Below are 57,671 nucleotides of genomic sequence, written 5' to 3'. Positions count from 1 at the left end.
ATTGTTTGTGATGTGCCACGCCCAGTGAAACAGGTCATTCCTCAGTACAAAGAGATTGAAGACCGCATCATGAACACGATTTGGGACATGGTTGAAATCGGGAAACCGACACAAGAAGAGTATCGTCTAGTCAAAATGTTGGACAATACAATGCTGTACCATGAGTTTGAACAACTAGCAGGTCGTATTCATGAATTTCCCGACGTGGAATATTTTGAAGACACATCAATTAACTTAACTTGTCGTCGTAATCGAGATGAGGTAAAGGCTGAATTTATTGATGTATATAATCATTTGAAAGAGGAGATTTCTTATCATTCCTTACAAATGTATTAAATAATGAATAGGGTGATTTTATGAACCAAGAAAGATTAGTCATTGTCACGGGTATGAGCGGAGCAGGTAAAACCTACCTGTCCCGACGAGCCTTTGGCAATCATACAGAATGTGTTTCTCACACTACTCGTCCAATGCGAGAAGGAGAGGTTCACGGATTAGATTACTACTTCATCAGTCAAGAGGAATACGCTGAAATGAGTATTAATAGAGAGTTTGCTGAGATTTCAAATTATCATTACAACTCATATGGAGTAACAAAGAAAGAGATTAACTCAATCATTGAAGCAGAAGGATTTGCATATGTAGTCGTGGACTTCCAAGGCTATCAACAGCTTAAAGAAATATATCCAAATGCTATTGGTATTTTCATTTATGCATCTAAGGATGATTGTGTCTACAACATGCTACAACGTGGAGATACCGTTGAATCAGCTTTAAAGCGCAATGAGACATATGAAGAAGAGTTAAAAAATAAAGGGCATTATGATTTTGTAATTAAAAACGAACGCAATATGGCATCACTTACAATCGAGATTCTATCACGAATCAAAGAAATGTACGCCAAGGTGAATTAATTGGAATTAGTTTTAAATCTCGAACTGCCTACATCTCTTAATAAGCTCTATACGAATCAAGCTAACTTTAATCCAAAAACAAAACGATATGTGCCAACAGGTAAGCGGATTCTGAGCAAAGAGGGTAGAGCGTGTAAGATGCGACTGCAAAAGTATGCGAAGTTGCAATTACGAGAACAGAAAGCCAACTGGGACTACGAATACACCAAGGAAAATTTCATCTACATGGATACAGTTATCTACTTCAATAAGCGTGGACGTGATGACAACAACATTTATAAGTTGCTGTGTGATGCTCTTGAAAAGATTGTCTATGACAATGACTCACGAGTTCTAATCCGCACACAACGTATCCTGTATGACAAAGAGAATCCAAGGGTTGTAGTTCGACTGAAACCAGTTAAATACAGAGGAATCTTTAGAGACCAAGAACAGGTTGATGAGTTTGAGAAGAACTGTAAGACATGTTCGAGGTATCGAAAAGGTTCATGTTCAATCTTAAAGCAAGCTAAACAAGGATTTATCCAAGCAGAGTTAGATGAGAAGACTCTGACTTGTCATTCCTATAAGTGTAAAAAATAATGAATTGGAGAGGGAAACAAATGAAAAAATATATGAAGATTGTACGCTATGGAAAAGGTTCTATTGACAATATCAAAGCAGGAGTATACATCACGGTTACAGAGAAATTAGATGGAGCTAATGCTTCATTCAAACGTGATGGAGACAAAATCCTTTGCTTCTCACGTAATAAGCAATTGGATGAAAAAGAGACGCTTCGTGGATTTTACAACTGGGTTCATGAAAATATCGTAGCAGAGGATTTAGTTGAAGGAGCAATTTATTATGGTGAATGGTTAGTACGTCACAAACTGGATTATGGAGAGAATGAAAACCAGTTCTACTTATTTGATGTATATGACGAGATGTTTGAGCAGTACTGCTCGTTCAAAGCAGTATCAATCGAAGCTGAGCGCCTTAACATCAACTTAGTCCCATTGTTCTACTCAGGGGTGTTCCAATCCCATGAACACTTGGAATCGTTCGTAGGACAATCTAAATTGGGCGAAGTAGGAGAAGGTGTAGTAGTTAAAAATATCTCTGCTGTGAATAAGCATGGTGAACAACAATTCTTCAAGATTGTTTCCTCTTCATTCAAAGAAATGAATGGTGCAATTCCTAAGAGGCAGAAGGAAGCACCACAACGACTTGGTTCAGATTTCGTTGAGAAGTTCTTAACAACTGGACGAGTTGAAAAGATGTTACATAAGCTAGTTGATGAAGGCTTGCTTGAAGAAGACTACGACGTGACAAATATGGGAGTTATCCTTAAAAATATGGGTTCACGTATGTTTGATGACATCATGGAAGAGGAAGCCGATACATTATTCACTGACATTAAGCAGGGTATCGGACGAAAATTACCTTCACTAGTTAAAGAAGTTTTACTAGAAAATAATAAAATGTAATAGCAATTTAGAGGACTTGGAATATTTTTCCCTGTCCTCTTTTTTCATTATTTGTTATACTTGCATTTAGAACAAAAGTATTGCAGTGAGAGGTGGGGTGATGTGAGAGAAAATATAGAGAAAATATTTAGACAAGAGGTTCGGGAGAAGAAAAGAATCGGTTCTAATATATTTAGCAGGGTTTCTACTAGGAAGGGTGGAAGTTACTTTCACGTTCCCTATTTATATATGTCTAAGAAAGAGCAGAAAAAATTAAGCGGAGAGGTGCGAGCGTACAATATGTATGAGATTATTTCTATAGAAGAATTTAGCAAGAAAAGCAAAGACGAGCAGAAGATGTTATTTGAAGCATGGAGAGAGAAACATACAAATGGTCAAATTATGCAAGGAATGGGTATAAGTAAAGGTACATTCAGTAAATGGATGGACGAGTTAAACATTGAAAGAAAACCAAGTAATTTATCAAGAGGCATAAGTGAGTCTGAGAAGATTGAAGTATCAGAAGAAGAGCTAGAGTCTATGAAGAAAGAATTATGCGATTACGAGACATTTAAAATGTTACCATCACACCAACAGGAAGAATTATTTAATATTTATTATGGAACTCTATATAAAAAAGGAAAACAACTAGCAAATGCATGGGATGTAAATCCAAGTGTTATCTATTCTTTACAGTATAAATTTAATCAAAAGAATAAAAAAGAAGAAGCTAAACAACAAAAACAAGAACAAATAACTATAGACGAGCAACCTAAAGAAGAGATTAAAAAAGAGGAGATTAAAGCTCCTGTGGTACAGCCTGTAGTAGAGCAAATTGCTCAAGAAGAGGTAGCTGTAACACTTCAAGAAGAAGTAGCAGAAGAAGCAGAAGAAGTAGTTACTGTAGCACCTGCACTAGAAGTTGTAAAAGCAAAAGAACCAAAGAAAGACTCTAATACAGTTGATGTAGAGCTTAACGGTCAAGTATTTAATTTCGAACTAAAAGGTGAGTTTAACACTAAAAAATTCCTTAAACGTATGAAGTTCATGCTAAAAATGTTAGAGGATGAACAGGGGTCATTTGATATAGAAATTAAGGTTAAACAGAAAAACTAGGCATTATTCCAATGTTGTTTCTTCTTGTTAGTATTGATGATATAATCAAGAGGTAACTTAATATTGCAGGGTGGGAGGTTGCATTTCCCTTTCTCTATTTTTGAGAGAAGGGAGGTGAAACCTTATGGATATTCTATTGCTTATACTAATTGAGATGCTAAAGACGATTGTCAGAGAAACAGTAGTCTTCGGTTTCAAGAAATTAAGTAAGAAACGCAATAAGAAAACCACCCGCTCCCTCAAGCGTGGTGGTTCACGAAAAAAACGAAACAAATAGATTTGTGCAACCAACCACCTTGCGGTGAAGGGTTACAATCGCAGAGGTGTTGACAGCACCTCTGTTTTAGTATATGGATTTCTATCTATAGTATAACACAAGGTAAAAATTTTTAAAACAAATAGAAAAAGAACCACCCTAAGCGAGTGGTCTAAGTGAAAGTGAAAGTAAAAGAAAACGCAAAAGTTTAGCAGATTACTGTAACACAGCATCCACATCAATAAAGCGTAATATCTTAATTATATTATAAATGTAATTGTTTAAAAAAGCAAGAGAGCAACCACACATGTTGCCCTATATAAAATAGTTAAACATACACATACACACATGGTTAAAGGAGAAGTGGTAGTTCATCTTTAACCGAACACATGTTTTATTATATACGAACAATAGTTCTGTTGCAAGGTATTTTTTTCTAATTATCATATTAGTTTATCCTTCTTTTTAGATAAATGGTAGTTCTGATATTCGCAAAATTATATGATATAATTTTCTTAATTAATCAAATAATTTGAAAAGAAGGGATGGTATGGTACAAATAAAGGTAACACCCGAAAAACTTGAGCAGGTCGCACAACGAGTTAGAAATGCAAGACATGATATAGAGTCGATACATAAACAGCTATATAATCAAATGGAGGATTTGTGTAGCAGATGGTCAGGTGCAACAGCTCAAAGTTTTTATTACATGTTTAATGATGCTAAACCGAAAGTGTTTGTTATTATTAGTGAGATGGATAAGATAGCAGACGAATTAATTCATTCTGCTGTAAAGTTCCGTGAAGCAGATAAACTGGCGGTTGAACTTCCTATTGATGAAGGTGCAATGTGTGGCAAACCCAAATCTGATTTAGAGAAAGCTTGGGATGGTCTTTATGATGGCTCAGGAAAAGGTGTTGGAGATGCTTGGGAAGGATTTAAAGCGTTAGGTGACGGTGAAACATGGTCAAACATGTGGGATGCTGTTGTCAATTATGATGAAACTCTTCCTGCTATGTGGAATGCTTTCTCAGATTCTTTTATGAATGACGTTTGGCATGGCGATGTCGAAAGTGGATTCCGTTGGGGTTCTTATTTGGTAACATCAGTTGGATTGGGGCTTCTTGGAGGAAAAGGATTGGATAAAGCTTCTACACTTGCTAGAGGTGCTAGATTCTCTAAAATAACTCAGATTACTCCGCCACGTTTACAGCCTGCCTTTGCAGGTATCGGGTTAACTGGTGAAGCAGTACTCAGCACATTGCCATCATCAGGACACTGGGGAAATTATTTGAGTAGCTATCTTATGTTTGCTAGACCGCATTGGCGAGAATCTGAAAAACATGCAGAAGGAATGTACCCCGAACCAAAGTACAGTGACCAAGTATCATTTAAAAATAGAGAAGAAGTCCCTTACGGAACAAAAGGAAGCACAAGACCTGACCGATATAGTCACGAAGCAGGTCACAGCATAGAAGTTAAAAACTACAATGTTATGACATCTAGTGGTAGACGTTCATTAATAAACATTGTAGTAAAACAGTTTGAAGATAGATTGAAACATCTACCCGAAGGTTCGCATCAAACTGTCGTGATAGATGTGAGAGGGCAAGATGTAACAAGAGAAATATTGAAGCAGATAAGAGAAGAGATAAACCAAAGAACATTTGGACAGGCAGAAATTATCATTAAAAAAGATATAAAATAAGTAGGTGATTGAATATGGCAACGGGATTTATGGTCGATTTTTATTGGTATGAACTAGGTACATCTGACTTTGTACATTCATTTTTCTCAACTATTAGTTATCATTTAGAAAAAGAGGGTTGGGGAGAAAAATACCCTTGTTTAATGAAAGAATTATATAGTGGAAAACTGAAGTCCGAAAATCTTTCAAAAGCAATTAAAGAAACAAATGAGATACGTGAGAAATTAAAGATATTCTTACCATCAGAAGTAGTATGGGATATTGAGGATTTATCCAAACAGCCACCTTGGGGTGACAACATTTCATCAGAAATAACAGACCTGTCTAACTATTTTGTAACAAGTGATGGGAAAGATATGTTTGAAGTATTGCTCTACGCTCTCAATGAAGCGTTAGAGGAAGGTGTCGATTTAGAAATAAAAAATGTATAATCAAATAAAAAGACATGGATTATTCCGTGTCTTTTTTCGTGTTTCTTCCTATTATATATCTCATACCCTCTTCAATTAAATCATTAGTTTTAACTCCTAATCTTTCAGCTCTCACTTTAACACGAGAATAGAGGTCATCACTGAACGTCGTATTGACTGTTTTGCGGTTATTCGACTTTACTATAACCACATTATGTCTACCTTTAAATTTCTCTAATGTGTGTCTCATACCATCTTCAAGAAGGAAATTATACGAAGTATCCTGCTCGACAGCAATCATTTTAATCTTCTTTAACATATCTATATCAAGCCTAGTGCAACGATTTTTACGGTCTTCATCTCTTATACGTATCTGACTAGTGTAAGCCATTTGTTTACCTCCAACATGCAATTTGGTATAATTTTCATATAGATAACTATATAAAAACCAATCATAGTAGTCAAGGGTGGGATAGTATTTGCAGGTAAATTACGATTTGTTAGATATGGTAATGTTAGACGAAGAGATGTATGAACGTTGGTTTGAAGAGATACAGAAGTTTAATTGTAGTAATGATACAATGAGTAATTATCTTAAACAAAGCGCTTATTATAATTATACCGAATATGAAGAAAATACAACTTTAGTCATATTTGATGATTGGCTATTTGGGTATTTCACATTAAAAATGGGAGAGATGAATTTATCAAATACATGCAAACCTGCATTGGAAATTAAAAGATTAGCAGTACAAAACTCAATGCAGAATAGAAATCTAGGTAGTATGGTCATAGAATATATTGAGGGTATTGCTAGACAAGTTAATGTCAGATTTATAAAACTTGATGGATTGAAAGAATACGAAGGATGGTATCAGAAGCAAGGATTTAAAGTCATTGAATTAAATGATTCAGGAAATTACACACCAACAGTATTAATGTACAAAGACTTGTATGATGAACGCTTGACAGAAGAATATCTTGAGGGACGATAAAAGTGTGAAATATTTCATGCTTTTTTATTTCGTCTCAAAACAAAAGAATACTCCTTATTTTGAGATAGCTAGTTATTTTTGTACAGAAACTAATACAGCATAAGGCACTAACATAGAAGTGTTTGATAATTAAACATTAGCAACTAATGAGCCGTTCACAGAAAATAATAAATAACCAACTAACATATTTAATGTTGCTATAAAAACATTTCAATTTTGTCTCAATAACACGTCATTACTTGTCTTTTTGAAACGATACTCAAAAAAGTCATATAGCTTCCTATAAGATAGGTTATGTAAACAAGAAAAATCTTTGAACGCACGAAGAGCCTAAGATATGGTAGATTTTTTCCACCCTCTTAGGCTCTTCTCAATTATGTATTCTTCTAGTCAATTTTCAAGTTAACTCGTGCAACAGTACTGTTCAGATATCTACTGATATTTTACCATAGATTACAATTGACATCAATATAAAATTAGAACACAATGTGTACGTTTCCGTCTTCGAATATTTCTACACGCTGATAGCAGTCGAGGTAATCAGATGTCGGTTCGACAAGTCGAGAACCATCCATGAGAGCTGACACTTTGCTTTCCAAAAATCTCAAGTATAAATCTGAATCATAGACTACATCGTAGAATTTGCAAAATTGTCCATCTATGACTACTGAACCTGCAAATCTAAATTGAGAGAATCTTTCTTCAAAATAATCATATGCTTCATCATGACTATTAAATGCAGGTAAATTAGTTTCGAACTCTCTTGTAATTATATCCACAATCATCACTCCTCTTTTTCTATTTTAACATATTTATTATGTAATTTTTATAGTATAATGAAGTAGAGTTATTAATATTCGTCATTACCCTATTGGACTCTAGCTATCTAGAGTTCATGTTTTTAATTCAGAATATTATGAATTTTGTTGAAAAACATTGATAAATTAAACTTAATGATTCCAAATTCTGTTATTATATTATTAAAAGATATATAGGACGAGGAGGATACTATGAACGTTTCAGTTAAGGGAAATGAGAGAGTTACACAACTGTTAAATGAGTGGTATGTAGAAATTCGTGCTAGAAGGATTGGACAAGCACATCGACTGAAAGAAGAAATTGATAAACAGATTAATAATATAGAAGAAGACCAAAATCTCTTATTATATTATTCACTTCTAGATTTCCGCTTTCAATATGTTATTGATAATCTAGGTGTCTCTGCAAATAGTTTTGATAAGGTTGAGTCTTTCGAGATTCCTACAAATAATTTCTTAACTTACTATTACCATTTCTTTAAAGCAATCCACGCTTCAAGTATTGGTAATTATACAATTGCAAAAGAACACTTCGACAAAGCGGAAAGCCTTCTTGAATTAGTACCCGATGTGATTGAAAAAGCTGAGTTTTACTATAAGCTAGGTGCTTTCCATTATGATATTTATGAATCACTTAACTCAGTTAAATATGCTACGAAAGCAAAAGAAATTTTTGAGAAGAATGAGAATTATGAACGAAACGTGGGATTCTGTGAAAACCTTTTAGGTATGGCATGTACTAATCTAAGAGAATGGATATTAGCAGAAGAACATCTTGTGAAAGCTATGGATATTTTTCAAAAGCTTAATGAGGAAAAATTCATCCTTATGGTTCGCCATAATCTAGGTCTTCTTTATGCAGGACAAAACATGTCTGAATTAGCTATCAGATATTTATCGGAAGTATCTGAGAAAAAACCGAACCACTTTAAAGCAATATTCATTGAAGCGAAGGAACATTATAAATTAGGAGAGTACGATACGACAGCAACATTGATTGCAAAAGGACATCAATTATGTACTGAGCTTGGCAATAAAGAATACTGTCATCATTTCGAAATTTTAAACGCTCTTAATGGAAACGTTCTAGCCGAAGAGCTTGAAGGAATTGTTTTAGCAGGAGTTTCATATTTTGAAAAAGAAGAACTATATGAATACATTCAAGAATATGAGGAGCAATTAGCAGTTCGCTTTTATAAAGAAAGCAACGACTCAAAAGCAAGCAAATACTTCTATTCAAGTACTCAAGCAAGAAAAAAATCTCTTGATAAGGGGGCATTAAAATGAAGAAAGTAATATCTAGTTTAATCGGGATTATTACTGTTTTAACATTGACGTTCGGTGTTCAACCACCTACAGAAGTACAGCAAGCTTCCGATGTAGTTCAATACGCACATGGAGACCACGGTGGTTGATAATTTAAATGTGACAGAGACTAGGTGAATTTCATCTAGTCTTTTTTTATTTATCATCTTGCATACCAGTTGACTCCCATCATTACCATCATTTGTGCAAGGATATAGAATTGATTGTATGATATAATAATATGTCAATGTTTTGGTTTAAGGTATATGGGTTTGTGATACTAAAATAGGATGTGTTGTTAAATTGCTCAAAGATACGGTTGGTTTAAATCTAAGACGTATTAGAAAGCTACGTGGATACACGTTAAAAACACTATCTGAGCAGACAGGTCTCTCGTTTGGCTACATATCAAAAATTGAAAACGGTCGCAACCTCCCTAGTCTTGAAGCTATGGAGAAAATCTCAGATGTATTAGAAACTGAGATTTATTTTTTCTTTCTACCGAACAACGAAGAATCTGTAGAAAGATTATATGAATGGAGTTCTTTACTTGAGGATTTTGTGACACGAGGCATCACTCCACATGACGTAAGAGAGGCAATTGAAGCAATAGATAAAGCATACAGCATTCTAATAAAGCAAAAAGCTAATGTAAAATAATACATTAGCTTTTTTGAGCGATTAAATAAATTTATTAGTCTATAAGTCTATAAATGTCTATAAGTCTATACGTGTCTATAAAGGGTTATAAGGTCTTGCAAATCTTCGGTTCTATAAGGTTAGGGTTAAATTGTCTATAGGTCTATAAATTTAATTATGAAAGATATGTAACAATATAATTATATGTTTCGAAGTCTATAAGTTTCTATATTTTGAGATGCATAAATTGTCAATATAAGGTTATATATATGCATACTCAATCGCTCAATAATACTATATTGTTATATTAGAATTTTCCTAGCAAGAAAACTTCTATACTTATATTACTATTTTTTTAGCACTTATGCAACTAAAAATGGTAAATTTTTATATAAAAAAATAAGGTATTAACGTAAAATGCTGTCAATACCTTAAAATTTTAACTTTTCAGTTATGTTTATTTATTCCAAGCTTCACCAAATTCTGCCTTTAATTGTTTAACTGTGGAATTGATTACATGGTCTACCTGTTCTTCCTTAATTTTGATTCCGTGATGATTAGCCATTTCTACTAATTGCTTCTTCGCAATGGTTAGTTTTTGCTCTCCTCCTAAAGCCCCATAGCTTTGCTGTACTGATTTAACAACAATATTAACTAGTAATTCTTGTTGTTTCAGTTGAGCAAGGATTCCTTTCTTCTTGAGTAATCGGATTCCATAGCCTCCGACTGTAACTAGGATGAATCCTACAGCGTACATTAATAGTTGTTCTAAAGAAAACATATATAATTCCTCCAATTTCTTAACCTATATAAATAGGACATTATGAGATAAAATAGTAATTTTATTTCAAGACCATTCGTAAATCTAAAATCGGTTTCCAGTCACCACCGTGACTTCCTTTTACTCTAACTCTTACATATTTAGATAGGATATCTAGATATTTTCCGTTAGCTTTGACAGAAGCGTCATCAGGCGCACCACCCATAGGATATGTAATACCATGAATATTAACGCCATCATGAGACCACTCAAGGTAAGCATCTAATCTAGTATTGAATTGTTGGATTTCATGAGGTAGTAACTCTCCACCTGCCATACCTTTTCCGCTAATCATTGATGTCAATGCTAATTGATTATAGTTATCTACATCAATGAAATCAGTTACATGACCAGTGTCCATCTCAGGGTTTTCGGCTGACGGTAATTCTAACTTTCCTCCAAATAGACTAACGACCTTACGCTTAGATGGCGCAACATTCACATCAAGTGTCTTATTCTTAATTGTTGTTTCAGTAGTAGGATTCAATACCTTAACATCCACAGATTTGTTAGTAATATTTGCATCTAGTGCTTTAGTTGGATTCAACACATTTACATCCATTGTTTTATTAGTGATGTTTGCATTCACTGTCTCTGTCGGGTTTAGTACTTTGACATCTAGAGATGTATTAGTCACTTTAGATTCGACTGTTCTAACAGGATTTAATACATTCACATTCAATGAATCATTAGTAACCTTTGTTTCTAGTGATTTATCTGCTAGCTGAACTACTAATTTATCATTTTTAATAGTTACTTCACCTGTTGAAGCAGTACCACCACCTCCACCAACACTTCCACCTTTAACTACTACTGGAATTGCTCCACCTTCTGTTAGAGGTTTGTAAACATTTTTCTTCTCATCGTAAGTAAACAACTCAATTTTTTGAGCAGGCATACTTGTTTCTCTAGTCATAAAATCACTCCATTTTTAATTTGTTAATTAGAAATAAGCCGACTCAATTAAGAGTCAGCTTGTATGTATTTCTATTGATTATTTCTTATCGAACTTCTACGAATGATGGGCTTGCAGTGATGTAGAAGTATTTACACTTGTACATCTTAGAACCGTTAACCATTAGCTCATCCACGATAGTGAACGCTTCGCCTTTTTTAACAGTCTTCTCTTTATCATTCCAGTCAGCAGAGCTGTAAACCCATAGCTCATCAACTTTAACTACAACTAACTTACCTGCATTACCAGTATTTCTACGAGCAAAAGTGATGTATGAAGGGTCTCCATATACCCATTGGTCTCCGCCAAGATTTAACCATCCATCTTTCTCAGCCCAAACAACATAGCTTTCGCCATTGTTCAACTTACGAAGAACCGTGCTGTTTGTGCTTGGAGCATTACGAAGATTAATGTTAGCCCCTTCGATATATGCGATACCAAGACCTTGAGTACCTGCATCTTTACCATTTCCACCACTTGGAGGGGCAATAGTGTTGCCACCATTAGTAGCTCCTTCTACCATTCTCTTAAATCCATCGAATCCACCTTTGCGGTCTAGGATTGGACGTGGGCAATATTTACCGCTCCAACGTTGATGTGGAACAACATTTCCTAAGCCAATTCCAGTGTATCCCATTAGGAATTTAACTAATTTAGCAACGTTTGCTAATGCTTGTTCAAAGTTACCGTCAGAGTTTTCACAAGTCTCGATACCGATAGATTGACGGTTTCCTGTTCCACTTGCTCCATCACCTGCGTGCCAACCATTTTCGTTTAACGGTAAATGTTGAACAATGCGCTTGTCATCTACTGTGAAGTGCCAAGATACACCTGCTGAACCTCCACCATTATTAACGAAGTTTGAATGCGCTCTTGCATCTGCGCCTTTGCTCTTATTCTCAGTTGTGTGAACTGTGATAAACTTAGGACTCATAGAATATGCAGGACGGTTACTATTTCCTTTCGGGATGATTCTTGCCTCGAATGGTACTCCATTAATACTGCTTACATTTAATACTGTCATAAAAACATCTCTCCTAATAATTTAATTTGTTTTCCAAAAACCAAAGTTACGGACGACTAGTTAAGCACTACATATAAATCACTCCTTTCAAGTTTCATTATTTTTTACACTTATAATCTTTTTTTAGAAAGCTCGTCTCCTTTTTGTTCCTGAGCTTCCTTATAGTGTTCTAGGTACTGAATGATGAACTGTGGCACGGGTACACCTAAAAGCATTAAATTTTCTGTGATGGAGATGCCCTCCACAGCTACGTAGAAACCTACAACAATTGTTCTAAAGATTGGCATGTCATTTCCCAACATTTTGTCCATCATATTTGCGATGATAATTACAACTAAGATTCCTGCTTTACGGAAAAGACCATACATCATTACACGGCTTCTTACACCACTTGTGGAAGCACCTTTTGCAATCCCTGTTAATATATCTAGAGCCATAAAAGTAAATAGCACTCCTAGAGATACATGCCAACTTCCAAACAGGTAATTTACAAGTGCAGTAAATGATGTAACCCATGCATAGTAAATAGATTGGTTGTTTAAAGCTACATTCACGGTTATCCTCCTTTCTGTTTTCTTTTTATGTGAAATGAAAGGAAGGGAACGCTTGCCCTTCTCAATCATTTTTCATCTCTCCTAATAATTTCATTATTTTTTCCATTTGTTCTTTAAGTTGAAGATTCTCTTCTTTAATAGAATGAACCTCTTCTTCTAAGGATTTAACCTTCTTATTAAGCTCTTGTGTACCTTTCCATAGCATAGCTTCAACCGCATATGAAGAAATACTTCGGTCATCTCTGACAATCTCATCAGGTGACTCCTCTACCACTAGACCAAGTTGATTTGCGCCAGTTGTTAAAATATTGTTGTTATATACATCTAAATGTTGTAATTTCTTTGGTGGTTGACATGTGTGTCTACCAAAATCAATCATGTCGTATGTATAAACAGGCGTGTCACAAATCTTATCTAATGCACTCTTCTCATATTCTTTGATGTTGGTTTTCCACTTACTTAAAGATGGACGAAGATAATCATTCGCTAAAACGTTCTTGAATCCATTGTCTGTTGAACGTTTGAACTCCATAACGTTACCACCAGTGTAGTCTTTTATCATTGACTCGCCTACAATCATTGCAGGATAATCAAATCGTTTAAATCCACCAAGATACTTGTATCTAGCAGAGAACATATGCTCATTGCCTTTGGATTCGTATGTCAAGTCATCACCTAAGTGACCAATTGTACCTGCTGTACCAACTGCTACTTCTTCAAATGGTAGTTGTCCATTTTTTAAATGAACAAGTGAATCATCAGGATTATAGATACTTGCCACAGTACCTTCTACAAGTTGTGCGCCATCAAATGCTACCCATCCTACACCAAATATATCTAAGTTTAGTTTGAATCCATAAGGTAGGTTATTAGGTGCTGTAAAAGTGTACGAGCTTCGATTGATTGAACCATCTAGTTTAGTTTGTGCGAATTGGTGTCCTGACATCTGTGTAATCGCATTGCCGTTTTTATCAACAAATTGAATACGAATATTAGGATATCCCTGCACCAGTTTTCCGCCATCAGATGCACATCTAGCAAATGCACTAAATGTGTAAGTTCTACCTTGAGCAATGGTAGGTGATTCTAATACTCCACGAACCCAGTGAGAGGAATTTACTTTAATTGCTTTACTACCGAATAGATGTGGTCTATTTGTATAATCACCAGTATCAATCTCAAGTCTTGGTGCGCCCAACTGCTTCCAAAATGGAGAGTGAGCAATGGTAAATGTACTATCTGCATCGGGTACAGTTCCATTTGGAGTCATGAACTCAAAACTATGGTCGGGAATAAGATTTGAACGTGGAATAATAGAATAAGTCGAGTCTGTATAAGCATCTTTCAGCAGAAAATCAGCATCAGATACGGTTACTCCTCGTGAATCTAATTTAACTTTGTTGTTTTCAATGGAAATCCTATCTGCATCAATCTTACCTGCTTTAAGAGACCTCACATCAAGTGTCTCAGCTTCAACGTGTCCACCGTGGACTTTGACTTGCTTAGCACAATATAGCTCCCACTCATAGATATGGTTGCCGTTATTAAACACGTTACCATTCGCATACAATCGTAGGTATCTAGCAGAGATTGCAGGAGTAAAGTTATCAATCGTAGGGTTGTACTCTTTGTTTCCACTTTCTTCCTCAGAAATAGATGTAGCCCATCCTTTATTTCCACTCTTACCTACAGCATAATTCCAATTCGTTTTATCAGTAGAATACTTAATTTTGTACCAATAGAATCGTTTACCACCAGTGTAGAAGAATGCTCTAGATTCAGAGATTCGATATGTCTTACCTAAATCAATCTCAATATAGCTACCTTCTGCACCATTGTTACTCTGATTCCCACTACCAAATTGAGAGAATACGTTGTAATCAACTTTGTTCTTACCATTTGTAGGTGTTGTTCCTGAGTTTGCAGGGACAGGAGTGAATCCACTAACAGGCTTACCTCTTGCAATGTTTCCTTCTTGAACCTCGCCTTCACCAACCGTAAGTTTGTCTGTTGTAATAGACTCAACAGCTAAATGCTTACCTTTGATTGTGCCATCAACAATTAATGTTCCCTCTGACATTCTCTTACAGAATAAAGAATCAAACATCGTGTAGTTATTAGCATTCTTTTCTCCGCCAACAGAAACACCAATTCGCATCGCAACGACACCTTTTGGAATAGTCACTGTCCAAGCGATTTGCTTCCAAGTTGTATTCAATGTATCAGAGCCGATAAGGTGATTAACTACTTTACCTGCTTTATCTAATATTTGAACAATGAATGTTCTTGTCGTATCAGAACCACTCAGAAGTCTTGCTTGACCTTCAAGGTAATATTGCTCACCTTCGATAACTTTCATAGGCTTGCTATCGTAAATATCATTAAACTGACCATTCCACTTGATTCTCAAGTAATGATTTCCTTGATGAGCATTAGTAGGGTCATTGATAATTTCAAAGGTATTACCTGTGAATCCTAAGTTTCCGTACTCCATCGTTCCGTTACTAAACAGGTTATCCCAGTTACCAATCGCAACTTTATTCGAAATGATAGATTCGTTTTTCAACTTTCCTCCATCAATTTCCGTCGTACCTGTAGCAGTCCATTGGTCAACACGCTCATAAGCTGTATCCCATGATTTGCGGTCTTTAACGAGTTGAAGATTCGCATTCTTGATTTGTTCTTTCGCTTCATTCGCTGATTTATTTGCTTCATCAGCTTTCTTCTTAGCCTCATCAGCAGAACCTTGAATCTTAGTGGAAACCGCTTTTAAGAGTTTGACTTTCGTATCATAATAGTCTTTGAATTTATTTCTAAACTCATCACCATTGATAACCGATGCAGGTACAACAGGGAAAAGGATTGGTTTTAAGTAAGCGTCTAATGCATTGTAAGCGTTTATGAAAGCTGTTTTTTCAGCGCCAATACCATACTGATTTGCCTGAGCTTCTAAGGTTGGTTTCTCAGCCGAAATTTCCTGTAATTCCTTCCTTATGCCTAGTTTCTCATAAGGTGTAATTACATTGTCATCAGCCATTTCATTTAATTCTTTCAAAGCATTACTTGCTTTGTTTTGAGCTTCATTAGCTTTACCTTGTGCGTTATCAGCTAACTCTTTAGCTTTATTACTAATAGTCTTTTGTAAATAAGCCTTCTTATCGTAAACAGTCTTGAACTGACCACGTAAAGTGTCTCCTACAATATCAGATGTATTAGCCATGTCCTTTAAAATTGGAGCTAAATAATTTGCTAAAGCATTTAGAGCTTCTTCATATCTAGTCTTCTCTGTCGTGATTTTGTAGTAATCTGCATTTGCTACAATGTTTGCTCTTTCGGCTTGCAGAACTTCTAACTCTCTCTTGATAGTTTGTTTCTCTGTGGCTGTTAACTTATCATCACGAATCATTTCCATCAGTTTGTCAGTTGCTTTTTCAGCATCACCCGAAGCTTTGTTCCACTTGTTTGCATCTTTGATGAATTTCTCATCTAACTGACCACTTGCTCTTGTTAGATTGAAAGTACCATCAGCATTGAATGTCTTTTTAAGATTTCCATCAAAGGAATCAAATGTAACTTTACCTTTAAGATTAATCTTCTCAGACAACATCTCAATTGCTCGTGCAGTTTGAATGATTTGTGAAGTGATTGCTTCACCATTAATCTGATTCGTTTCAGTAACTACTAAACTGATTTTGCCTGCAACTTGTTCAATCATAGAGTTCAATTCTGTCGCTAATTCGTCAACATGAGGTGTCCAAGAAGTGATAACTCTACCAAGCTGTAACATTGGACGTGCGAACCACATCGTACCATTCTTTCTCACACTCAATGTAATTCTTATTCTAGTTGCCTTTGCAGGAACAGTTCCCATTACAGAAATTCGTTTCCATTTCTTATTATCAATAGCTTGATAATCTTGTTGTGTCTCAGATAGATATGTATCACCTTCGTAGTATTGAATAGCGATTTTCCCACCTGCATCAAGGTCATATTTCTCTACATACTGATAGACACTTGCAGTATATTGTTGACCTTCTTTACAATCAATCCACTCAGAATTAGCAGTCGTAAATGAATTGGTTGTTTGATTTTTAGCAGAAACTTTGATTGAATTTGAACCTTCAAACTTAATGTTTCGGTCTACATCGACACTGCGATTTGCATCCTTAGTAGTTGTCCATTTACCTAATCCATTGTCGAACTCAGTATCATGCAACATGTTATTTGATGATAAAAACTTCACATCATCTTTGCTATAAACATCATTAGCATCAGCTTTATTCTTGAATTGAGTAGATTTTGTAACAGTACTTACGATTGCATCGTCAGTGATTTTTTGCTGTGCTTCTCTTAATTGTTGAGCTAAACTATCAGCATTTTCAACCATATCTTTGAACGCTTTACTATTTGTTACCTTCGCAACAATCCTGTCTTCTCCAACTTCAAATGATACCTCTGTGATGTTCTCTTGAAGCTTATCTAATAATTTATTTCTAAGTTGGTCTTCGGCAGTGTAGTAAGCTCTGAACTTATCATTAAATGTCTTTCTGACAATATTAGTAGCTACACTCATATTGCTAGCATCCAACAGTGGCTTATCTCCATGCTTCTCAACGAATAGGTAGCGGTTTAACTCAGTATATTTCTGTTCTAGAACCTTTAACTCTATTGGTCTTTTTGAAGCTTCAACCCACATCTTTACAGCCTGTCCGTTTAAGTTTTTGTAATTTTCAGCTATTTTATCCCATTCTTCTTTTGTTCTACTCTTTTCGTATGAAGATAGCACACTATCATTTGTGAACTCTTCGAAGAAATTATTTGAACTTGTCCATTTTTCAACTAAGTTTACCGTCTTATCACCAGTGCGAACCTTAAATGCCTTAGCATCAATTTCTACACCGTTCTTATCAAACTTAAATGTTCCTGCTTCATTGACCATGTCTAAGTTTTCACCTGCAATGATTTGACCAATGATTCTTTCAGCGACAATACCCGTTGGCTTGATTGCTGTTTTCCAAGTCTCACCATTATCACGACTCAATGCTAGTACACCCGATTGAGCTACCAATACATCGTTTGGATAATCAGGATTACGGATAATGATACCTCGACCACCAATAGTTACAGAGTTATTTACACCTGCATTAATCTGCTGTTTCGTTGCATCCCATTCACTAGACAGTAATGATTGAACATCTTTAGAAACGTCTTTTACTTGATTCCACTTTGACTTATTGCTCTCAACTGTTGCCGATGCATGTGAAGATTGATAAAGCAATTTGATTAATTTATCTTCATCCGTCTCGATATTAGTCACGTTAGCAATCGTCAGTGAAATGGATGCGCTTTCAAAATTGTAGTTAACACCAATAATAGTAGCCAACGTATTAATCCCCATTTGAGGATATGCAATGTGTATCTTGTCACCTAATCGAACCTTGTCCCAGTTATGTTGCTCATCGACAATTTCCAATAGGTTTACGATGTCGATATTAATAACCATTGTTGGCTCACGAAGAGTTTTAAATGCCTCTTTACCTGCTTGATACAGCTCTTCGGGGTCAGTGATTCTATCATCGCTCCATTCCTTCTCGATGATATAAAGATTTCTTTCTTCGATAAGATGAGGCTCGAAATTGTATTCAAGAGATAAAGAATCTCTCATTTCATATAGCTCGTCTTCTACTTCATTCAATCTCTGTCTGTAACTTCTAAGTATAATTTGCTGTGTTCTTAAAGCACTTGCCTTAGCTTTCTTCTCTTGAGTTAACTCTTCAGTTAGCTTTTTATTCTCAGAAGCTTTTGCCATATCTAACTTATCCATCGTTACATTCAATTGACCTTCTGCAAGTGTTACTTGTGTTTCTTGCTCAGCAACTAGTGTTGATTCACTAATTTTTTGGTCAATCAATCGTTTGACTTCAAGTTTATTCTTCTCAATCTTCTCATCTAAATCTAGGATAGCGTGACATAATTCATCACTCATATAGTAGCTACTGCGAATCACATTTTTCTTAGCATCACGCTCGAATGGATACATGAAGAAGCTAAAATCTTCTAAATATCCTACACCAGTAGGGCTTACTGAGTTAATTGATAGTCCATCACTACCATAAACCTTTAATCTTGTAACCATTTCATCCGTCGTTCTTTCACGGCTAATGGTATTTAGATACTTGCCATAGTTAATTGTAAATCCACGATTTTTACCAATTTCTTCGGCTTTATATAATTTAATTTCTCTATTTTCTGTATCCCAAACAAGTACAGCATTCAATGTTTGAGCGATTTGAATCACTGCATCTAAAGCTGTAGTTGAAGAGAAATCATATGCTCTGTACATATTTTCTAGCTCAGCAGACATTTCACTGATATACCAACCTGTTCCTGATAAAACATCAGCAAATACTTGTCGAGGGCTATATGACTCAACGTTGTATTCACGAATAATCTTACCTGCTAATTCGTATCCAAGAGAAATTGCACTGACTGTCATTTTGTCGATATCACTACCATCATCAGTAATGGCTTTAATCATAAACCATTCTTTATGTGCGCCCACTTTGACCTTTGTTAAGAAACGTTCCCTCACTAAAGCTGTGTTTGGATTGTCAATTAACTGGTGATTAAAATCAACTTTATAAGGGATAGTGAACGTAAGCTCGTTTAAATCACCAAGCTTCGTATCTAATGAGATTTCGGATGCTTCCGATAATCGAGATACCACTCGCATATTAGGTTTTGCTAAATGCAGAACTGGTTTCTGTGGTCTTTTGGTTCTATCTATGTCTAAAAACATCGTATTGCTTACTTCCCCTTTCGTATTCTAAGAAAACCCAAAATAGACAGATGCATATGCACCTGCCTTGTTCAGATTCATTATTTATTACACTTGTATCATACCATAAAATCTGACAATTGTCAAACTAGTCTTAACTCATAATTATAACATAAAATACTGATTTTATGCAAGATGTAAGATATAACCCTTAGTATTTTTCGTCAGTTAAATACTCAAATTCGGGCGGTGTAATTTTTTTCAGATTACACACCTTTCTCAATTGCTGAACAGTTGCCCAATTTCTAAGGAATCTATCTTTCCACTTAGGATAATCTTTGCTAGTTGGACTTGGCTCTACTTTAGTAGGCTTTTCCTCAACAACCTCTTCAACCACATCTTTTGCTTCCTCTTTAATTTCATCATTTGTTTTATCTTGTTTTTCTTTGATAATTTCATCAACAACTTCTTTGACAACTTCTTTGATTTCGTCTTTTAAACCTTCTTTGTCTTTATCTTTCATACCTTCAATTACTTTATCAGTTACTTCTTCAACGATTTTTTCTTTTTCAGAATCATCAATAACTTTAACTTCATCAATAGTAGCCTTACCATCTTTTTCGTCTTCTTGCTCTTTTACTTCGGCTACTTCTTCTTTTGGCTTTTCCTCTTTGATTTCACCTGTTGTTTCCTCATTAACTACTTCTTCAACAACATTGCCTTCATTTGGGGATACTTCTTTTTGCACTTCATTTACTGTTGGATTTTCTACAAGACCATCCTCAACATCAGTTACAGTCGCTTTATCCTCTTCTACTTTTGTCTCTTTTAATTCATCGACTGTCTCACTTTCGTCCTCGACTTCTCCTTCGACACCTTCATTTAATACTGGTGTCTCATCTTTGATTGTCGGCTCAGTCACATCCACTTTATTTTCAACTTCAACTTCATTTGCAGTTTCTTTTTGCACTTCTTCTAGTGGTGTTACTGTTTCATCCGTAATAACCTCTTCATTTGCTGTATTCATTTCATCACTTCTCATTAAGAATCTTGGTTTTGCCATTATTCTGTACCTCCTACTAATCCATCTATCTTCTCTTCTAATTCCATTAATTTAATTTCTAAATCAGTTAACTGTTGACCTAATTCGTCTTTCTCTTCTTTAAGCTTTTCGTTCTCCTCAGTTAAACTAATCTCTAAGTCTGTCATTGTCTGACCTAATTCATCGTGCTTTCCACTTTGTTCTACTAGGTCAATTTCAAGGTCTGAAACTTGTTGACCTAGTTGTTCATTCGTCTCACCATGCTCCATCAGTTGAATCTCTAAATCTGAGATTTGCTGACCAACCATTTCCTCTCCTGTTGGCACACGATTTTCTCGCTCTTGTTTCAACCATTCCTTTTCAGTCATAGTATCAGACCATGTTTTTGTCTTCGGATTAAAAATAGCCACTCCATAAACAGTTATAGGTGGCTGAACATCTGTGCAATTTGAAGGGATAACCAAATAGCTATCCCCTGTTTCTTCGTCTACTTCTATAGGAAGTTCAAAATCATGAACAGGTTGCACGTATTCAAACTTTTCATTAAACATGTAAAAAATACTCATTTCATTCCCCTTTCTTTTACTTGTAGTAACCATTGATGATGATGAAACTAGAAGCACTTCTTGAGTTTTGGCAAATTAAGTCTCCACCCCAACTCACATGAACTGCACATGGAACATAATTTGCTCCACCAGTTGTATCATATGTTGCAGTAATAGCAGTCCAATAGCTAGGCTTCATGAAGTCAGGTAATTTACCAATAGCTACACCTGCATTTGTACTTCCTCCTGTAACCAACCCTCTGATATGCTTGAATCCAAATTGGTCAATTCCATAGAATAGAGCATTTCCCTCAGGAAGTGGCTTGAATCCATTTTGATAGTTTGTGAATGCACTCCACTTGATATGACTTCCATCATCAGTAAGAGCAACTTTTTTACCGTCATAACTGAATGTTCCGTCATCTTTTAATTGCAAGTATTTACCTGATTTAGAGTTGTGTAGGTATGCATCACCTGCACCGCAACCAATAATTGCATTCTTACCATTTTGTGTAACATGTAATTGACCATCGTAAACTTCAAACTTACCGTTACTTAAAACACCATTTGGCATGTCTTTTGCGTAGTTCAAGTTAATCTTATCGTTCGCAAAACCTACTAAAGCACGTTTACCGTGAACAAGTAAATCTTGACCTCTTATAGCAAAAGCACCTGCTTCGAACTGACCGCCATTAATTACCTTTAGGTTGTAACCACCTTCAACTTGAACAGCCTTTGTGCCATTATCAATTGCAAGATGTGTTTTCCCTTCTTTTCTATCATAGAAACCAGTTCTATCAGCTCTGCTGAAAATACTTGTATGGTCATGGAAGTAAATATTTGGTTCTCCTCCATTGTTTAGTGAAATATTTTTACCTGCAACAAGATTTCCTTCTACAACTGTATCTACAGCGTTGATATTAACTCTTTGCATTTGTTTGCCATTGTAACCAGTAATACGTAGATTCTTCGCTTCATCAGCAGTTGTACCGCTTTGAATGTAGTTTGAATCTCCTTCATATGGTAGGATGCGGATTTTCCCTGCTCCATTTTGTGCTATGATAGGAGTTGATTTTTCGCCTGCTACATTCACTAGAAGTTGACCAGTCATCGTGTCTCCACTTTTTGCAACTCGGTTGTTCACATCATTTACGGTTGCAATGTCTACTCCGTTCTTAGTTAGTCTAATTGGTTCGAAGTTTAATTGACCAGTATTTGGATTTAATCCAAATACATTTCTCTTATTCTTCCAATCGTATAATCCTAACCCTGTTTTATTGAAATAGAAACCTGCATCAATATCTGTTGATTGTGCAAATACTCTTCTTTCTCCTCCGTTTGTATCAAATTTCAAGTTACCTGTCATTGTATCTCCTGTTTTAGATACTTGCTTAGCGTCACCTGTATTAATAGCAGAGTTTAAAGTATCTTCATCTGCTAATCGTCTCCATGCTGACCATGAAGCTTTTGCCCATGCAGAACGAACGAAAACTTGAGAGTTTTGGTGTGAAGTGTAACGTTGGAATAATGCTTGGTTACTTCCAGTTCGATAAACTTCTAACACACCATATGGATAACAATTTGGTGGCGTACTAGCATGTCTAGTTCCTGTTGCATCTGTAACAAGATATAATCCTGTTTCAGTAATAGCGTGCCAATCTTGTTGTACAGTTATCGTTTGTGAAGAATCTCTCATGACATTCCATCCTTTATGGATTACATCATTTCCATCAACCGTTAGCTTACCTGCGACATTCACTCCATTTGCAAAGTCTTTGCCATAGTTAAGTTCTAATTTATCGCCACCATTTGTAGCAAACCCAACCATTGCACGCTTATCGTGGACTAACAAGTCTTGACCACCGTTAGTTCTCCAAAAACCCCAACCATTCGGTGTGACTGTCTTTTTCCACGGTTGCCATACTTTATTGTACATCTGACGCTCATACGTCTCTACTGTAGTAGTATTAAACCATGTAGCACGTTGATGAACCCATCCATCCCCATGACGCATGATTTCGATGAACCACCAATTACCCGTAGCTGGAAGTGGCGCATCTTTCATTTCAGCACCCATGTAATACCCACCTGCTTGAAGACTATTGAAGCTTTGGTTACTTACTGAAATAGGTCTTCCATCATCTTGCGTTAATTTATGTTTCTGACCAATACCTGCAACAAGTGATGAAACTTCATCTTTCATAGCAATTTCTTTACTATTAACAAGAACCCTTTTACCAACAAGATTTAAATCTCCACCAGTCTCATTGTTGATTGTCATTAGGTCTGAACCTGCTCCTCCGAATCCCATATAAGCTCCACGTTTTGTTGGCTCTTTTGTTCTAGGGAAGAAAGATAGATATCCGTGGTCTGCTGAACCTGCTACAACTTTTGGATTAATCATATGAAGGTCATCAGTAGTATCACTTGTTTTATTTAGCTTTTTGTTTAAATCATCAGAGGTCGCAACAGCTTTACCCATTACTGTTAGACCGTTTGAGTTTAATTTCATCATTTCACTAGTAGTTGTACTGTTTTTAGTCAACCATTTGAAATGTTCATTTCCATTGTCGCCAGTCTCAAAGGCTAAGTAGCTATCAGTATCAGCATCGCTGTCATTTTTAAAGTAAACCTTAGCATAATCTGTATTCATATTCCATGTGATACCATCTAGGGTTTTATTGAAGTTTAAGTTACCAGTCATAGTGTCACCTGTTTTAGATACCTGTTTAGCGATATCATCGGAAGTTGCAACGTCTTTCCCGTTGATTTGCATTTTCATAGCAACTACAGCGTCTTTGTCATCTTTACCTTGGATTTTCCACAATTTATTCTTAGCGTCATAGAATGATTGCATCTTTCCTACGCCATACGTTGTAGTGTTATAACTACCAATCTCAAAGTATCCTTTGTCACTTACAAGACCATTACCTGCTACAATCTGTCCATTTGTAGTTAATGCGCTGTGAACTTGCACACCATTCTTGAAGTCACCTAAGTAGTTTATTACCAGTCTGTCATCAGCCTGAGCTACCATAGCTCTTTTATCTCTAGCTAGCAAGTCTTGACCACCATTTGTACTCCATAATCCCCAGTCTTTATGAATCTTGTCATCTTTCACATGAGCTAAAACATTCTTCATGTCTTCATCGGTAAAATAGCCTACTGGTCTAGAGGTACTACTTAAATTACATTCTGTAGTTCCAAAGAAATAACCTTGCAACAATGCAGAATCGTGATTTTCAACAGGAACAACTTTATTGCCTCTAGGGTCTGTAAAGTCTGTCTCTTGAACTACAGCTCGTTTACCAAATTTCAATAGATTTGTAATGTTGTATGTATACCCACCCACTAGATATACGTGAGTTAAGCCACTCTCAAGATTCGATAAGATTTTCTTAACTAATGGTTTATCTGTTGCATAAGTCTGTCTATGAATAACTTCATGGAAAGGAGCATTGCTTCCCCAACTTGTAGGCATGGTATGCAGAGATAAAGATAAGTTCGGATTCCCTTGATTATCTTGATGAGCATTCCTTTGAATTAATACCTTTGTATAACCATCGAAAGAAACGGGGTATGCTTTCTTCGGGTCTAGCTTTGTTAAATCAATTCTATACTGTGATGTGATTCGCTCATCTGTATATTTATTTGCATTGCCTAAAGTATCATTCCATACTTTCTTTTCCGCATCAGTTACTAATCTATTATTGCCATCTTGAATGATGTTTCCACCTTTAGTTTTAGGGTAATAAACGTCCCACCCTTGAGCTGTCTTACGTTTCATCGTAATATTTTTATCAGCCATTTTTACACCTTCCATTCCTTATTAAAATAGGTGTGAAACAATTGCTTCACACCTCAACCTTCATGAAACCAAAATGTATTCAAATTATCTGTTTTCGGCTCTGTAGCGGAAACGACAATATTGAATCCTTCTTTGGCTAAATATTCTTTTTGAATATCAAGAGCATTTTCACCTTGCTTCTTAGCATAATCACCTTGACCTTTCGCATAATCAGCTTGTGTTTTAGCATTCGCTCCCTGAGCTTTTGCATAGTCACCTTGAGCCTTAGCATAATCGCCTTGTTGCTTAGCGTAAGTCGCTTGGTCATTTGCGTTCTTAGTTGCTGTATTCGCATTATTTGTAGCAGTTACAGTTTCCAGTCTAGTCTTTTCGGTCTCCGCAATTTTGTTCGTAGCTTCAAGTACTTTGGCATTTACTTTCGTATCTACTTCTTTGACTTTCGTATCGAACTCTCCGACCTTTTTGGTTAACGTTGTGTTTACCTCAGTTATTTTTGCATTCGTTTTGTTATCGACTTCTGTGATTTTATTGTTAACCTTTGTATCTATCTCTTTAGATTTATTAGAAAAATTCGTATCAATTTCAGCGTTCTTATCAGCTTTATACTTATCTAATTCAGCCTTTTTATCTGATACATATTTTTCATACTCAGCTTTTTTAGTATTAACAAATGAATCAGATTTGGTAATCACAGCATTAGTTTTCGTGTCTACTTCGCTGATTTTATCAGTCATTTTCTTTTCGCTAGCTACTGTTCTATTTTCAACCTCTGCAATCTTATCTGCGATTTTCTTTTCACTAGCCTTAGTACGATTTTCAATATCAGTGATTTTCGCATTGGCATTGTTCGTAGTTTTAATAGACTCTTGTCTAGCACTCTCTGTTTCTGTGATTTTCTTATTCCCTCTATCTAACATTGCATAAGTCTCATCGACTAATGTTTTCAATGTATCAGTAGGCTTACCACCTTCGTATTCAGTCCAAATACGACTCATAGGAATTAAGAAAACCCCAGTACCCATGAACTTAAATTTCAATCGCTTACCATGAGCAGATTCATGGAAATAAACTACACCATCACGATAATCAACACTATAATCAGTAGGATTCTTGATTTCATTCTTAGTCTTTACTTCATTCCAAAGAACATCTTTTGCATCACTAACCACAACCTTGTTCACTCTATCAGGAACTTCTTTAAGTGGCGCACGTCCATTTTGAACTACTATCATCTCTGTAATATCTAAATACGGGTCACTTGAATCACCTTTACGCTTAATATAATGCAATGGTGAGCCTTCGGGGATATTACCCTCATGAGCAAATTTCGGCATACTCTCACCTTCCTTTCATTAGAATCTGAATTTATTTTGATACCTAAATCGAACCTTACAATTACCTTCGATTTCAAAATGATTGTCTCCATATAAGAGTGCAGGGACATCGCCAATCATGCTGTCATATCTATACACACCCATACGGCTTGTTTCTATCAATTCTTTTTCACAATTCACATAAATATCTTCTTTATCTTTGAGATTAATTAATTCAAAGATACGTCCGTGGTCACTGTGATTTATAAAAGTAACTTTTCCATCTCCGATTTTAGTAAGTGAAATTTCGGGCATTGTTGTTACGTCTCCTGTGTTACGAAGGACTACTCTAGTCTTCCCTTTGCTTTCACTTAAATCATAGACATCAGTCATGTATATCGGACTATATAAATATGGTGAATTGCATCGCATTTTCAGCGTGACATAACCTTCTTTGAGTCCGTTGTGAGTGATGCTTGAGTCATTCACAGGCATACAGTAATAGATTTTATCAAACTCCTCTGAGAAATAGAGAGGTTGATAATAGTCTTGATATAGCCATTGGATAACTTCTCGTATCTTCTTCTCATCGTAAGTTTCCTCAAAAGCAAATGTTAATTCGAACTCAAGTGGCTCTTCATCTACTCTGAATAGATAAGGATTTGGATTTCCTTTTACTTTCTGCTCTACAATACTTCTGTTGGCTACGAATTGCTCCTGATACATCCCATCCGACATATTAACATTTACAATCCCAAACTCAGAAGACCATTGTCCTGCATAATTGAAATATAGACTTTCCTTTTTAGTTGCCATCTTTTCACCTCTAATTCATTATTTATTTCATTTGCAAAAAAGAGAAAAACAAAGAAGATAGGTCTCCCTATCTTCCAAGTTTCTTCAATCCTCCAACTACTGTTTTCAACACTGTTTCTCCGCCTTTTTTATCTCCTGTCAACTTATCTACATACAAGTTAATCTCATATGAGCTACTAGCTCCTGCCATAGCAGGTTTAGCACCGTTGAAGCTTGATAATAATTGAGGAACTTGAGGCATGAATTGCTTAACCTCTTTCATGATTTCAGCAGTACGTAAGATATCACCAGTTTGCTCTCTGTTAAGAACTAACTCCTTCTTATGAAGCATTGCCATCTTGCCTTCGTTACCCATCCAGTCACCAGTGTAACCACCAGTATCGAATGCTTGGATGTAGTTTTTGTGAGACCATCCTTCTGTCGTTCCTCGTGCGTTAGAGAATCTAACTTTCCACCAATCTCCGCTTTCGCCAAGGATTTGAAGGTTCGCACCCTGTAGGATTCTACGGATGATTTCTCCTTGCATACTTGGATTGTTACGAATATGCAGGTAACTATCGTCAGTAACCTTAACCACTCGACCTCTTGTTGGCATCGGAGGTTTTGGTGGTGGCGGTGGTGGCGGTGGGGGAGGAGGCGGTGGTTGTGGTTTCGTTGTTACTGGTGGTTTTGTCTCAATCGGTTTTGGTTTCTCGATGTTGCTTCCACTAATACCATTGCCATTGCCTTCATATGGATTATGAATTTTAGCATTATTAAGCTGATTTACTTTATCAATCGCTTTGTCGATAGTGAAAATTAGATTCTCAGAAATCGACTTACTAAATTCCTCCAAATTGTTTCTTGCTTCCTCAGAGAACTCACCGATTTTAATCGAGATATCTCCGAATTTCCCTTCCATAACTTCGTTCATTGTATCGTTCATTTTTTCTAATTCTTTACGAATTGTTTCAAAATTCCCTTTGATGAACTCGTCACGAAGGTCAGCCCAGTACTTTTCGTTATCTAGAATTTTGTTATAGTGTTTCTCAATCTCTTCTGCTTCCAAATCAAGTTTTTCAATCTTGTCATTGTAAGCGTCATCTTCTTGTTGTTTTCTGTCTTCTAGAGCTTGGATTTCCGCATCTCTTTGGTCTTCCAATGCTTTCTGTGCTAACTCTCTCTCACGCTCTCGTACCATGTTGTTAATTTCTGTTTCTTTTTCAGCCAATTCTCGTAGTAATTGTTCTTTTTTCTTTCTAGCATCTAATGAATCGTCGAGAGACAGTAGAGAAATATGTTTTAACATTTCTGAACGTTCTTTTTGTAATGCACCAAGACTAGAGTTGAAGTCTTCCTCTTCTTTATCTCCTGTCATTAGTTTCAATTTGTCATCGTATAATTTTGTTATTTTAGCGATTTCTTCATCGTAGTTTTTCAATTTTTGATTATGAGCTTTTTCAAGAGCTTTCTTCTCTTCTTCAATTGCTTTAAAGGCAATCTCTTTAGCTTTCTCATAATATTTACGCATCTCTTCAATTGCTTGGTCAGCTACGCTTGCACGAATATCCTTAATCTCTTTTTGAGTTTGAAGGATACTGATTGTAACATCACGCCAAGCTTTTTCATTTGTCATGATTTGCTCGTTTAGCTTTTCAACAATTTCCGCATTGCCTTCGTTTAATTTTAGTTGTTTTTGTAACTCATCGTTTAGATTTTCGTAATGTCCTTTAATTGTTTCTAACCAGTTCATCTTGTCAACATTTAAGTTAACAATCTCACCGATTTTGTCTTCATCTGTTAAGTTGATAATCTCTTTTTGGAAATCTAGTTTACCTGTTTTATAGTGTTCGATTTTCTTAACAACTTCTTCATACTTATTGATTATCTCATCTAAGTAATTCGTAATTGATTCGTTCATCTTTTCACTTACAGAGTTCTTTAGATTCTCAATTTCAACTCTCAACGATTGGATTTGTTTGATATTTCCATCTAAATCTTGAGCTAATTTGTTATATCTTTCACGTTGCTGTTCTGTATGAGAACTAATATTTTGGAGTGTAGATAATTCATATTGAAGTTGACTATTTTTATTGATAAGTGTTTGTAATTGTTTCTCTGATTCTTTACGTTTCTTCTCTTCGATTCCTGCAATTTGAATTAAAAGCGTTCTGTATTCAGCCGATAATTCTTTAACACGATTCATATGGGCTTCAAGAATACCTGCTTGAGTAGATAAATCGCCCATTAATCTATCGAATAAATCAGGCTGAAATGCCTCTTGCATAGATTCACTAGTTCGACTGTAAGCTAACATTGGAGGTGTTTCATATTCACCATAGAGCGTTTGTGAATCTTTCCAATCATCATATGAATGGTCAACATCAAAGCTTGAACGTACCGATACTGGTTGTACTGCTGAGACAGACATTGGAGCCATTGGAGGCATTGCGTAGAACTTAGGCATTATTTCCATACCACTTAGGCTCGTTGGAGCTGAGGCAAATGAATAGTATACAGGTGATTCCACACTAGCCATTCTAGGAGCAGGAGCAGATTGCATTTCGCTTTTCTTACTTGTCCAGTCTTTCCACTTCTCTACAGCACTGTTGTAGATACCTTTGAAGACTCCTGAGAAAGTTTCCCATGCTCTCTGAGCCATAGATGCACCCTCTTGACCTTCTTGACCAGCTTTTTTCATTGCTTCTCCTGCGTTTTTCGCACCATCTTGAACACCTTTACTTCCAGTCTCGGCATCCTTTTTCATGTTATCCATAACTTCTTTTGTTTTGTCACCAAGTTCTTTTTCACTCTCTTGGTTCTTCTTGTTGGCGTCAACTCGTTGCTTTACACCTTCACCATGTTTTTGTGTATATTCACTACTTTTAATAACCATACCGTTTGATGTAATCGTTACTGTATCAAGCATTTCTTTATCTTTGTCGATATTCGCTTGAACTTGGTCTGCTTGTAACTTACCATCTACAATACAATCACCGTATGCATCTCCTAAGATGTTAATTGCATCTTCAAGTGCCTCTGTTTCCGATTTATCTAGCTGTTTACCCGAAACAAGTTTTGCGTTTGCATCTTCAAATGTTGCTAATGCATCACGCCTCTTACCAATTTCCTCATCAGTTTTTCTGATATAAGCATCTTGTTGAAGGACTTCTTCCCTTGAAGCATTGTTTTTATTGAAAATCGCTTCAATTTCTCTCATTCTTGCTTTTTCACTCTCGGATAAATCAGCAATATTCTTTTCATATAAACCTGCGTATTCTTTTTGCAAACCTTGTTCTTCTCTAATTGCATCCATGTTCAATTCAACTGCGCCAGTCTGCTCATTGTAACCTGTTACAAGGTCAGGGAATTGTTTTGCTAACTCTTCACGTACTTGTTTATATTGTCTTTCTTGTTTTTCATTTCGTGAAGTCATTTGTCCTAATCTATCAGAAGAGGCAATTAATTCTTCGGTTGATTTTACTTGGTCTGCACTCATACCAGTGATAGATTCTAGTGTACCTGCTAAATCTGAACTCTTTTTATCAACATCCTCAATACTATCCGCTAGAGCTTTGTTGTCTCCTGCTCCGATTTTAGCTTCTTTAGCTTCTTTAGCAACTGCATCAGCCAAGTTCTGAACCATAGCTTTTGCTTTATTAGAACTGATACCTTGCCCTTCTAGTTGTTTTGTTAATTCTTTTGCTTTGTCACTATTCATGCTGAATTTTTTACCACTGTCTACTAATCCACCAACATAGTCTTTCAATTCTCTTTGAACACCTCTCGTAGCCTCGGCTTGTTTATCAAAGCCTTTTGAAGCTGTTTGAGATGCGGAGAATGAATTTCTTAAAACAGGTGGAAGCTTTGTTAAAGCTTGTCCATACGAAGTTGCTTCTTTAGTGACTTTCTCTGTATGTTTCTCTAAATCAAATCCTTTTTTACTCCAATCAGCAGATGCGTTTTTGGCTTGAATCATTTTTTGAATTAGCTTTTCGTCTTCTGCTGTTAAATCACGAATTGAGTTTGTTTGGTCTTTGTTTTTCTTTTTAGCTCTATCTCTTTCATTTGTTAGTTTAACTTGTTCTTTTGCTACACCTAAGATAGCTGTACCGCTTTGTTTAAATGCTTCTTTAACTTTTTTCTCAGATTCGTACAATTTCATGTTAGCTTCGGCAATCTCTAGAGTGTCTTTTTTAACTGTAGCTCCCATTCCCGAACCAATTACTTTTCCTTCTTTTTTGTAATCATAATCTTTCTTTTTCTTATTGTAGTCATCTAAGACATCTGAAAGTTTTTCGTTTGATTTCTTTTGCTTTTGTTGCGCTCTTTCTAGAGAGATTTTCTTTTCTTCTTTGGCAAGGGCTTTTGCAAGTTCTAACTCTTCCTTAACAGCTTCAACACTTTTCAGTCGAGCATTACCCTGTGCATCAATTTCTTTTGTAGCAGTAGGTAATAATTTGTTGATTTTATTTTGAACTTCTTCTAATTTTTTTGCATCTTTTGGACTCAAAGCTTCTTTTCGACTTCTAGAAAGTAAATCATAATCTTCTACAAGGTCTTCTAATTCAGAACCATGATTTCCAATTGCATCACTTGCTTCTTCTACACGTTTGTTGAACTCTTCTTGTTCTTTTTTCATTTTAGCGAAGTAGTTTATTGTTTTCTCAATAGCGACTCCCAACGCCATAAAAGCAATAGTCGGAAGAATTGCTGTACTCATAAAGCCTACTAGCCCCATGAATCCTGCTTTCATTAATCCAATACCTTTTGTTGCGATATTCGTTGCCATTGCTACACCGTTGATTTTAGCTGTAGTTGTAGCTAAAGCCATGTTAGCCATGTTCATCTTTGCAACATCTAGCATTCCTGCTTTACCGTTCTCTACTTTTGCTTGTTTTACTTTTTGAATCGCATCATGATATTTCATCATCTGCTGTGCGCTTTGTTCGTAGTATCTATCAAGCTTTTTAGTTGCCTGTGCATTGATTGCTTGTCCTAATTTTGTTTGAGCATCCGCAAGTTGAACAGTTGCCTGTCTTGCTCTTCCTTGAGTAGCTTCAAGACGTTCCATTCTTGTAGTTGCCTGCTCAATTGCTCTATAGTTGAACCCTGTGAATTTATTATCAAGCTTTGGAATACCATGAATAGCTTTTGCCATTCTTCCAAACATACCAACAGCCTTTTCCCCACGTTGAACCAATTGTGAAGTAGCTTGGTCTCCATAGTTAGCTTTCATTTTGTATGCTACTAAACCTGCACCAACAAGACCTAGTACAGTACCTAATACACCGAAGTTCTGAGCAAGAGCTGATACACCTTTCATCAGACCTTGTGTCAAGTCTAAAGCCAACATGAATCCACCATTTAAGAATGCATCACCGAATGCTAATGCCATCTCAGATAATGAGTTCTTTAGTCGGTTAATTCGTGCTTCTAAAGATTTTTGATACTCAGCATTCTCACGCATTGCTGAACCTTGAGAGTTTAATGAGTCATTTGTCGCTTTAACAGCTAAATCCCAGTTATTCATTAAGGCTAAGAAACGAGTTAAATGGTTACGTCCTGCTACTTTAACGGCAATATTTTGTCGTTCCATATCAGTCATGTATTTCCATTTACCTGCTAAATCACTAAATACATTCTCTACTTTACGTGCATCTCCACCTGCTGTACGAATAGAAACACCTACACCTTTCAGTGCTGTCTCTACATCGGGAAGTGTTGTTACACGAGAGTAAATTGTTTTTAAGGAGTTACCAATTTGTTTACCTGATTCCATCGTTGTCGCACCAATCGCTGTTACGTGTCCAAGTAAACTATCAATATCTACTCCAAACGTCTTAGCTGTTGCTGACGCTTTCATCATTGCCTCTGATAATTGTTGAGTCGAAATCGAGTTATTGTTATCGACTTCGTTCATTTTATCTACTAGGTCAATAGATTTTTCTACTTCGAAGTTGTAACCGTTCAGCGTTGCGATTAATGATTTCATCGCATCATCTGCTTTTAAGTCAGATACGTTCGAAGCTATCGTCGCTGTACGAGCTAATGAAATTTGTTGCTGTTCAGATAATTGGTCATAAGAACGACTAATCTCTGAGATTGTGTTTAATACATCTTTCGCACTGTTACCAAGCTCAGATGCCATCTTAATACCACCCTCGAACAGAGCGTTAGTATCTACGTCGTCACTAGCAACACGACGTAAGTCTGTCATGGCTTTATCTAATTCTACGATTTCTTTCGTTAAAGTTTTGATACCTTGAACAGAACCATAGAATAATGTTGTACTAGCAAACCAAACTGGCACACGTTCTAAAGCGATTTTTAACTGCTCTAAAACACCTAAGTTTTTGTTTGCATTGTTTCTAAGTTCGCTACCCATACGAGTAAGCTCTCTAGATGCATGGTTTAATACATAAGCAAACTCTTGAACACTCTTTTTACCATCGTCGATACGAACTTTAAACTTAGACATTTGCTGTCCATCTCGACCGATTTCGTTGCTCATACTAACAATATTAGCTTTAGCTCCGTGCATTGTTCTTGATAGATTTTGAACGTCTCTCTCGAAGGATTGAACGTTATTTTTAAAACTACCAAAATTAATCTTATCTCCAACGTTGATTGTTTCTCCTGCTTTTAACGATTTAACAGCACTATTAACCTTCTGTTCTAGTCGTCCCAGTTCACTTTCTAATCGTTTAAGATTCTCAACACTTCTATCTGTCTTCATTGAGTTCGAGATAGAATGAGACATACGAGTAAATTCTTGGTCTACATTTTTCAACTTAGGAGCTAGCGCCTCTAAACGTCTACTTAATGTTTCGAATTTATTCGTTTGCCCAATAGAAGTATTCACTGTTTGTAGTGATTTACTTACTTTTAGTAATTCTCTATCTAACTTATCAAGCTCTTGAACTTGCTTAGAAGTTGTAATACCTTGTAATCTAGATAGATGTTGCAAGTACTTATCTGTGCTGTAGCTCTCAGTAGAGGCTTTAGCTCTCAATTGTTGAACTTGTTGCTCTAACTGAATCTTACGACGTAAGAACGCTTCTTCTTTCTTTTGCTCAGCAATAGAAGCAGTGCGCTGTCTATTAAGTTCACGTTGCAATTCAATTTCTCTTTGAATCTCTTGGTTGATTCGTGTTAAGGATTTTAGCTTTTTATCATTGTTATCTAATCCACCGATTGATTGTAATCTCTTAGTGAACTCTAATTCTTTCTCACGAGATAGTGTACCTTTCTCTTGAGCGATGTTAAGCTTTTGCTGTAGTCCAAGCATCTTATTTTGAACAGCATACATTTGGTCAAGCTTTTGACGACTCTCTTGATATAATGCTTGCTTATTCTTTAGTGTTTGTAGAGTATCCTTATCTAGTTTTCCTAGTTGCTGTAATCTCTCTACTTCTTTAATAAGACCTGTATCACCACTTGCTCTTAATTGACGTTTAAATTCAATTACAGACTGTTCTAGTCTCTTTAGAGCTTTCTCAGACTTATCTACATCCTTATCATTGATTAATGACACTGTATGACGTAGTTGGTCTTCACCTTTTAATTTCTTGTAGAAGCTATCAACTGCGAACGTTAATTTCTTCATTGTTCCGTCAGCTTTTTCACCTGCTACAGTAATTCTTTTTAGATTTCCTTCTGCATCTTTATCGAATGTATATCCAACTTTTGCATTTTTAAAGAAATCACGGTCAACCATACGACTAAGGTTTTGAGCCTTTTTCTTCCACTGGTCTTCACCGAAATCTGCATCTTTGAATGTTCTGCTCAGAGAACTTTTAACAGACTTATTTACCTCTTCACCGATTGTCTTACCTGCATTCTTCCCAACTTTTTCAGCCTGTGCTTTGTCTGATTCAACTTTGACTTTTACAGATTTATTAGCGATTGAATCAGAAAGTCTTTTGAAAGAGTCTTGGTCTAGCTTTGTTTTTACTGCTAATGTAACGTGCTTCTTCTCAATACTGCTTTTGAATGTATTCCAAGATTCACCATCAAGCTTTAACTTCGCTTTAATGGAGACCATTTTCTTCTCTAAGCTACTCTTAAAATTCTTCCATGCTTCGTTATCTAACTTCAACTTAGAAATCTCAGCATTTAGCCCCTTATGACCATTAAGCTTGCTCTGTAAGTCTTTAGTGTCCAAGGTAGCTTTAACCTTAATATTTAAATCTCCTGCCATTCTTTCTCACGCTCCTTTGTAGTAGATTGCAGGTTTAAAAAATTTGCAAATTCTTTAACTGTCCTAATTAGTTTTTGGCAATAAAAAAGCACTTTGTACAAAGTGTCTTAAAACGGTAATATATGCATATATTGATTGTTATTCCTTAGAAAATATCGTCTAAATCTTCGCTGTCGTCACGTACAACATAGATTTCTGTCGTCTCACTACTAGCGTGACCTAATAGCTTCTGAGCCGATTTAATATCTTTTCCATCTACTGCAACGATATGTGTTGCTCGTGTAGAACGGATTAAATGGGGATGAACACGAACTCCTAAAATATCTGAGAACAATGCGCTACACCAGTGATTGAACATGTTAGCTGAAATTTGTCTGTAGCCTTCTTTGCTACGTGCTACGAATAAGTAAGGACAATCATCTTCTCCTCTTAATTCAAGCCAACGTTTCATAGCTGTCATAGCTCGTTCATCGAATGTGAATTTACGAACTTTACCTTCTTTCCCTCTACCTTTCGCACGAATAGAATGCGTAATGTAGAACGGTTTATCATTTCCTTCTTTGTCTTTTGCTTTCGAATAATCAACTACTTCTTTTAGTAATTGACGACTCTCCTCTCTTCGACAACCTGTCGCATATGTATAAAGTAAATACGCAACTTCTTGATATCTTTCACGCTTCTCTAATTCTTTAACTAGAGTTTCAAACTGTTCTTTTGTTAATGGGACTTTCTCATGTTTCTTTACATTTGGTGGGTTGGGAATGTTTTTGTTGTAGATATTGCGGAATGTTTCATATTCATCAAGGTAGTAGATTTCTAGATATCCACATAGACTCGATACAGCAGAACGTTTGAATTTAATTGCAGAAGATGATAATCCTTCTTGAATTAAGTAGTTCTGATATCTAAGTGCATCCCTTGGTTTCAATTTGTGTAGTGGTTTGTTCATACAATTGTTTTTCACCCACATGAAGAATTGCATCAATGCAGAGCGATATTGTTTTAATGTTTGCGGAGATAAATGACCTTGAGTCAAGAACTCCTCTGTAAGTTGTCTATTAAATGGGTCGATTTCATTCTCCCATACGTCTTTGGTTACTTCGGGCAATCTTTTAGCCACGAGTACTCACCTCCTAAGTTACTGTGATTCCTTTATTTCTTAATCCTTTTTTGAGAGCATCAACATGTCGTTTTGATGTCTGTAATTTAATAGCAGTTGGCATTGTAAATTTCCTTGCTACTGGGTCTCCCATGTGTTCTTTTCTGTAATACTCAGAAGTTGTCCATGTGTAACCTTTACCTGTTTCAACTATGTTTGCTACATTCTTAAATGACATCGTACTTGCTCTTGTATCGTTCTTTAGGTTAATTGCGACCGAATTAGAGCCTCTTGATACTTTGTACGGCATGTTCTTGTAATCTAATAAACCGCCTTGTTCTTTACGTCTCGTATAACGTGAACTAGGCGGAAAACTATATACATGAGCTACAATGCTCTCTCGCATGGTATCTCGCACTTCTTTAACTACTTGAGATTCCATTGTTTTTTGTAGCTCACCCATAAGATACTTTTCCAATTCAGCGATACTGTTGAAATCCATAATTATCACTCAGCTTTTTTTGGTGTAACTAGCTTTCGAACTTCTTCATTTTTGATATCCATTTCATCTAGCTCATTATCAAGAGCATCTAGATTTTTCTTCATTTCATCTAAAGTTTTATCAAGTGTTTGATAGAATTTCTCCAATTCACCTTGAGGTAGATTGTCCATGATTTCACCAACAAGCTCTAAATCTAATAGGACTTTTAAAGTATCAATCTTGCCATCAATGTCGTCAGGAACATTTAGAGATGTGAATTTCTTGATGATGATTACAAGCATGTATGTCGCCAATACTTCATCAATAGATTTACCTGCTTTGAAAGCTTTGTCTCTGTCAGAAAGAAACTCAAATACAGCCTCGGAAATAGCACTAGCTTTGAAATGCTTATTCACTTTTAATGAGTACTCGCCAACAGTTACGTCAATCATCTCGTCAAGATGTTTTACATCTTTTTTGATGTTCGTAATATTTAAGGCTTTTGGTTTAGTAGCCTTAGGCTTAGTCTCTACTGGTTTAGTAGCCTTAGCTCCCTTAGTAGTTTTAGTGATTTCTTTTTTAATAGTCTCTTTTGTCATAAAAATTAACTCCTTTTCTCTCATTCATTTAGTACTCTTGTAGAGTAAAATGTGACTTTTATTCAATTTGAAGGTATGAAGAAAATGAGAGATAGGGCTATCCTACCTCTCATTAAATTCATTATTTATTACACTTGTAGCGCAACTTAGTACTTGATGTACTCTACCATGTCACCGTTTTCGTTAGGGAATACCTCTAAGTCAAGGTTGAACACAGATGGCTCACCGTCAGCTTTGAACTCTAAGTTGATATCAGATTTCATTTTAGCTTTGTGAATTACGATTTGGAACGCTTCGTCTTGACCAGTGTCAGCGTTACGTAATACAGTGTCACCAACAACTTTGTAGTAACCTGCGAACTTGTTAGCACTTACTACGATTTTCTCAGCACCAGTAGCTTTTGCGAACTGATAGAACACACGAGCTTTAACTGTTGAAGCAGGAGCTTGTACACCTTCTCCTTTTTGAGCAGGCGCTTTAAGAGCAATCTCTTTACCTGTTACAGTAAGCTCAAGTTGATTACCTTCTTCATCTAACGCAACTACTGTGTCAGCAATTGGTGTTTCAGCTAGAGAAGCTTTTGTAGTTCCTAGCACCATTGTCTCTGTTTTGAAGATGTTTGTAGCACCAGTAACAACGCCAGTACCATTAAGCATAGCTAATGTTTTCATTGATACTAAAGCATCTTGCATTTTCATATTTGCTTCCTTACTGTGAGACCAAGTTAACAGCTTTGAGTTACCTTTTCCACCTTTTGCAGAAGATTCCCCTGCTTTCGTCTCAACACCACTTGTTTTAAGTGTGTCTAGGAAAATTTCTGGTTTTCCTGCATTTGCTCCACCGATTGCGAAGAATGTAACGTCACATACTTCTTTAGCACCGTATTTGTTTAACATAAATTATTTCCTCCTAAAATTTCATTATTTATTACTCTTCAACCACGCTTGACCAATGCTGTAAATTCTTAATCTCAGCACCTTGAGTCATTGCTAGAATTGAAGTGTCATAACCATCAATAAGTTGTAATCTCTCATACTCGTCATATAGTTGTACGAGAGTTAAATCCCAAATATTAAATTTTGAGATTGTGTTAGATTTTGTGCTTACTGCACTTACGATTGAATAGAAATCAATATTCTGTGACGATTGATTCTCTTTTCTTTTGACTTCCTCTACCTTTTTCTTCCCTTTGTTAAGCTTCTCTAAAATCTTTCTTGTCTTCTCATCGACAGGATTCTCATTAGTCTGTTTGACAGTTTCATCTTGAATCATATTCTGTTGTTTTAATATCAGGATAGATTCATTGAATGCGCTTTCATCAATAAACAAGCCTTCTTCAAAAGCAATAGTATGAGTCTCTAAGTCGATAGCCATGTATGAAGCATTGAAAAAGTACTCTAAAGCTTCTATGTATGTAGCTTGAAACTCGTTCTCTTCCTGTGAACCAAGGATAATCTCATAGATTGTAAAATCTTTAAATTCATGCAAAGCTTCACTTTCTATCAAATCCTCTTTAGTAATCAACAATGTTCTCAATAAAGACATATGGTTCAAATACCCTCTTCGCACTATTTCTCTAAGAGTTTTAGGCTTGAGGAGAGCGTTTCCTACATAAAATCCATCACCCATAAGGCGTCTTAACTTATCATCAAATGGATTCCTAGATTTCGTTTGCAACAAAGTCTGTTACCTCAGCAAATAATCTGATTCCCGAAAATTTCTCATTAACCATTAGATGGGCAAATTCTATGAAGTGAAGTCTACCTACACCAGTAATACTTTTATCTCTGAAATGCTTCATAATCTCATCAGCGATGTCATACGGTCTCAACGATGGTTTCCCATCATTAATCAGCCATAGCGATTTAGCGATGATGATATCAAATACCACTAACGAATCACGTACAACTGTGTCTGTATTCATTTCACCACTGTAGTAGAAGACACGGACTTGAGAACCTTCTTGAAGAGTAGAATCTACATCAAAAGGAAAAGGGAATACTTTCGTCATAATAAGTTTCGTGCAATCGTACTTTTCACTGTCAACAAAGCTTTTACAAGTCAAAGGGTTGGAAACGTTGTTCTCTAGATATTTCGCTAGTGTCTTGTTATCTCTAACTAGACCGTCAATGATTCCAATTAGGTTCGTAGATAATCTGTTTTTCATCAATTCCACCAACCTCCTTTATTTTCATCTTGCTCTTTGTTTTCTGTCTCTTTGTCGGGTGCATTAACAACGATATCCAACGTGTACTTACAAAGTCCGTTTCCCTCGATTGTATGAGTAATGTTATCCATACCCGAAATCTCGTATCTCTGACCTTGGATGACGAATGTATCGTCAATTTCTAGCGTTCTCGTATCATCATTAATTTGCATATAAGCGAACATACCACCCTTTGGTACGTCCATATCCATTTTGGTTTTCGCTTCGATATCGTACATATCGAGCGTGTAGTACACTTGTACTTTTGCAGGTTGCTTGTACTTAATACCATTCTTTTCCCATTCAAGGTCATAGTTAGCTCTCTTCAATAGCGCTTTAGGTAGGATACCAACCTTTTGTGTATTGAAAATAAGCCAAGTAGAATTATCATTAAGTTCTACGACACCACCAAGAGGTAGCTTCGTATTTGGGAGAAACAGTGCTTCCAAATCTTCAATCCTATTACCTTTGGCTACACGAGCTTGATACTCTTCACCATCAATATGTATAATTTGAGCGTTTGAACTCTCCATTAACTTCCTGTGATAGAAGTCATCAGCATTTGTTCTTAATCTTCTACCGAATGGTTCACCTGCACGTCTTTTGTATCTTTCAAAGTAATCGCTCATTTTTACTCACCGCTTTGCATTGCTACTTCACGTATTTTCTTAATAAGACCAATACATTTGAATACTTCACGTTTGATTTCACGGTGAGAAATAACATCCTCTTTGATATAAATCTCTAGAGCTTTTAAAGTAGAAACTAACGTAACGTACTCTGCACTCATGCGAAGTTTATCAATCACACGATGTAAACCAAATACCTCAATAACTAGTGATTCGATGTTAGACGCTAGTCCGACATTTTTCTCTTCATATAGAGGGAGTATTTTATAAGTCTTATCAATCAACGATTCGCAATACGAGATGAATACTGGGTCTTTAACATCAATCATTTCGCCTTGTCCTCCGTATTTCTGATAGCGTAACTGTTCATAGCAGTCTGCACACGTCTTTCAATTTGCTTAGATAATTCCATAACTAGCTTCAAGTGATTCGCTTGTGACGTCATTCGGATGTCTTTATCGGTCAAGGCTTGGATGATAAGCTCATCTGTAGCCATTTTTGGCTTTAGAAATTCGAGTACCATCAACGTTGCCAAGATATCTTTTTCTTTCATCGTTAACTTCTCATTGAATCCTTCATCAGTCATGTCTTCTAAGTCTTTTGTGCATACTATAAAATTGCTAATCGCTAAATCTAAGTAGTCTTTTAAATCTTCCTCTAATTCTTCTTTTGTCAGCTTCGCAAAATCATAGCTATCAATTTTACCTAAAAATAGTTTGTAAATCTCTGAGAATGGGGTTGCCATATGTGTTCACCCCTTACTGAATTGTGTCGATGTCAATCGTGATACCTAAAGTGTCTTGAATCGCTTTAATCTTATAGATATCCTTTAATTCACCGCTTTCAAACTTTCGTGTTGACATGCCTGCGATTAATTGCGCCATACCAAGTGGAGCTTTTTTCATAATCTCAACCATTTCTTTAACATCTAGCTCAAAGAACTCTTCTAATTGCTTTTCATTTAAAACATGCTTGTACAACTCTGAATATCCTAAGTAGTCAACAACTTCATCGTCTAACATAATGAACCAGTTATCTCGTAAATATCGTGGGAATTGGTTCTTAATTGTGATTAATTCTCCGACACTCATCTCATTGGTTTGTCCATAATCAGTGAACGCCCAAGTCTCACCAGTTTTAGAAGATGTATATTCAACATGTCCCATAGTTCCATTCATGATAGTAATCATGCGCTCACGGTCAATCTGTCGCTTCTTCGGAGTTGAACCTCTCTTAATATCTCTTTCGATTTCTGCCATCTCTGCTTGTGATTCTTGGATAGCCTTAATTAATTTTGGTATTGTGAGAGATTTAACATCTGATTCTTCATAACCAAACTCATCAACCATAAACTGTACGAGTTCAGCTTTTTTCATAGTTTTTAACTCTGTAAGTTCTTTCATAAATCCTTTCCCCTTTTGCCTCATAAGTCTGTAAAATAAAACTACGCCCAACTATTAGCTGAGCGTAGCGTGCCAATCTTTAGATTAAGCTAGACGGTAGATACCGTAGTGTGTAGAACTCATTACTGAGATACCTTGCTTCATGATGAAGTCGTACTCAGCAGTTTGGTCAGCATTTTTACCTGCTTCTGTTTCCATGATGATTGCTTCACCTTCGTTAACGATTTTAACGAACTTGTCAATGCTTGTAGGAACAATCATTAAGAAGTTGTCATCAATCGCAAACTCGTGAGTACCGATTTTGTGAGATTGTGGAATTTCACGTAATTCGATACCTGCGATACGACCGAAGAAGCCAGTTGCATTGAACTCATCTTTCATGCGGTCAGATAGTAAAGCAGGAGAAATCTTGCTTAATGCTTTCTTAGTACCTAATACAATAGCTTGAGAGTCAGTAGCAGTTTCAACGTGAGAAACGATGTCTGTTAATGTATCTAACTCGAAGCTACCGCTACGTTGGTAAGGTGCTTTTAATTGGTCGTAAGAGTTGTAAACAGCCTCATACACATCGTTACGTAATTTAACTACGAATGATTTAGAGATTGAGTTAACTAATTCGCTCCAGTCTACACGTCCTGCTAAGAAACGGTGAAGTTCTTCGTACACTTTAACTTGGTAAGTTACTGGTGTAACTGTGAACTCGCTGTCGTCGATTAAGCGTTGACGTCTGTGGTTGCCGTGACCGTCAGCAGTTGTACTAATTTTGAACATGTGGTTAGAAGGTACTTTGAATACGTTAGTATCTCCCATTTTTAAGTTACGGATTTCAGCGAAACCTGAGAATTGCTCTTCTAATCCTTCACTTACTAGTACTTCTAAAGTTTCTTCGATTAATTCGAAAAGGTCATTCTTGTTTTTACGGAATTTCTTATAGCTAAATTTGCCATCTTCACACCCGATTTTCTCAAGCATTTCCTTTCGTAATACTTCTTGTGCTTCTGTTGCCGTGTAGTTAGACACACGGTTGTGGTATAAATCAATACCTAATTTTACAATTGCATTCATTATTATTTTTTCCTCCTAATAATTAATCTCCATTATTTTTTACACCTGTTGTGCTAGTGATTAAGCACGTTTTACTTTTAGTACTAAAGCTTCTCCGTCGATTACATCTAAGCTATCTTCTTCGATTACTTCGAATACTAGAGTTGACTTAGCTTCTTTACCTGCTTTTGTTAACTTCATAGAACCATCTACAGCAGGGATAACTTCGTCGCCTACTTTTACAGCGCCAACGAATAAGTCTTTAGTTAATGTGATTACATCACCTTTAGACATGCGGTAAGCTCGTGCAGGTTGATTTGCAGGAATGCGGAAATCACGTAGACGATATTTACGCTCGTCATACATCACCTCAGGTGCGTGGATTAATAGAACATCCTCTGTTGCGATATTTTCAGCAGTTGGAACTACAACTTCATGTACCTCACGGCTGTCAGCAACTTTCTTTCCTAATACTGTGAATAAACCATTTGTCATTTCTTTAGTGTGAACAACAGACTCTAAGTTACCGTTGTAACCACTAAGTACCTTATCTTTTCTTACAATTGCCATGTAATTTTTCCTCCTATTATTTTCATTATTTATTACATCTGTAATTATTTAGATAAATGCTTATCGAACAATCCACCATAAGCAGATTTTGATTCGTTAGCATCTTCTTCTTTGCTAAACTCTAAAGTCACAATCGACTTATCTTTACGAGTCTTATTTTGTAATGAGAATTTGGCTAATTTCTTACCAACTCGCTCATACAGCTTAGATTGAATTTGTTCTAGAGAATACTCATGAACACTATCAATTAAGTCTTGAATATCACCTTGCTCTAAACTAGCGAACTCTTCATTTTTAATTAGTTCTTTAACACTAGCCTCGTGCTTTTCTCGTAATACATTCGCTTTGAAAGTCTCTAATTCAGTATTAGAAGTTAGTAAATTGTCACGCTCTGTGGTAACTCGCTCTAATTCGGCTTGTGCTTCTGTGTAGAGAGCTTGGTAATCTACTTCTTGAACTTCCTCAACAACTTCTCCTGTAACAACTTCCTCTGCTACAGGCTCAACAGTTTCTTCAATAGTTTCTTGTACTTCAACTACTGTTTCTTCTGCTTCAACCTCAGCAACTTCCTCAGTTTCAGTTTCAGCTTCTTGAGTTTCTTCAACTACTTCTTCTTGTACTTCTTCAACGACTTCAACTGCTTCAACAGTCTCCTCAGTAACTTCTTCTGTAGTTACTTCCTCAACAACCGTTTCCTCAGCAGTTTCGCAAATGCATTCTACTTGAGTGCATTTTTCACACTTCACTTCTGACACCTCCGTTTCCTCAGACTCAGGTTTCAATGAGAACTTTAACTCGCCTAACATTTCAGCTAGCTCGTCCTTAAATCTATCTCGGTCTAAGCTGTAAGCTTTAATATCAGCAGATTCGAAGCATGGTCGAACATCATCACCAAGGATGCATAATGCTTGGAAGTTGAAATTAGTGATGTCATACATATCTTTTTCAGATACATAGTTTCCATCTTTAATATCAATCTCCATTGATTGACCTTTTCCTTCATCTACTACTTTCTTTGCTTCGGGATAACGTCCCGTCCATAGATAGATACCTTCGATACATAAGTAATCGTTCTTCTTACCGTTCTTTTCCTCTACTTCTTCCCAGTAAACCTTTGCTGATTCGGGAACAACACCATAAGGAACAGTCGTCTGAACCATTCTGTAATCATCTTCTGTAATCTCGATTTTTCCTCCATGACCTTTGAAATCTTCTTTCTCAGTGGAGAACTCACCAACTACAGGAATGTTATAAATGGAAGGTAGTGCTTTCTCTACGGCATCTTTATTGATAATAGTTTTGTTAAAATTATCACCCGTGTACATTACACGACATTTTGCTCTAGAGAACTGTGGGTTGACTTCTTCAACCTCGTAGAATTTTGCGTTAAATTCCATACGTTTAATCGTCTTTGTCATCCATTCACCTCCTTTCAAGTGATTGAGTAAAATATGAATTTTATTCTATTTCTTGAACTCGTTCGCTTCTCGCTCTTTGCTCTTCTCTGCTGACTCAGTTAGGTCACTACCTTCTTTCTCAGGTCGTCCACCTTTATCTGAGGCGTCATTTGCAGATTGAGTATGGCTACTAATTAACGGAACAAGTTTTTCATCAAGATTTAGGACTTCATTCTCTAACCATGCCATTGTTAATAATGAACTTGGATTTAGTCCTAATGTACTTGCGATAACATTTCTTAGTGGCATACCATATTGTCCACCCATTAATGCTTTATCAAATACATCGTCTTTGTTGTAATGAGTGATATCTAATAGAGTGATTTTCATATTCTTAGCTCTGTTTTTGAGCTTCCTATTAATCCATCTCTCTACTTGTCTTAGGAAGGCAAATGCAATCATTTCATCCGTCTTAACCGACTTATCCAACGCACCCGATGTCATCTTATCTGCACCGAATAACGTCTGTGGAACACCACTTGTATTCCAAAAGCCTGTTTCTGTTTTAGAAACCTTGTCGATATCCATCTTCTCATTGTCAAACTTAAATTCATCTACTTCCATCGGAGTAGTGATTACTCCAACCTGCTCAGGAACAACCTGTGAAATCTGATTGTGGAACAGCATCATTGTGTCGTAATCAATAGCGAAGTCATTGTTTAACTCACTATCTTTTCGGATAGGAAGTTTCTGTACTAAGATTTTGTAGTTTCCTAGTTCATCCTTCGTATCACGAAGTTTCTTAGCGACATCAATGTCGTAAACGCTTTCAAAAGTAGAAGCGAATGGAGGCATAACAAACTCCAAATCTTCGTTAGCCTTAATACAAATCGTTTGATATGTATCTAACTTTTGCCATCGTAGATTCTTCTTATCTTTCGTATAAGCAACATACTTCTCACGGAACTCATTCGGATATAATCGAATAACCTTCTTTCTACTATCAAAGTAAGAGAAGTCGAAAGCGAATGAATAACATCCGTCTTCAATAGCAATAATCTTGCAATACTTCGGATTCAACTTTTGAATGTAATAAGAGTCGCCTATTTCGTGTTCGTATCCATAGAATACGTCCTCTCTGAAACACGTCTTAGCAATCTTAGCCATCTCATGTCGGATATTCATATTAGAAAGGATTCTAAGAGCTTTATTGTAGTTCTTCATAATCTTATCTTTCTGTGAATCAAGCTTGTCCACATCAATGCCATATGGCTCTACAACGTATGTCCATAGTGGCAACTGTGAGAAGTAATCAATTAATCTCTTATACGGTGAACTAAACGTGTATAAGTAACGTGATACCTCAATTAGCTTGTCTTCATTCTTATCAGGGTTTTCAATCCATCTACGAATATCATCCTTAGTAAAGTTAAGTGATTTAGTTCTAGAACTCTCATTAATATCAATGTATTGTTCTACTAACTTAGCAAAGTTAATAGATTTCGTATCCATTGCACTAAATCTCTGATTCTTTTCATTTAAGTTAGGACTCTTTCTTTTCACACATCCACCTCCTATCTATGCAATTTGTATTTTGGTGCTTTGAACGCAAACATCTTCGAAATGTCAGTGATTGTCTCTCTTTGTCTCGATTTATTTTTACGTTCCAATAAGTGAATGTAGAATAATCCGTATTCCATCGCTGAGAATTTATCCTTGTTGATTTTCTTTGAAATCTGCTTAACAATCGTGTTATTACCCGACTGTGAATACTCAAGGTTCATAATTTCATCAGCTAATCTGTCTGTCATAACGAATGGTAGTAATTGCTTAGCTACCTGTATTGAATCGCTCTTCTTGTGAATATCTAATCGAGCTTGTGATTCAGTGTGTGGAATTTTAATATCATGGTTCGCAATAGAGTTCATGAATACGTTGTGAATGTCACTCGACTTTGTATCTTTGTTTGTAGATTTCAAAGCAAACACCATTGGAATACTGTTCTGACGCTTAAATCGGTCATAACGTTCATCGTTAACAACTGAATAAGGTGGGTTTTCATCAATCTCTAATACTAATTGGTCAATTAAACCAGTACCTAAACCGTTGGCATCGACTACTACCATTGATGCTTTGTATTCATTTACTTTCTTCTTGAGGAACAATGCTTGCTCCAAGAAGTGCGTTCCTTCCATGCTAAATACGTTTACTAAGTGTTTGATATATGTACCATCACCACGAGGGGTTATTTTAAATACACATAATGCAGATGTCGCATTGGCATTACCCTCAGAACGGGCAACGTCATAGCTCAGAATGTACTCTGCTGACCTATCCATATTGCGATACTCTGCTTTAGTTAACGTTCTACATTTTTGTAAATCTTCAATTGTAACTAGTGAGTTATCACTAGTACCTGTCCATATAGATTCGTATTCTCGTGCGAATGACATGGGATTGAATGTAGGCTGTAGTTTTAAGCTCTGAATGAACTCTTCATCTAACTGACCATATAGGCAACCTAATCTGTATCCTGCACCAAGTACGAATGATTTTCCGTAATTTAAATTACTTGGATTCACCATTTCATCTATTACTTCTTGTAGTTTTTCATAAGCGAAACTTTGCTTTGTACCACTCGTTGTAATATAGAACTGGAATTTATGTGGTTCATTTGGGTCTTTACCACCGCATGTTGCAATACGGTCATTCGCCATCATCGGAATTACTACTTCGTTAAGGACATCTTTCTTCATCGAATCATCGACAATCTCCTCAACTGCTCCACCGTTACGACGACCACCACGAGAACTCTGTGCTACTTGTACTACGTCTAGTGATGAGCCATTATGGAAAATAAGCTTCGTATAGTCATTTTGGAAGATGGTTTGCTTTACTTCCTTCTGTAGCAGAGGTAAGTGTTCCCAAATCCGCTCAATGTTCTCTTTCGCAATGTTTGACGCCTGCTGTTTCGTTGGTGCGGCGATAAACAAGTGCGTATCAGGGTACATTATGCATTTCAGATACATCGCTAAAATCTGTGTGTATGATTTTGCAGAACCACGAGTTAAAACGAAATAAACCTTCTGATAGCGGAATAGGATTCTAAGCATTATTCTTTGGTAGAAATAAAGCTTCACTTTGCTATTAGGAGGTCTAATGTGGTCTACGAATCTATCAGGGTAGCTTCGCCAATATTCACACCACTTACGCCAATCGGGTAAGGTCTCTTTGAATGATTTTACCGATGTTTGCTTCTTACTAGGGTCGTTATCAGGAACACTCCTAGTTTCAAAGTTTAATTTCTTATTATTTGTCTTCTTAGAAGCCACTTATTCCTCACCTTCCCTAAAATCATCGAGTTGTTTCTCGATATCAGGAGGGAGTTCAGTAAGTTGCTCCATACTGAATAAAGTTCTTGAATAATTTAATAGAATTAACAGCGTTTCATCTGCTAAATCTTTGTGTTCTGTGATTGGAGCAGGTTCGATAAATCCTTCACGTTCTACTTCTTCGAAAATTTGACTGAACGTTCGGATACCACTTGCTTCATCTGAACTCTTACGGTCTACTGGTCTGAAACCTGCTGATTTCATTGTTTCATCATAGGTCTTAGACATCTTCGTATACTCTGTAACAGCTCCACGCTCAAGGAACTTATCTAATTCTATGTTCATCTTGGACAACTGAATTAACAATCGTCTATGCTGTGGAGTAGACATATCATAGGATTTCTCCATGTCTTTATAAAATTTCTCTAATACGAGTAATTCATAATCTGTGTACTTTAAGCCCCATTTGAGCTTTAATTCATTTGTAATTTGGATACTATCATCCGAAATTACTACTTTAGGAGATTCCTGTGATATAACCTCTACATCCTCAAATGTGCTATCTTCATATGACATCTTCCTGTATTGAGGAAGTGAATTAATATTTTTGATATACACTCCAATTGGATTAGTCGGTTCACTCTCCAATGTTGATTCCCATGTATCATGTAGATACGGTTTATCCATCTTCATTAGGATGGATTTTAAGCTTCCTACTAAGTCTCGTTCATCCACTAGAGAGAACAAACACCCTTTACACATGGAAACATATCCATCTGCAAACAACGGACTCTGTGACTTATAGAAATTACGCAACGCCATCTCATTTGTACATTTAGAACAAACTTTTTTAGTGGGTTTATTAACCCCCTTTTTGACTGTGACCTTCGCCATAGTTAATCTTCCTTTCCGTTTAAAAGCATTAAAAAAGCACACGAGACAACCTCATGTACTTGAAAATACTTCTAATTAATTTGTAGGTTCACTTCAATTGGAATAATCTTTCCATCACCACGTACAACAATAACTCCTTGAGATGCATCAGACATCCCTTTGAAGTTTCGTGCGTAGTCATTGCGTCCCATTAAGCTACCAAAGTAAATCTCTTTCTTAGAGAAGTTACGGTCAATAACTTTGTGACTGTGGAAGTGTCCCATTACAAGAGCTGTTAATTCTACGTTATCCATAGATTCATGCGATGCGATTTTGTTTGCATCTGCTTGCTTCTCTTTGTCTCCGTGAACGAATTTGATGTAAGTGTCTTTCCCGAATTTCTTCAAGATTGAATAATTGTAATCTGTATTATCAATTAAACTTAATCGTGGAATATTCGCCATCTCAACAAACGTCTTAATGCTCTCATAAATAACTGCTGTCACATTATCACCTGTGATTACACTGTCTTTGTGTGACTGCATTCTGTCGTGATTACCACTTGTCAAACCAAGCTCTACATTGCAGTAGGCTGTTAGAGATACTACGAAATCAATTACTAAACGTGTTGCTTTATTGATTTGTTCCGCCATATTGAACTCACATTCAAATGGTTGGTTTGTAGGTCTCATTGAGATTTGCTCGATGATATCACCATTATGTATTACCGTTACGTCATTAACATTGAATGTCTTAACGTAGTAAAGAACTTCTTCTTTCATCTTCTCTAAGCGTTTCTTAGCGATTTCGAAGTTGTAGTCATTTCCATAAACACCCTCGACAACTGCTCCCACATGCCAATCTTGTAAGCAAACTACTAATTCGTTTTCACGTCTCTCTAATTTACCTTTGTAAGCATATTCGGGAACTTCAATAACACAGTTATCTAACATCGCATCTCGAACTTCTTCTGCAATTGTATGGAAGTCAGCTAAATCACGTTTAGCTTTATTCAAATCACGAAGAACAATTTGGTTCTCACGTTTTTCTTGATACATTTCACCAACCATATTGCGAATAGATTCTAATTTAGATGTAGAAACCATATCAGCATGTTTCTTAACAGGTACTAATTTACCAATCTTCTTCTGATAGTCTTTTACAAGACAACGATATGCCTCGTTTACATCTGAGTTTTCGAATCCTTCTTGTTTCATAAGTTCACGATGTTTTGACCAAACAACACGTCTACTAGGACTCATTTCTTGTAATTGAAGTTTAATTTCCACTGCTGTTTCTAAGTGTTCCTGTGATACTTCAACTACTTCGTCCTTTTTGTTCGTGTAGCGTCTCATCTTAGTATTCCGCCTCATCATTTGGCTCATTTAAAACCTTGTCCAATTTAATAGTGAATGAAATCTCAGCTCCATTAAATTTAGCTAGCTCACTATCAATATGGATATCTCCAAGGCAAACACCTTTTTTATCATATTCTGTGATAATTCGATTCTCAGCATCTAGTAAACCTTTTACACTAATCGTGTGTGTCTCTTTTGCCATGTCTACATTTCCCCTTTTTCTCATAATCCATTACGGTAAATGAAATTTTACCGACCTATATACAACAAAAAAGACACCTATCTCGGTGTCGTATAATACAGAAAATATATTATGTTATTGTATATAATATTATATAATGTATTCGTACATTTAAATTCTAAATAAGAGTGCAGGCTAGCGGAGTCGAACCACTATTAAAACCATAACCTACATATTTGGCACGCCCTCTAGGACTCGAACCTAGAATAGAAGTTTTGGAGACTTCTGTGTTACCAATTACACTAAAGGCGCATGACACCTTGCCGTTTATATTTAGTAGGAACGGCTAGGGTAGAAACCTACATACATTTGAAAAACTCACACAAGAAGTGCAGGAAACTCATGTGAGGTTGCACTTTTTCATATTTAGTTGTCTATAATGTTCGCATAAACCATCGTCAACGAACTCTATCGCTCCCACACTTGCCTTCAATATGAGAAACAGAGCGACTTTCCAATGTCTACCGTTGGTGGGTTGGTATCCTTGTCCCACATCTCTTAGTAATTAAGCTTTTTTTAAGACTCGAACCGTTAATACGCTAGCATGTATTGTCACGTATTCAAGCGTGATAGCTACCTCTTCTATCCTCAACGGTGACTGCGATGATAGCAAGCAGATAAGACAATCTCTTATCGGGATGGATAATGGTATCTTTAAATCGTCCCCCATTCGGGAATGATGCAGTTGCCTTTGCACCTGACTAATTTTTTAGGCTTAGTCCACCTTTAATGGAGGGAGAGAGGCTCGAACTCTCGCTACCTTTAAATAGGTACTAACAGTTTAGCAAACTGTCCTCTTCACCAACTTGAGTACCCCTCCAAGATAAAATCCAATTCCGTAAAAACAGAACTGGTCTTGCGTAGGCTGAGATTAAACCTCGCATTGAGTGCCTTTAGAAAGATTATATCTTCCTCTCTTATCCACGTAATCCTCTTTTGGAGCAATTACGTATCACTCACAACCGCACGTTTTAATTAGTCGCTGTGCATTCTGCGACCTGTTACACTACTACTCAATAGCTCCTATTCTGTCAACGTTGCCACGCTATTAATCTCTGCTAAGAGAACCATGCAATTCACTATCAAACAATCAGAGTTTTGCGAACTCATCATGCTCCTCATTCAACTTTCGTTGTGGGGATTTAGGTTGCCTTCGTAATGTAAGGAGACAGGCTTTCGCTTGTATGAATTTTAATTAGTCATATATTAATCATCTTTTTAGATTACCATATCTAATACCTGTATTAGTCTCTGTGACCGAAGACGTGCTGTCTCAGTGGCTTCGTAATCTTTTGGATTACAAAATACCACACGCCTTCATGTTCTTTCGCCAACTAGCTACTCAAACCGTAATCAAAGTTACTTTGGCTTTCGACCATTTCGCTTTCACTACTGACTGTCGCCCTTGCTTGTTAGACTCGGACTGTACAATCTCTCGATTCACTCTCGTTTCTTCATTACTTTAGCGTGGAGTGTATTGGTGCTAACCAATACTGCTACTACATCGTTGACCTCGTAGCGTTTTCTCCGTAATTTCACGAAACTATCACCATCATCACAATGATGACTTAGGAGTGTCGATTGTGCTTGGATTGACCGTTTACACGGTGGCAACTTGTCACATTGCCTTTACGCAACTCACGTTACGCTATCAGAGCCAAGCCTCGAAGTAAAGATGCACCTTGTAGGGTTCGAACCTACATATAACGGCTGTTTAGGCGGTCTGCTTTCACTTTAAGCTAAAGATGCATATTGAAGGGAGGGAGGAGTTTATCGGACTCGAACCGATTACGCCTTGACTACGCCAAGTGTTTTGCCTGTTAAACTAAAACTCCATATGGTGGCAGGGGTAGGACTCGAACCTACGAACTCGATTGAGGGGAGATTTACAGTCTCCTGTCATTGCCACTAGACTACCCTGCCATAATAAACTAGCACCCCTAGAGAGATTCGAACTCCCGACTCACGGGGTAGAAACCCGTTGCTCTATCCACTGAGCTATAGGGGTAAAAATGATGTGGTATGAGAGAATCGAACTCTCATCTTCTGATTGGAAGTCAGAAATCATAGCCATTAGACCAATACCACATGCTACAAAACTAAGAGGAGAGTGGGATTTGAACCCACGAATAATAGGGTTGCAACCTACCGTGTTAAGCCTCTTCACCATCTCCTCATAAAATGATACCGACTAATGGATTTGAACCACTGACCTCCGCCTTATCAAGACGTTGCTCTACCTCTGAGCTAAATCGGCATGGTAGCGCATAGGGGATTCGAACCCCTGTATGCTCGATAGAAAGTCGAGTGTGTTAGACCGCTTCACCAATGCGCCATAATGGATGCTTGTTTTGATATCATAGGTCAAGCAGAACCTACCGCTTTGCGTACCGAATCGTAGATTAACGACGTGGAATCGGTAAAAACGTCAATGCCGACTGTAGGAATCGAACCCACGACCTGTTGCTTACAAGGCAACCGCTCTAACCTGCTGAGCTAAGTCGGCTTAAAGGAGCTGTTATGTTTTTTACGTGGCGCTACTCCCCTGCGTCCACATCATTCAAGTTTTTCCGTTGCTTGCCAACTAGCTAGCTCCCGTAGTCTAGCAAGAATTTTAAAGCCCACGTTTTATGACTTATTGTCACAGGTAGTGGAACACCCATCTTTCCTCTAATCCTATGTAAGCTGTTACCCTCAACATAAGACGACCTTTCGGAAGGGTCTTTCATCTGCATAATCTGCATATCAGCATGGAGAGAATCGAACTCTCATTCATGGATTCACAGTCCACTGCGTTACCATTACGCCACACACTGGAAACTAGATACTAAAACTAGGCTAATATCTAGTTTCCAAAGCATGGACTTTGGTCGATTTCCAAGGAAGGCTTCGAACCTCCAAACTCTAGCTTCAAAGGCTAGTGACTTTACCAATTCGTCTACTCGGAAATAATGGCGGTGCATACGGGATTCGAACCCGTGCTACTTGGTAGACAGCCAAGTGTGTTAACCTCTACACTAATGCACCATAAAAGCATCCACTAAGGATGCGAAATATTAAATACTAACTAAACCTTGAATATTCTTTCTTAAAACATCATTCTCAGCTTTACTTGTTTTTGCATCTTCTACAAAGGATTGTAGATTAGCAATTTCAGCCTGAGCTTCCTTGATTACTTCGTCTAAATGTGCATCAGAAGCATCAATATCTTCAATCGCTTTTACAAATACTTCTTGGGCAGATTGTGTTTTAGCTTGAGCTTTTTTAATTCTTTTACCGTGTAAATCTCTTTTAATCATAATTCCCTTCCCCTTTTTCTCCGTTTTAAAATAATCGGGATGGCAGGACTTGAACCTACGGCATCCACACCCCAAATGTGGCACTCTACCAAACTGAGCTACATCCCGATGGAAGCAGGAGGTGAGTCACGACCTCATAAACAACCCGTTAGTTGCCTCCTGCATGGCGCACCTAGATGGATTCGAACCACCAACCAAAGAGTTAACAGCTCTCTGCTCTACCATTGGAGCTATAGGTGCAAAAAACGAGATAATAGAGAATCATCTCTACTACCTCGTTAACTTGTAATCTCTATGAGATTTAATTGTGAATTAACGTACTGAATCTTTTAAAGCTTGAGAAGCCTTGAACTTAGGTACATGCTTTTCAGCAACTTGTACTTCTTCACCAGTTTTCGGGTTACGTGCTGTACCTGCTTCTTTGAATTGACGTGTGAACGTTCCTAAACCTGCAACTTTAACTGCACCGTGTTCTTTCATACCTTCTACAATAGCACCTGTTACTGTGTCTACCACACGACGAGCGTCAGCTTGATTTAATTTAAGACCCATTTCCTCACGTAAAGTTCCTTGTACCTCTTTAGCTAATAATTGTGTATTCATTCTTTCATTTCTCCTTTTTCTCATTAAAATTTAGTATTTTGTAGTTATTAAAATTCATTATTTATTACACTTGTGACAAATTAAGAATCAAACTTGTCACTCTCTAAGCCGATTGCTGATTTATCAGATTCAGATAGAGTTGAGAAGTTGATGTTTTTATCATCAAACTTATGTAACTTTCTCACTTTGTTGTGAGACATAACCTCTTTATCTTCCTTATTCTTCATTTCTTCTTCTTTGTGCCATACAATGTAATTGGATAGGCTGTCTAAGAAGTACTTAACAGGATTACTATTCCAGTTTTTGTTGATTTCAGTTTCATACTTTCCAATCAACTCATTAACTTTCATCATCTTCTCCTCTAAAGTAATGGAAGTTTTAAGTTCAATAGTTTCTCCAATTGGTGATAAAATCTTCATTTTATTTAACCCTCTCATTTATTATGTCATTTAGTAGGTATGTTTCAGGCAGTTTTTTGTCGCACTTTTTTACACTTCTTACAATCATGCTTAAAACCGTCTTTACTCTTCTTATCTTTTGCGAAGAAACTTTCTGTAACTGGTAGTTCCTCTTCACACTCTCGACACTTCTTTGTAACCGCTTTCAAAATAGTATGGTTAATGTACTTCTTCCACTCTAACTCATTCTCTTTTGCGATTGATTTGTAGATTGTATTTAGCATTTTTCTAGCGCCACTCTCATCCACACCTGTTTCCATCCTACCAATGTCAGCGAATGAGTAGCCTCTTGATACCAAGTCAATTAGCATCATTTGACGTTCATTAAAGTTACACTTCTTAATTAATGTTTCTAATGAAGCATATAGTGCAACCAACTCTTGATTTAGATGCTGTGAGTTACCTGCAACATCGAAGTTATCGTCTTTCTCATCATCGAAATATGGATTAACCGTATCCATAAACTCTATTAACCATCTAATTGCATTTTCATCAGAGAGGTTTACTTGTTGAAAGTTACGCTCTCTTGCATGGATATCTATGCTTACCGCACCTATGATAACCCTCTCCCTTCAATTCATAACAAAAAGAGACCGAAATGATTTCGCTCTCTCAATGTTTATTATTCGTTTCATTTGTTAAATCAATATTATCATTATTTTTTACACTTGTCAAACTAGCTTTGATTCACAGTGTTTTAAGCCGTTTTTGCCAATGTACCTAATTCTTCTAGCAACTCTCCTAAGAAGCTTTTACGTTTCGTACTAGCAACTTTCCTGATTCCACTGTTCATAGCATCAACCTGTGTCAGTGCAATCAGATACTTCTTAGCTCGTGTCCATCCTGTATATAATAGGTTGGCATTTAATTGGTACGTATGTGACTTGTCGGCTATTACCATAACAACTGGTGAACCACTTCCCTGCGATTTATGGATAGTCATACAATAAGAATGTACAATCTTAGAGATATCATTGAAGCTGATTGGAACGTTTGCACAGTCAACGAAGTCGATGATTACTACCTTATCTTCCTTATTGATGTCTACAATCCTTCCTGTATCTCCATTAAAGATATCAACTGTAACACCTTCTGAAATTTCAAGGTCATATGTATTGGCGATATTCATTACGAAATCCCCTACTCGGTACGTGACCTCGCCCATTTTAGTATTAACTGTATGCTCTTTCTTGTTATCACTTGGCGGATTAGCAAGTTCCTGTAGGTGTTTATTAATCTCAAACACCCCTAAGTCACCTTTCCTTGTCGGAGATAGAACCATGATATCCTCGGCATCGAATCGTTCAAGCATCTTCTTATAATAGAACTTATAACCGTCAACTATATGACGTGGCTGAGCAAGGTGGATAATTGCATCCTTACCGAATCGAAGCTTACCACTTTGATTACTAGATAAGACCTTCTCTCCTTCACGTATCTTAGTTGCAATATCTAAGACACCGCCATCTTTTTGTCGGAATACTACTGTTAGCTTCGTTACTGGGAATACATCTGAATTGATGCAATCATATAAGAAGTTACCGATTTGTACGGATGGTAACTGGAAGTCATCACCGATAAATACAATACGTGCATTTGAGTTATCAATGCCTCTTAGTAACTGTCGTACAAGGAAAATATCACACATAGATGATTCATCTACAAGGATTACATCGTGAGAAATCATTGATGGTTCGTCTCCCATATCACGTACACCTAGCGCTCTATGTATAGTAGAAGCATCTTGACCTGTGTAAGCTGAAAGTACTTTACTTGCCTTCCCAGTTGGAGCAAGAAGTTTAACATTCAACCCTATCTTCTTGGTCATTTCTAATAGAATAGTTTGTAAGAATGACTTACCACAACCTGCATATCCAATAAGGAAATTAATGTTGTACTTCGCAAAGTTATGGAAGAAGCTTCTCTGCTCATCCGTAAGAGAAATATCATGTTCTTTACAATATCCATCTAAGAACGCATCCACATCGAATCCTTCAATTGATTTAGATTCAAAGTGTCGAGCAGTCAACGACTCTGCTACAAACTGTTCTGCTTCATAAACTCTTCGTAGTGTTACTCTGCGTTCATTGATAATCATTACAACGCTCTTATCTCCTTCTGCAAAAGAAACAAGGCACTCTTCGATGATTGATTTGTTGATTGCAAGTAGCTTCTGTGCTTCTTGAATGAGTATCTTCCTATTAATATAGGCGTTACCCTTTCCGTTCTCCTCACCGATACAATAGACGATACACGACTTGATACGATGTGGGCTTTCAAGCGGAATACCCATTTGTTTAGCTATAGCATCTGCTTTAGTAAACCCGATTCCTTGAACCTTAGTCAACATATATGGGTTCTCTTCTAGCTTCTGAATTAACAGTGCAGGAGATTCAAACTCTTTAATCAGCTTTGCTACCATACTGAACTTTATATCATATGTATTGAGCCAAACAAATAACTCTTCTAGTTCTAGATTGTCTTCAATCTTCTTTTTAATCTTTTGATACATCTTCTCGCCTAAGCCTTTGACTTTGTTATAATCAAAATTGTCCTCTTGGATTAACTTGATTACATCTTGGTCAGGATAAGCCTCATAGATATTTTCCACCTGCAATGCAGTTAGAACTTGT

General features: G+C 36.6%; 48 protein-coding genes and 16 tRNA genes (1 of these 64 running past the window's edge). 12 read left to right on the top strand and 52 right to left on the bottom strand.

Annotated elements, in window-relative coordinates; genetic code table 11:
• From AC1Q8N_RS26040 to AC1Q8N_RS26005, 8 genes are all read left to right on the top strand, one after another.
• Positions 1-336, top strand: the 3' portion of a protein-coding gene (locus tag AC1Q8N_RS26040; protein WP_493521439.1) for an HD domain-containing protein. Its footprint begins 270 nt before the window's first position; 336 of the gene's 606 nt are visible here — the last part of the coding sequence; its start codon lies beyond the left edge, outside the window; it ends in the stop codon at positions 334-336.
• A gap of 20 nt (positions 337-356) precedes the next feature.
• Positions 357-914: a guanylate kinase gene (locus tag AC1Q8N_RS26035; RefSeq protein ID WP_098640177.1), complete on the top strand. Its 558-nt coding sequence runs from the start codon at positions 357-359 to the stop codon at positions 912-914.
• Positions 915-1,496: a RusA family crossover junction endodeoxyribonuclease gene (locus tag AC1Q8N_RS26030; RefSeq protein WP_493521438.1), complete on the top strand. Its 582-nt coding sequence runs from the start codon at positions 915-917 to the stop codon at positions 1,494-1,496.
• Between the two features lie 20 nt (positions 1,497-1,516).
• Positions 1,517-2,383, top strand: a complete 867-nt coding sequence (locus AC1Q8N_RS26025; protein ID WP_493521437.1) for an RNA ligase family protein — start codon at positions 1,517-1,519, stop codon at positions 2,381-2,383.
• Positions 2,384-2,611: 228 nt separating this feature from the next.
• Entirely contained in the window at positions 2,612-3,478 is an 867-nt protein-coding gene (locus AC1Q8N_RS26020) for a hypothetical protein (RefSeq protein WP_493521436.1), read from the top strand.
• Between the two features lie 124 nt (positions 3,479-3,602).
• Entirely contained in the window at positions 3,603-3,755 is a 153-nt protein-coding gene (locus AC1Q8N_RS26015; RefSeq protein WP_098392771.1) for a hypothetical protein, read from the top strand.
• Between the two features lie 529 nt (positions 3,756-4,284).
• Positions 4,285-5,442 (top strand): WXG100 family type VII secretion target, encoded by a 1,158-nt coding sequence (locus AC1Q8N_RS26010; protein WP_493521435.1) that lies wholly within the window; start codon positions 4,285-4,287, stop codon positions 5,440-5,442.
• 14 nt (positions 5,443-5,456) lie between these two features.
• Positions 5,457-5,873: an immunity 70 family protein gene (locus AC1Q8N_RS26005; protein WP_493521434.1), complete on the top strand. Its 417-nt coding sequence runs from the start codon at positions 5,457-5,459 to the stop codon at positions 5,871-5,873.
• 19 nt (positions 5,874-5,892) lie between these two features.
• On the opposite strand, the gene AC1Q8N_RS26000 is transcribed toward AC1Q8N_RS26005, so the two are convergent.
• Positions 5,893-6,243 carry a hypothetical protein gene (locus AC1Q8N_RS26000; RefSeq protein ID WP_098640183.1) on the bottom strand — a complete coding sequence of 117 codons (351 nt, stop codon included), beginning with the start codon at positions 6,241-6,243 and terminating at the stop codon, positions 5,893-5,895.
• 88 nt (positions 6,244-6,331) lie between these two features.
• Here AC1Q8N_RS26000 and AC1Q8N_RS25995 point away from each other — a divergent pair, with 88 nt between their 5' ends.
• Entirely contained in the window at positions 6,332-6,847 is a 516-nt protein-coding gene (locus AC1Q8N_RS25995; RefSeq protein WP_098640184.1) for a GNAT family N-acetyltransferase, read from the top strand.
• A gap of 476 nt (positions 6,848-7,323) precedes the next feature.
• Here AC1Q8N_RS25995 and AC1Q8N_RS25990 read toward each other — a convergent pair whose 3' ends face one another.
• Positions 7,324-7,626, bottom strand: coding sequence for a hypothetical protein (locus AC1Q8N_RS25990; protein WP_098392765.1), 303 nt, complete (start codon positions 7,624-7,626; stop codon positions 7,324-7,326).
• A gap of 231 nt (positions 7,627-7,857) precedes the next feature.
• On the opposite strand from AC1Q8N_RS25990, the gene AC1Q8N_RS25985 reads away from it, so the two are divergent.
• From AC1Q8N_RS25985 to AC1Q8N_RS25975, 3 genes are all read left to right on the top strand, one after another.
• Positions 7,858-8,952: a Rap family tetratricopeptide repeat protein gene (locus tag AC1Q8N_RS25985; RefSeq protein WP_098392764.1), complete on the top strand. Its 1,095-nt coding sequence runs from the start codon at positions 7,858-7,860 to the stop codon at positions 8,950-8,952.
• Positions 8,949-9,080 carry a Phr family secreted Rap phosphatase inhibitor gene (locus AC1Q8N_RS25980; RefSeq protein ID WP_098392763.1) on the top strand — a complete coding sequence of 44 codons (132 nt, stop codon included), beginning with the start codon at positions 8,949-8,951 and terminating at the stop codon, positions 9,078-9,080. The genes AC1Q8N_RS25985 and AC1Q8N_RS25980 overlap by 4 nt, the downstream gene beginning before the upstream one ends.
• A 193-nt stretch (positions 9,081-9,273) precedes the next feature.
• Entirely contained in the window at positions 9,274-9,630 is a 357-nt protein-coding gene (locus tag AC1Q8N_RS25975; RefSeq protein WP_176523165.1) for a helix-turn-helix domain-containing protein, read from the top strand.
• Between the two features lie 436 nt (positions 9,631-10,066).
• Here the strand turns inward: AC1Q8N_RS25975 and AC1Q8N_RS25970 are convergent, their stop codons facing one another.
• The 50 genes from AC1Q8N_RS25970 to AC1Q8N_RS25725 all read right to left on the bottom strand — a co-directional run.
• The gene (locus AC1Q8N_RS25970; RefSeq protein WP_141542474.1) at positions 10,067-10,405 is read right to left on the bottom strand and encodes a phage holin, LLH family; all 339 of its coding nucleotides are present in this window, start codon (positions 10,403-10,405) and stop codon (positions 10,067-10,069) included.
• A gap of 46 nt (positions 10,406-10,451) precedes the next feature.
• Positions 10,452-11,345 (bottom strand): hypothetical protein, encoded by an 894-nt coding sequence (locus AC1Q8N_RS25965; protein ID WP_493521433.1) that lies wholly within the window; start codon positions 11,343-11,345, stop codon positions 10,452-10,454.
• Positions 11,346-11,430: 85 nt separating this feature from the next.
• Positions 11,431-12,408: an N-acetylmuramoyl-L-alanine amidase gene (locus tag AC1Q8N_RS25960; RefSeq protein WP_098392759.1), complete on the bottom strand. Its 978-nt coding sequence runs from the start codon at positions 12,406-12,408 to the stop codon at positions 11,431-11,433.
• 110 nt (positions 12,409-12,518) lie between these two features.
• On the bottom strand, positions 12,519-12,962 hold the full coding sequence (locus tag AC1Q8N_RS25955) for a phage holin family protein (protein WP_218008345.1): 444 nt from the start codon (positions 12,960-12,962) through the stop codon (positions 12,519-12,521).
• A 61-nt stretch (positions 12,963-13,023) separates the two neighbouring features.
• Positions 13,024-19,761, bottom strand: a complete 6,738-nt coding sequence (locus AC1Q8N_RS25950) for a phage tail protein (protein ID WP_098640187.1) — start codon at positions 19,759-19,761, stop codon at positions 13,024-13,026.
• Between the two features lie 190 nt (positions 19,762-19,951).
• On the bottom strand, positions 19,952-20,803 hold the full coding sequence (locus AC1Q8N_RS25945; protein ID WP_098392756.1) for a hypothetical protein: 852 nt from the start codon (positions 20,801-20,803) through the stop codon (positions 19,952-19,954).
• The gene (locus AC1Q8N_RS25940; RefSeq protein WP_098392755.1) at positions 20,803-21,348 is read right to left on the bottom strand and encodes a YomQ N-terminal domain-containing protein; all 546 of its coding nucleotides are present in this window, start codon (positions 21,346-21,348) and stop codon (positions 20,803-20,805) included. Before AC1Q8N_RS25940 ends, AC1Q8N_RS25945 begins: the two co-directional genes overlap by 1 nt.
• Before the next feature lie 16 nt (positions 21,349-21,364).
• The gene (locus AC1Q8N_RS25935; RefSeq protein ID WP_098646393.1) at positions 21,365-25,135 is read right to left on the bottom strand and encodes a pyocin knob domain-containing protein; all 3,771 of its coding nucleotides are present in this window, start codon (positions 25,133-25,135) and stop codon (positions 21,365-21,367) included.
• A 53-nt stretch (positions 25,136-25,188) separates the two neighbouring features.
• Positions 25,189-26,469, bottom strand: coding sequence for a hypothetical protein (locus AC1Q8N_RS25930; protein ID WP_098392753.1), 1,281 nt, complete (start codon positions 26,467-26,469; stop codon positions 25,189-25,191).
• Positions 26,470-26,487: 18 nt separating this feature from the next.
• Positions 26,488-27,264 (bottom strand): distal tail protein Dit, encoded by a 777-nt coding sequence (locus AC1Q8N_RS25925; protein ID WP_098392752.1) that lies wholly within the window; start codon positions 27,262-27,264, stop codon positions 26,488-26,490.
• Positions 27,265-27,331: 67 nt separating this feature from the next.
• The gene (locus tag AC1Q8N_RS25920; protein ID WP_493521432.1) at positions 27,332-35,446 is read right to left on the bottom strand and encodes a phage tail tape measure protein; all 8,115 of its coding nucleotides are present in this window, start codon (positions 35,444-35,446) and stop codon (positions 27,332-27,334) included.
• Positions 35,447-35,591: 145 nt separating this feature from the next.
• Positions 35,592-36,566 carry a tyrosine-type recombinase/integrase gene (locus AC1Q8N_RS25915; protein WP_098392947.1) on the bottom strand — a complete coding sequence of 325 codons (975 nt, stop codon included), beginning with the start codon at positions 36,564-36,566 and terminating at the stop codon, positions 35,592-35,594.
• Positions 36,567-36,579: 13 nt separating this feature from the next.
• The gene (locus tag AC1Q8N_RS25910) at positions 36,580-37,047 is read right to left on the bottom strand and encodes a YomN family phage-derived protein (RefSeq protein WP_493521431.1); all 468 of its coding nucleotides are present in this window, start codon (positions 37,045-37,047) and stop codon (positions 36,580-36,582) included.
• A 5-nt stretch (positions 37,048-37,052) separates the two neighbouring features.
• Positions 37,053-37,625, bottom strand: coding sequence for a YomO family phage-derived protein (locus AC1Q8N_RS25905; protein WP_098640074.1), 573 nt, complete (start codon positions 37,623-37,625; stop codon positions 37,053-37,055).
• Between the two features lie 146 nt (positions 37,626-37,771).
• Complete coding sequence (locus AC1Q8N_RS25900) at positions 37,772-38,521, bottom strand: YomU family phage tail tube protein (protein WP_098392944.1); 750 nt, start codon at positions 38,519-38,521, stop codon at positions 37,772-37,774.
• A 31-nt stretch (positions 38,522-38,552) separates the two neighbouring features.
• Positions 38,553-39,254, bottom strand: a complete 702-nt coding sequence (locus AC1Q8N_RS25895) for a hypothetical protein (protein ID WP_141533784.1) — start codon at positions 39,252-39,254, stop codon at positions 38,553-38,555.
• A gap of 31 nt (positions 39,255-39,285) precedes the next feature.
• Positions 39,286-39,792 (bottom strand): YomW family phage-derived protein, encoded by a 507-nt coding sequence (locus AC1Q8N_RS25890; protein ID WP_098392942.1) that lies wholly within the window; start codon positions 39,790-39,792, stop codon positions 39,286-39,288.
• On the bottom strand, positions 39,792-40,460 hold the full coding sequence (locus tag AC1Q8N_RS25885; protein ID WP_493521430.1) for a hypothetical protein: 669 nt from the start codon (positions 40,458-40,460) through the stop codon (positions 39,792-39,794). Before AC1Q8N_RS25885 ends, AC1Q8N_RS25890 begins: the two co-directional genes overlap by 1 nt.
• Before the next feature lie 2 nt (positions 40,461-40,462).
• Positions 40,463-40,789, bottom strand: a complete 327-nt coding sequence (locus AC1Q8N_RS25880) for a hypothetical protein (protein ID WP_098392940.1) — start codon at positions 40,787-40,789, stop codon at positions 40,463-40,465.
• Positions 40,786-41,205 (bottom strand): hypothetical protein, encoded by a 420-nt coding sequence (locus tag AC1Q8N_RS25875; protein WP_016094968.1) that lies wholly within the window; start codon positions 41,203-41,205, stop codon positions 40,786-40,788. The genes AC1Q8N_RS25880 and AC1Q8N_RS25875 overlap by 4 nt, the downstream gene beginning before the upstream one ends.
• 13 nt (positions 41,206-41,218) lie before the next feature.
• Positions 41,219-41,887, bottom strand: coding sequence for a hypothetical protein (locus tag AC1Q8N_RS25870; RefSeq protein WP_141533782.1), 669 nt, complete (start codon positions 41,885-41,887; stop codon positions 41,219-41,221).
• A gap of 60 nt (positions 41,888-41,947) precedes the next feature.
• Complete coding sequence (locus AC1Q8N_RS25865) at positions 41,948-42,928, bottom strand: YonB family capsid-like protein (protein ID WP_098392937.1); 981 nt, start codon at positions 42,926-42,928, stop codon at positions 41,948-41,950.
• 60 nt (positions 42,929-42,988) lie between these two features.
• The gene (locus AC1Q8N_RS25860; RefSeq protein WP_098392936.1) at positions 42,989-43,477 is read right to left on the bottom strand and encodes a hypothetical protein; all 489 of its coding nucleotides are present in this window, start codon (positions 43,475-43,477) and stop codon (positions 42,989-42,991) included.
• A gap of 44 nt (positions 43,478-43,521) precedes the next feature.
• On the bottom strand, positions 43,522-44,895 hold the full coding sequence (locus AC1Q8N_RS25855) for a hypothetical protein (RefSeq protein ID WP_098640078.1): 1,374 nt from the start codon (positions 44,893-44,895) through the stop codon (positions 43,522-43,524).
• Between the two features lie 45 nt (positions 44,896-44,940).
• Positions 44,941-46,437 carry a hypothetical protein gene (locus AC1Q8N_RS25850; RefSeq protein WP_098640079.1) on the bottom strand — a complete coding sequence of 499 codons (1,497 nt, stop codon included), beginning with the start codon at positions 46,435-46,437 and terminating at the stop codon, positions 44,941-44,943.
• Positions 46,438-46,448: 11 nt separating this feature from the next.
• Complete coding sequence (locus AC1Q8N_RS25845) at positions 46,449-48,206, bottom strand: terminase large subunit domain-containing protein (RefSeq protein ID WP_098392932.1); 1,758 nt, start codon at positions 48,204-48,206, stop codon at positions 46,449-46,451.
• Positions 48,207-49,100, bottom strand: a complete 894-nt coding sequence (locus tag AC1Q8N_RS25840) for a YonG family phage-derived protein (protein WP_098392931.1) — start codon at positions 49,098-49,100, stop codon at positions 48,207-48,209.
• Positions 49,101-49,171: 71 nt separating this feature from the next.
• The gene (locus tag AC1Q8N_RS25835; protein WP_098640081.1) at positions 49,172-50,434 is read right to left on the bottom strand and encodes a hypothetical protein; all 1,263 of its coding nucleotides are present in this window, start codon (positions 50,432-50,434) and stop codon (positions 49,172-49,174) included.
• Between the two features lies 1 nt (position 50,435).
• Positions 50,436-50,639, bottom strand: a complete 204-nt coding sequence (locus tag AC1Q8N_RS25830) for a YonK family protein (protein WP_098392929.1) — start codon at positions 50,637-50,639, stop codon at positions 50,436-50,438.
• A 216-nt stretch (positions 50,640-50,855) separates the two neighbouring features.
• Positions 50,856-50,930: transfer RNA gene (locus AC1Q8N_RS25825), tRNA-Trp, on the bottom strand.
• A 478-nt stretch (positions 50,931-51,408) separates the two neighbouring features.
• Positions 51,409-51,498: transfer RNA gene (locus tag AC1Q8N_RS25820), tRNA-Ser, on the bottom strand.
• A gap of 856 nt (positions 51,499-52,354) precedes the next feature.
• A tRNA-Phe gene (locus AC1Q8N_RS25815) sits at positions 52,355-52,427 on the bottom strand.
• A 15-nt stretch (positions 52,428-52,442) separates the two neighbouring features.
• Positions 52,443-52,513 (bottom strand) — tRNA-OTHER (locus tag AC1Q8N_RS25810).
• A gap of 3 nt (positions 52,514-52,516) precedes the next feature.
• A tRNA-Tyr gene (locus tag AC1Q8N_RS25805) sits at positions 52,517-52,601 on the bottom strand.
• A 12-nt stretch (positions 52,602-52,613) separates the two neighbouring features.
• Positions 52,614-52,686 (bottom strand) — tRNA-Arg (locus AC1Q8N_RS25800).
• 8 nt (positions 52,687-52,694) lie between these two features.
• A tRNA-Gly gene (locus AC1Q8N_RS25795) sits at positions 52,695-52,766 on the bottom strand.
• 14 nt (positions 52,767-52,780) lie between these two features.
• Positions 52,781-52,854, bottom strand: a tRNA-Cys gene (locus AC1Q8N_RS25790).
• Between the two features lie 9 nt (positions 52,855-52,863).
• Positions 52,864-52,935: transfer RNA gene (locus tag AC1Q8N_RS25785), tRNA-Ile, on the bottom strand.
• A 1-nt stretch (position 52,936) separates the two neighbouring features.
• A tRNA-Glu gene (locus AC1Q8N_RS25780) sits at positions 52,937-53,013 on the bottom strand.
• A gap of 97 nt (positions 53,014-53,110) precedes the next feature.
• A tRNA-Thr gene (locus AC1Q8N_RS25775) sits at positions 53,111-53,184 on the bottom strand.
• Between the two features lie 239 nt (positions 53,185-53,423).
• Positions 53,424-53,494, bottom strand: a tRNA-His gene (locus AC1Q8N_RS25770).
• 58 nt (positions 53,495-53,552) lie between these two features.
• Positions 53,553-53,626 (bottom strand) — tRNA-Gln (locus AC1Q8N_RS25765).
• Positions 53,627-53,630: 4 nt separating this feature from the next.
• Positions 53,631-53,705, bottom strand: a tRNA-Asp gene (locus AC1Q8N_RS25760).
• 29 nt (positions 53,706-53,734) lie between these two features.
• On the bottom strand, positions 53,735-53,977 hold the full coding sequence (locus tag AC1Q8N_RS25755; protein ID WP_098392928.1) for a hypothetical protein: 243 nt from the start codon (positions 53,975-53,977) through the stop codon (positions 53,735-53,737).
• 34 nt (positions 53,978-54,011) lie between these two features.
• Positions 54,012-54,085: transfer RNA gene (locus AC1Q8N_RS25750), tRNA-Pro, on the bottom strand.
• 56 nt (positions 54,086-54,141) lie between these two features.
• Positions 54,142-54,217 (bottom strand) — tRNA-Asn (locus AC1Q8N_RS25745).
• 72 nt (positions 54,218-54,289) lie between these two features.
• The gene (locus AC1Q8N_RS25740; protein ID WP_176523185.1) at positions 54,290-54,580 is read right to left on the bottom strand and encodes an HU family DNA-binding protein; all 291 of its coding nucleotides are present in this window, start codon (positions 54,578-54,580) and stop codon (positions 54,290-54,292) included.
• 80 nt (positions 54,581-54,660) lie between these two features.
• On the bottom strand, positions 54,661-55,017 hold the full coding sequence (locus AC1Q8N_RS25735; RefSeq protein ID WP_493521429.1) for a hypothetical protein: 357 nt from the start codon (positions 55,015-55,017) through the stop codon (positions 54,661-54,663).
• Positions 55,018-55,043: 26 nt separating this feature from the next.
• Positions 55,044-55,499 (bottom strand): hypothetical protein, encoded by a 456-nt coding sequence (locus AC1Q8N_RS25730; protein WP_098392925.1) that lies wholly within the window; start codon positions 55,497-55,499, stop codon positions 55,044-55,046.
• A gap of 236 nt (positions 55,500-55,735) precedes the next feature.
• The coding region (locus AC1Q8N_RS25725; protein ID WP_493521428.1) for an AAA family ATPase at positions 55,736-57,671 on the bottom strand (1,936 nt) is incomplete at its 5' end.

The sequence above is a fragment of the Bacillus sp. GW823-FHT06B01 genome (assembly GCF_058952315.1).
Note: the sequence above shows the minus strand (reverse complement) of the source record. Positions and strands in the feature narration are given on the sequence as shown.

What these genes read in the sequence shown, in the direction of transcription:
- AC1Q8N_RS26035 (WP_098640177.1), top strand. Translation starts at nt 357, where the DNA reads ATGAACCAAGAAAGATTAGTCATTGTCACGGGTATGAGCGGAGCAGGT.
- AC1Q8N_RS26025 (WP_493521437.1), top strand. Translation starts at nt 1,517, where the DNA reads ATGAAAAAATATATGAAGATTGTACGCTATGGAAAAGGTTCTATTGAC.
- AC1Q8N_RS26020 (WP_493521436.1), top strand. Translation starts at nt 2,612, where the DNA reads ATGTCTAAGAAAGAGCAGAAAAAATTAAGCGGAGAGGTGCGAGCGTAC.
- AC1Q8N_RS26015 (WP_098392771.1), top strand. Translation starts at nt 3,603, where the DNA reads ATGGATATTCTATTGCTTATACTAATTGAGATGCTAAAGACGATTGTC.
- AC1Q8N_RS26010 (WP_493521435.1), top strand. Translation starts at nt 4,285, where the DNA reads ATGGTACAAATAAAGGTAACACCCGAAAAACTTGAGCAGGTCGCACAA.
- AC1Q8N_RS26005 (WP_493521434.1), top strand. Translation starts at nt 5,457, where the DNA reads ATGGCAACGGGATTTATGGTCGATTTTTATTGGTATGAACTAGGTACA.
- AC1Q8N_RS26000 (WP_098640183.1), bottom strand. Translation starts at nt 6,243, where the DNA reads ATGGCTTACACTAGTCAGATACGTATAAGAGATGAAGACCGTAAAAAT.
- AC1Q8N_RS25985 (WP_098392764.1), top strand. Translation starts at nt 7,858, where the DNA reads ATGAACGTTTCAGTTAAGGGAAATGAGAGAGTTACACAACTGTTAAAT.
- AC1Q8N_RS25980 (WP_098392763.1), top strand. Translation starts at nt 8,949, where the DNA reads ATGAAGAAAGTAATATCTAGTTTAATCGGGATTATTACTGTTTTAACA.
- AC1Q8N_RS25965 (WP_493521433.1), bottom strand. Translation starts at nt 11,345, where the DNA reads ATGACTAGAGAAACAAGTATGCCTGCTCAAAAAATTGAGTTGTTTACT.
- AC1Q8N_RS25960 (WP_098392759.1), bottom strand. Translation starts at nt 12,408, where the DNA reads ATGACAGTATTAAATGTAAGCAGTATTAATGGAGTACCATTCGAGGCA.
- AC1Q8N_RS25950 (WP_098640187.1), bottom strand. Translation starts at nt 19,761, where the DNA reads ATGTTTTTAGACATAGATAGAACCAAAAGACCACAGAAACCAGTTCTG.
- AC1Q8N_RS25945 (WP_098392756.1), bottom strand. Translation starts at nt 20,803, where the DNA reads ATGGCAAAACCAAGATTCTTAATGAGAAGTGATGAAATGAATACAGCA.
- AC1Q8N_RS25940 (WP_098392755.1), bottom strand. Translation starts at nt 21,348, where the DNA reads ATGAGTATTTTTTACATGTTTAATGAAAAGTTTGAATACGTGCAACCT.
- AC1Q8N_RS25935 (WP_098646393.1), bottom strand. Translation starts at nt 25,135, where the DNA reads ATGGCTGATAAAAATATTACGATGAAACGTAAGACAGCTCAAGGGTGG.
- AC1Q8N_RS25930 (WP_098392753.1), bottom strand. Translation starts at nt 26,469, where the DNA reads ATGCCGAAATTTGCTCATGAGGGTAATATCCCCGAAGGCTCACCATTG.
- AC1Q8N_RS25925 (WP_098392752.1), bottom strand. Translation starts at nt 27,264, where the DNA reads ATGGCAACTAAAAAGGAAAGTCTATATTTCAATTATGCAGGACAATGG.
- AC1Q8N_RS25920 (WP_493521432.1), bottom strand. Translation starts at nt 35,446, where the DNA reads ATGGCAGGAGATTTAAATATTAAGGTTAAAGCTACCTTGGACACTAAA.
- AC1Q8N_RS25910 (WP_493521431.1), bottom strand. Translation starts at nt 37,047, where the DNA reads ATGGATTTCAACAGTATCGCTGAATTGGAAAAGTATCTTATGGGTGAG.
- AC1Q8N_RS25905 (WP_098640074.1), bottom strand. Translation starts at nt 37,625, where the DNA reads ATGACAAAAGAGACTATTAAAAAAGAAATCACTAAAACTACTAAGGGA.
- AC1Q8N_RS25900 (WP_098392944.1), bottom strand. Translation starts at nt 38,521, where the DNA reads ATGTTAAACAAATACGGTGCTAAAGAAGTATGTGACGTTACATTCTTC.
- AC1Q8N_RS25895 (WP_141533784.1), bottom strand. Translation starts at nt 39,254, where the DNA reads ATGGGTGATGGATTTTATGTAGGAAACGCTCTCCTCAAGCCTAAAACT.
- AC1Q8N_RS25890 (WP_098392942.1), bottom strand. Translation starts at nt 39,792, where the DNA reads ATGAAAAACAGATTATCTACGAACCTAATTGGAATCATTGACGGTCTA.
- AC1Q8N_RS25885 (WP_493521430.1), bottom strand. Translation starts at nt 40,460, where the DNA reads ATGAGCGATTACTTTGAAAGATACAAAAGACGTGCAGGTGAACCATTC.
- AC1Q8N_RS25880 (WP_098392940.1), bottom strand. Translation starts at nt 40,789, where the DNA reads ATGATTGATGTTAAAGACCCAGTATTCATCTCGTATTGCGAATCGTTG.
- AC1Q8N_RS25875 (WP_016094968.1), bottom strand. Translation starts at nt 41,205, where the DNA reads ATGGCAACCCCATTCTCAGAGATTTACAAACTATTTTTAGGTAAAATT.
- AC1Q8N_RS25870 (WP_141533782.1), bottom strand. Translation starts at nt 41,887, where the DNA reads ATGAGGCAAAAGGGGAAAGGATTTATGAAAGAACTTACAGAGTTAAAA.
- AC1Q8N_RS25865 (WP_098392937.1), bottom strand. Translation starts at nt 42,928, where the DNA reads ATGAATGCAATTGTAAAATTAGGTATTGATTTATACCACAACCGTGTG.
- AC1Q8N_RS25860 (WP_098392936.1), bottom strand. Translation starts at nt 43,477, where the DNA reads ATGGCAATTGTAAGAAAAGATAAGGTACTTAGTGGTTACAACGGTAAC.
- AC1Q8N_RS25855 (WP_098640078.1), bottom strand. Translation starts at nt 44,895, where the DNA reads ATGACAAAGACGATTAAACGTATGGAATTTAACGCAAAATTCTACGAG.
- AC1Q8N_RS25840 (WP_098392931.1), bottom strand. Translation starts at nt 49,100, where the DNA reads ATGGCGAAGGTCACAGTCAAAAAGGGGGTTAATAAACCCACTAAAAAA.
- AC1Q8N_RS25835 (WP_098640081.1), bottom strand. Translation starts at nt 50,434, where the DNA reads ATGAGACGCTACACGAACAAAAAGGACGAAGTAGTTGAAGTATCACAG.
- AC1Q8N_RS25830 (WP_098392929.1), bottom strand. Translation starts at nt 50,639, where the DNA reads ATGGCAAAAGAGACACACACGATTAGTGTAAAAGGTTTACTAGATGCT.
- AC1Q8N_RS25755 (WP_098392928.1), bottom strand. Translation starts at nt 53,977, where the DNA reads ATGATTAAAAGAGATTTACACGGTAAAAGAATTAAAAAAGCTCAAGCT.
- AC1Q8N_RS25740 (WP_176523185.1), bottom strand. Translation starts at nt 54,580, where the DNA reads ATGAATACACAATTATTAGCTAAAGAGGTACAAGGAACTTTACGTGAG.
- AC1Q8N_RS25735 (WP_493521429.1), bottom strand. Translation starts at nt 55,017, where the DNA reads ATGAGAGGGTTAAATAAAATGAAGATTTTATCACCAATTGGAGAAACT.
- AC1Q8N_RS25730 (WP_098392925.1), bottom strand. Translation starts at nt 55,499, where the DNA reads ATGGATACGGTTAATCCATATTTCGATGATGAGAAAGACGATAACTTC.